The organism is Polaribacter sp. Hel1_33_78 (assembly GCF_900106075.1).
Lineage (GTDB): Bacteria > Bacteroidota > Bacteroidia > Flavobacteriales > Flavobacteriaceae > Polaribacter.
The window spans coordinates 3,127,231-3,182,500 of the sequence record NZ_LT629794.1; the positions used below are offsets into that span (position 1 = coordinate 3,127,231).

The 55,270-nt window shown below is 30.6% G+C and carries 51 protein-coding genes and 1 tRNA gene (1 of these 52 cut by a window edge); 18 read left to right on the top strand and 34 right to left on the bottom strand.

Features of this window, described 5'->3' with window-relative positions:
- Both BLT88_RS13615 and BLT88_RS13620 read left to right on the top strand, forming a co-directional pair.
- Positions 1-16, top strand: partial view of a porin gene (locus BLT88_RS13615; RefSeq protein ID WP_091955480.1) — the final stretch only. Its footprint begins 1,214 nt before the window's first position; only the last 16 of its 1,230 coding nucleotides appear in the window; the start codon falls outside the window, past its left edge; the stop codon is at positions 14-16.
- A gap of 75 nt (positions 17-91) precedes the next feature.
- A complete protein-coding gene (locus tag BLT88_RS13620) occupies positions 92-2,371 on the top strand; it encodes an inorganic phosphate transporter (protein WP_091955484.1) in 2,280 nt (759 codons plus the stop codon).
- Between the two features lie 71 nt (positions 2,372-2,442).
- Here the strand turns inward: BLT88_RS13620 and BLT88_RS13625 are convergent, their stop codons facing one another.
- From BLT88_RS13625 to BLT88_RS13655, 7 genes are all read right to left on the bottom strand, one after another.
- Complete coding sequence (locus BLT88_RS13625) at positions 2,443-4,641, bottom strand: patatin-like phospholipase family protein (RefSeq protein WP_036782519.1); 2,199 nt, start codon at positions 4,639-4,641, stop codon at positions 2,443-2,445.
- On the bottom strand, positions 4,638-6,434 hold the full coding sequence (gene uvrC / locus BLT88_RS13630; protein ID WP_091955488.1) for an excinuclease ABC subunit UvrC: 1,797 nt from the start codon (positions 6,432-6,434) through the stop codon (positions 4,638-4,640). The genes BLT88_RS13625 and uvrC overlap by 4 nt, the downstream gene beginning before the upstream one ends.
- A 316-nt stretch (positions 6,435-6,750) precedes the next feature.
- Positions 6,751-7,389, bottom strand: coding sequence for a lipoprotein signal peptidase (locus BLT88_RS13635; RefSeq protein ID WP_036782513.1), 639 nt, complete (start codon positions 7,387-7,389; stop codon positions 6,751-6,753).
- Positions 7,390-7,432: 43 nt separating this feature from the next.
- Entirely contained in the window at positions 7,433-8,077 is a 645-nt protein-coding gene (locus BLT88_RS13640) for a hypothetical protein (RefSeq protein ID WP_091955492.1), read from the bottom strand.
- 57 nt (positions 8,078-8,134) lie between these two features.
- The gene (locus BLT88_RS13645; RefSeq protein WP_091955495.1) at positions 8,135-8,512 is read right to left on the bottom strand and encodes a TraR/DksA C4-type zinc finger protein; all 378 of its coding nucleotides are present in this window, start codon (positions 8,510-8,512) and stop codon (positions 8,135-8,137) included.
- A gap of 5 nt (positions 8,513-8,517) precedes the next feature.
- The gene (gene ileS, locus BLT88_RS13650; protein ID WP_091955498.1) at positions 8,518-11,925 is read right to left on the bottom strand and encodes an isoleucine--tRNA ligase; all 3,408 of its coding nucleotides are present in this window, start codon (positions 11,923-11,925) and stop codon (positions 8,518-8,520) included.
- 80 nt (positions 11,926-12,005) lie between these two features.
- The gene (locus tag BLT88_RS13655) at positions 12,006-12,764 is read right to left on the bottom strand and encodes a TerB family tellurite resistance protein (protein ID WP_036782501.1); all 759 of its coding nucleotides are present in this window, start codon (positions 12,762-12,764) and stop codon (positions 12,006-12,008) included.
- 161 nt (positions 12,765-12,925) lie between these two features.
- Between BLT88_RS13655 and BLT88_RS13660 the strand changes: the two genes are divergently transcribed.
- Positions 12,926-13,336 (top strand): BrxA/BrxB family bacilliredoxin, encoded by a 411-nt coding sequence (locus tag BLT88_RS13660; RefSeq protein WP_036782498.1) that lies wholly within the window; start codon positions 12,926-12,928, stop codon positions 13,334-13,336.
- A 330-nt stretch (positions 13,337-13,666) separates the two neighbouring features.
- The gene (locus tag BLT88_RS13670) at positions 13,667-14,326 is read left to right on the top strand and encodes an HD domain-containing protein (RefSeq protein WP_091955504.1); all 660 of its coding nucleotides are present in this window, start codon (positions 13,667-13,669) and stop codon (positions 14,324-14,326) included.
- 2 nt (positions 14,327-14,328) lie between these two features.
- Here the strand turns inward: BLT88_RS13670 and BLT88_RS13675 are convergent, their stop codons facing one another.
- Both BLT88_RS13675 and BLT88_RS13680 read right to left on the bottom strand, forming a co-directional pair.
- Complete coding sequence (locus BLT88_RS13675) at positions 14,329-14,514, bottom strand: hypothetical protein (protein ID WP_036782492.1); 186 nt, start codon at positions 14,512-14,514, stop codon at positions 14,329-14,331.
- A gap of 3 nt (positions 14,515-14,517) precedes the next feature.
- On the bottom strand, positions 14,518-15,390 hold the full coding sequence (locus tag BLT88_RS13680; RefSeq protein ID WP_091955507.1) for an AraC family transcriptional regulator: 873 nt from the start codon (positions 15,388-15,390) through the stop codon (positions 14,518-14,520).
- A gap of 314 nt (positions 15,391-15,704) precedes the next feature.
- Here BLT88_RS13680 and BLT88_RS13685 point away from each other — a divergent pair, with 314 nt between their 5' ends.
- Positions 15,705-16,286: a hypothetical protein gene (locus tag BLT88_RS13685; RefSeq protein WP_091955509.1), complete on the top strand. Its 582-nt coding sequence runs from the start codon at positions 15,705-15,707 to the stop codon at positions 16,284-16,286.
- 78 nt (positions 16,287-16,364) lie between these two features.
- On the opposite strand, the gene BLT88_RS13690 is transcribed toward BLT88_RS13685, so the two are convergent.
- The 3 genes from BLT88_RS13690 to BLT88_RS13700 form a co-directional block, all read right to left on the bottom strand.
- Positions 16,365-17,147 carry an enoyl-CoA hydratase/isomerase family protein gene (locus BLT88_RS13690; protein ID WP_091955512.1) on the bottom strand — a complete coding sequence of 261 codons (783 nt, stop codon included), beginning with the start codon at positions 17,145-17,147 and terminating at the stop codon, positions 16,365-16,367.
- Between the two features lie 27 nt (positions 17,148-17,174).
- On the bottom strand, positions 17,175-18,584 hold the full coding sequence (locus BLT88_RS13695) for a PAS domain-containing sensor histidine kinase (RefSeq protein ID WP_091955513.1): 1,410 nt from the start codon (positions 18,582-18,584) through the stop codon (positions 17,175-17,177).
- Between the two features lie 180 nt (positions 18,585-18,764).
- Positions 18,765-20,096 (bottom strand): MATE family efflux transporter, encoded by a 1,332-nt coding sequence (locus BLT88_RS13700; RefSeq protein ID WP_091955516.1) that lies wholly within the window; start codon positions 20,094-20,096, stop codon positions 18,765-18,767.
- Between the two features lie 98 nt (positions 20,097-20,194).
- On the opposite strand from BLT88_RS13700, the gene BLT88_RS13705 reads away from it, so the two are divergent.
- The gene (locus BLT88_RS13705) at positions 20,195-20,989 is read left to right on the top strand and encodes a universal stress protein (protein ID WP_091955517.1); all 795 of its coding nucleotides are present in this window, start codon (positions 20,195-20,197) and stop codon (positions 20,987-20,989) included.
- On the opposite strand, the gene BLT88_RS13710 is transcribed toward BLT88_RS13705, so the two are convergent.
- Entirely contained in the window at positions 20,986-23,724 is a 2,739-nt protein-coding gene (locus BLT88_RS13710; RefSeq protein ID WP_091955520.1) for a PD-(D/E)XK nuclease family protein, read from the bottom strand. The two genes, BLT88_RS13705 and BLT88_RS13710, sit on opposite strands and share 4 nt — an antisense overlap.
- 69 nt (positions 23,725-23,793) lie before the next feature.
- Between BLT88_RS13710 and BLT88_RS13715 the strand changes: the two genes are divergently transcribed.
- Both BLT88_RS13715 and BLT88_RS13720 read left to right on the top strand, forming a co-directional pair.
- The gene (locus BLT88_RS13715; RefSeq protein ID WP_091955521.1) at positions 23,794-24,582 is read left to right on the top strand and encodes a nitrilase family protein; all 789 of its coding nucleotides are present in this window, start codon (positions 23,794-23,796) and stop codon (positions 24,580-24,582) included.
- Between the two features lie 5 nt (positions 24,583-24,587).
- Positions 24,588-25,103 carry a GNAT family N-acetyltransferase gene (locus BLT88_RS13720; RefSeq protein ID WP_091955523.1) on the top strand — a complete coding sequence of 172 codons (516 nt, stop codon included), beginning with the start codon at positions 24,588-24,590 and terminating at the stop codon, positions 25,101-25,103.
- A 220-nt stretch (positions 25,104-25,323) separates the two neighbouring features.
- On the opposite strand, the gene BLT88_RS13725 is transcribed toward BLT88_RS13720, so the two are convergent.
- From BLT88_RS13725 to BLT88_RS13805, 17 genes are all read right to left on the bottom strand, one after another.
- Entirely contained in the window at positions 25,324-26,304 is a 981-nt protein-coding gene (locus tag BLT88_RS13725; protein WP_036782467.1) for an acyl-ACP desaturase, read from the bottom strand.
- Positions 26,305-26,310: 6 nt separating this feature from the next.
- Positions 26,311-26,889, bottom strand: a complete 579-nt coding sequence (locus tag BLT88_RS13730; RefSeq protein WP_368086545.1) for a lysophospholipid acyltransferase family protein — start codon at positions 26,887-26,889, stop codon at positions 26,311-26,313.
- 153 nt (positions 26,890-27,042) lie between these two features.
- A complete protein-coding gene (locus BLT88_RS13735) occupies positions 27,043-27,465 on the bottom strand; it encodes a hypothetical protein (RefSeq protein WP_036782461.1) in 423 nt (140 codons plus the stop codon).
- Positions 27,466-27,569: 104 nt separating this feature from the next.
- On the bottom strand, positions 27,570-29,147 hold the full coding sequence (locus BLT88_RS13740) for a hypothetical protein (RefSeq protein ID WP_157691233.1): 1,578 nt from the start codon (positions 29,145-29,147) through the stop codon (positions 27,570-27,572).
- A gap of 11 nt (positions 29,148-29,158) precedes the next feature.
- On the bottom strand, positions 29,159-31,699 hold the full coding sequence (locus BLT88_RS13745) for a carboxypeptidase-like regulatory domain-containing protein (protein WP_091955527.1): 2,541 nt from the start codon (positions 31,697-31,699) through the stop codon (positions 29,159-29,161).
- A 197-nt stretch (positions 31,700-31,896) separates the two neighbouring features.
- Positions 31,897-33,465, bottom strand: a complete 1,569-nt coding sequence (gene pgi / locus BLT88_RS13750) for a glucose-6-phosphate isomerase (RefSeq protein WP_091955529.1) — start codon at positions 33,463-33,465, stop codon at positions 31,897-31,899.
- 3 nt (positions 33,466-33,468) lie between these two features.
- Positions 33,469-34,734, bottom strand: coding sequence for a peptidoglycan DD-metalloendopeptidase family protein (locus BLT88_RS13755; protein ID WP_091955530.1), 1,266 nt, complete (start codon positions 34,732-34,734; stop codon positions 33,469-33,471).
- Positions 34,735-34,833: 99 nt separating this feature from the next.
- A complete protein-coding gene (locus tag BLT88_RS13760) occupies positions 34,834-35,604 on the bottom strand; it encodes a DUF3108 domain-containing protein (RefSeq protein ID WP_036782452.1) in 771 nt (256 codons plus the stop codon).
- Positions 35,605-35,713: 109 nt separating this feature from the next.
- Positions 35,714-36,631 (bottom strand): tryptophan 2,3-dioxygenase family protein, encoded by a 918-nt coding sequence (locus tag BLT88_RS13765; protein WP_036782449.1) that lies wholly within the window; start codon positions 36,629-36,631, stop codon positions 35,714-35,716.
- Positions 36,632-36,824: 193 nt separating this feature from the next.
- The gene (hppD, locus tag BLT88_RS13770) at positions 36,825-37,985 is read right to left on the bottom strand and encodes a 4-hydroxyphenylpyruvate dioxygenase (RefSeq protein WP_091955532.1); all 1,161 of its coding nucleotides are present in this window, start codon (positions 37,983-37,985) and stop codon (positions 36,825-36,827) included.
- A gap of 133 nt (positions 37,986-38,118) precedes the next feature.
- On the bottom strand, positions 38,119-39,276 hold the full coding sequence (locus BLT88_RS13775; RefSeq protein WP_091955533.1) for a homogentisate 1,2-dioxygenase: 1,158 nt from the start codon (positions 39,274-39,276) through the stop codon (positions 38,119-38,121).
- 418 nt (positions 39,277-39,694) lie between these two features.
- A complete protein-coding gene (locus BLT88_RS13780) occupies positions 39,695-40,750 on the bottom strand; it encodes an NAD(P)/FAD-dependent oxidoreductase (protein WP_091955535.1) in 1,056 nt (351 codons plus the stop codon).
- Between the two features lie 201 nt (positions 40,751-40,951).
- Positions 40,952-41,188 carry a NifU family protein gene (locus BLT88_RS13785; RefSeq protein ID WP_036787934.1) on the bottom strand — a complete coding sequence of 79 codons (237 nt, stop codon included), beginning with the start codon at positions 41,186-41,188 and terminating at the stop codon, positions 40,952-40,954.
- Positions 41,189-41,192: 4 nt separating this feature from the next.
- Complete coding sequence (locus tag BLT88_RS13790) at positions 41,193-42,332, bottom strand: Mrp/NBP35 family ATP-binding protein (RefSeq protein ID WP_036782432.1); 1,140 nt, start codon at positions 42,330-42,332, stop codon at positions 41,193-41,195.
- Between the two features lie 112 nt (positions 42,333-42,444).
- Entirely contained in the window at positions 42,445-42,777 is a 333-nt protein-coding gene (locus BLT88_RS13795) for an MGMT family protein (protein WP_091955536.1), read from the bottom strand.
- A 127-nt stretch (positions 42,778-42,904) separates the two neighbouring features.
- Positions 42,905-43,576 (bottom strand): tRNA (guanosine(46)-N7)-methyltransferase TrmB, encoded by a 672-nt coding sequence (gene trmB, locus BLT88_RS13800; protein ID WP_091955538.1) that lies wholly within the window; start codon positions 43,574-43,576, stop codon positions 42,905-42,907.
- Positions 43,577-43,585: 9 nt separating this feature from the next.
- The gene (locus tag BLT88_RS13805; protein ID WP_036782425.1) at positions 43,586-43,807 is read right to left on the bottom strand and encodes a hypothetical protein; all 222 of its coding nucleotides are present in this window, start codon (positions 43,805-43,807) and stop codon (positions 43,586-43,588) included.
- Positions 43,808-43,848: 41 nt separating this feature from the next.
- On the opposite strand from BLT88_RS13805, the gene BLT88_RS13810 reads away from it, so the two are divergent.
- On the top strand, positions 43,849-44,778 hold the full coding sequence (locus tag BLT88_RS13810; protein ID WP_091955539.1) for a DUF6427 family protein: 930 nt from the start codon (positions 43,849-43,851) through the stop codon (positions 44,776-44,778).
- Here the strand turns inward: BLT88_RS13810 and upp are convergent.
- Entirely contained in the window at positions 44,773-45,426 is a 654-nt protein-coding gene (gene upp, locus BLT88_RS13815; protein WP_036787931.1) for a uracil phosphoribosyltransferase, read from the bottom strand. The two genes, BLT88_RS13810 and upp, sit on opposite strands and share 6 nt — an antisense overlap.
- Before the next feature lie 298 nt (positions 45,427-45,724).
- On the opposite strand from upp, the gene BLT88_RS13820 reads away from it, so the two are divergent.
- From BLT88_RS13820 to BLT88_RS13855, 8 genes are all read left to right on the top strand, one after another.
- On the top strand, positions 45,725-46,621 hold the full coding sequence (locus tag BLT88_RS13820; RefSeq protein ID WP_091955541.1) for a DMT family transporter: 897 nt from the start codon (positions 45,725-45,727) through the stop codon (positions 46,619-46,621).
- 51 nt (positions 46,622-46,672) lie between these two features.
- The gene (locus BLT88_RS13825) at positions 46,673-47,527 is read left to right on the top strand and encodes a YicC family protein (RefSeq protein ID WP_036787929.1); all 855 of its coding nucleotides are present in this window, start codon (positions 46,673-46,675) and stop codon (positions 47,525-47,527) included.
- Entirely contained in the window at positions 47,528-48,106 is a 579-nt protein-coding gene (gene gmk, locus BLT88_RS13830) for a guanylate kinase (RefSeq protein ID WP_036782416.1), read from the top strand.
- Positions 48,107-48,154: 48 nt separating this feature from the next.
- A complete protein-coding gene (gene nadD / locus BLT88_RS13835; protein WP_036782413.1) occupies positions 48,155-48,736 on the top strand; it encodes a nicotinate (nicotinamide) nucleotide adenylyltransferase in 582 nt (193 codons plus the stop codon).
- Between the two features lie 47 nt (positions 48,737-48,783).
- On the top strand, positions 48,784-49,647 hold the full coding sequence (locus BLT88_RS13840) for a M23 family metallopeptidase (RefSeq protein ID WP_091955543.1): 864 nt from the start codon (positions 48,784-48,786) through the stop codon (positions 49,645-49,647).
- Positions 49,647-51,143 (top strand): GH3 auxin-responsive promoter family protein, encoded by a 1,497-nt coding sequence (locus BLT88_RS13845; RefSeq protein WP_091955545.1) that lies wholly within the window; start codon positions 49,647-49,649, stop codon positions 51,141-51,143. Before BLT88_RS13840 ends, BLT88_RS13845 begins: the two co-directional genes overlap by 1 nt.
- A gap of 101 nt (positions 51,144-51,244) precedes the next feature.
- On the top strand, positions 51,245-51,694 hold the full coding sequence (locus BLT88_RS13850) for a 6-carboxytetrahydropterin synthase (protein ID WP_036782404.1): 450 nt from the start codon (positions 51,245-51,247) through the stop codon (positions 51,692-51,694).
- Positions 51,695-51,772: 78 nt separating this feature from the next.
- Entirely contained in the window at positions 51,773-52,318 is a 546-nt protein-coding gene (locus BLT88_RS13855) for a hypothetical protein (protein WP_091955547.1), read from the top strand.
- Positions 52,319-52,367: 49 nt separating this feature from the next.
- Here the strand turns inward: BLT88_RS13855 and pth are convergent, their stop codons facing one another.
- From pth to BLT88_RS13870, 3 genes are all read right to left on the bottom strand, one after another.
- Positions 52,368-52,997 (bottom strand): aminoacyl-tRNA hydrolase, encoded by a 630-nt coding sequence (gene pth, locus BLT88_RS13860; protein WP_091955549.1) that lies wholly within the window; start codon positions 52,995-52,997, stop codon positions 52,368-52,370.
- 70 nt (positions 52,998-53,067) lie between these two features.
- Complete coding sequence (locus tag BLT88_RS13865) at positions 53,068-53,664, bottom strand: 50S ribosomal protein L25/general stress protein Ctc (protein ID WP_036782398.1); 597 nt, start codon at positions 53,662-53,664, stop codon at positions 53,068-53,070.
- Between the two features lie 19 nt (positions 53,665-53,683).
- Positions 53,684-54,625, bottom strand: a complete 942-nt coding sequence (locus BLT88_RS13870) for a ribose-phosphate pyrophosphokinase (protein WP_091955551.1) — start codon at positions 54,623-54,625, stop codon at positions 53,684-53,686.
- A 123-nt stretch (positions 54,626-54,748) separates the two neighbouring features.
- On the opposite strand from BLT88_RS13870, the gene BLT88_RS13875 reads away from it, so the two are divergent.
- Positions 54,749-54,830, top strand: a tRNA-Leu gene (locus BLT88_RS13875).
- Positions 54,831-55,270 lie beyond the last annotated feature (440 nt).

Below are 55,270 nucleotides of genomic sequence, written 5' to 3' on the forward strand. Positions count from 1 at the left end.
TGATATTCACTTTTAATAAAAATTAATATAACATAAAGGTAACATTCACTATTTAATGTGTTTGTAAATTTGCAAAACTAAATTTTAAATTATGGATAATATTTATTTACTTATTTTGATTGCTATAACGGTATTAGCTGTTGCTGATATAATTGTAGGTGTAAGTAACGACGCAATTAACTTTTTAAATTCTGCAATTGGATCTAAAGCTCTATCTCTTAGAACTATTATGATTGTTGCTAGTTTAGGTATTTTTATAGGTGCCGTTTTTTCAAGTGGAATGACGGAAGTTGCAAGAAAAGGGATATTTGTTCCTGCTCAATTTGAGTTTGGAGAAATTATGCTAATTTTTATGGCTGTAATGATAACAGACATATTATTGCTAGATTTTTTTAACACACTAGGTCTACCAACGTCAACAACAGTTTCTATTGTTTTCAATTTATTAGGAGCTGCAGTAGTAATGTCTTTAATAAAAATTAGCCATTCAGAATCTGAGACTATCGCTGACTTAGGGAATTATATAAATACTGCAAAAGCAATTGAAATTATAACAGGAATTCTACTTTCTGTAGTAATTGCTTTCTCTGTAGGGGCATTTGTTCAATGGGTTTCTAGACTTATATTTACTTTTAATTATGAAAAAAGAATAAAAAATTTTGGTGTACTTTTTGGAGGTGTAGCATTAACTGCAATTACCTATTTCATCTTTCTTAAAGGTTTAAAAGGAACGCCCTATTATAAAGAATTAAAAAGTATATTAGATGGAAATGAAATCTATATAATTATAGGAAGTTTTGTATTCTGGACGTTATTTTCATTTATCTTTGAAAAACTAACTAAAAAAACTGTTCTGCTTGTAGTTATTGCAATTGGAACTTTTGGATTAGCGCTAGCATTTTCAGGAAATGATTTAGTGAATTTTATTGGTGTACCAATGGCAGCGTATCATTCATACGAAGCATGGATTGCTGGAGGAATGGATTCCACGATGTCTATGGCAGTTTTAGAGAAAAAAGTTCCTGCTGAACCTGTATTATTATTTATTGCAGGAACAATAATGGTGCTTACTCTATGGTTTTCTAAAAAAGCAAAAACAGTTGCCGAAACAGAAATTAGCCTTTCACGTCAAGGTGAAACTCATGAGAAATTTGAACCTAATCGTATCTCAAGGGCTATTGTAAAAGTTACTTCACAATTATCAAGTTATTTTTCTGCTGTAGTACCATCTTCAATTAGCGAAAGTTTAAGTAAAAGTTTTGAAAAACCGAATTTTACAATGACTAAGAACCAGAGTATAGAAGCTCCTGCTTTTGATATGATTCGTGCCTCAGTAAATTTAATGGTGGCTGGAGTTTTAATTGCAATTGCAACTTCTATGAAGTTACCATTATCAACTACCTACGTTACTTTTATGGTGGCTATGGGAACTTCTTTAGCCGATCGTGCTTGGGGAAGAGAAAGTGCTGTATATAGAGTAGCTGGAGTTTTAAACGTAATTGGTGGTTGGTTTGGTACTGCAATAGGAGCTTTTATTGCTGCAGGAATTGTTGTATTCTTAATTAACTTTAATGCAATTGTTATAATACCAATTTTACTTTTATTAACTGTAATTTTATTATACAGAAACTACAAATTTCACAAAACAAAATCAACAAAAACTATTGATGAAGATAGTTTAAGTGAAGCTGAAGGCAGCTCTGTTCAAGGTGTTATTCATGAAAGTGCAAAAAACATTTCTAAAGTAGTTAAGCGTACTAATAAAATTTATTCTAATACTATAGACGGTTTAGCAAAACAAGAATTATCATTACTTAAAAAGAGCAAAAATCAAGTTGTAAAACTTTCAGATGAAATTGATGATTTAAGAGATAATATCACTTATTTTATTAAAAATCTAGATGCATCTAGTTTGCAAGCAAGTGGATTTTATATTAATATTTTAGGTTACTTACAAGACATGTCTCAATCTTTAGAATATATTTCTAAAATAAGTTATAGACACATTAACAACAACCATAAACAATTAAAATCAGGTCAAATTAAAGAACTTAAAGAGATTGTTGATAAGCTTGAAGTTTTATTTAGTGATATTGAAAAAGCATTTAAATCTGAGTCATTTGAAGAAATTGGAGTTATCTTGAATGAAAAGAAAATGGTTTATAATTTATTAAATGAAAAAATCGAAAAACAGATTGAACGAACTCGTTCAGAAGAATCAAGTCCAAAAAACACAACTTTACACTTTGGGTTGCTTCTAGAAACGAAAGATTTAGTTGATGCAACTATGAATCTTTTAGAAGAGTATCATAACTCTTTTGATAGTTCAATTGAGCCTGCTACGATTAGCGTTTCAAAAGAAAATAAATAACACAATAATTGTAAAAACAAAAAATCATGAATTAGCTTTCATGGTTTTTTGTTTTTACAATTATATTTTATCTAAAACCAAAATCCTAAATTAAACAACAAGTAATTTTTATTTGTGTCTGGAGACCAACTATATTTAATTTCGACTGGGCCAATTAAACTATTATAACTGTAACCAAAAGCGTAGCCAGATTTAATGTCTGTAAAATCATCCATGTTTTTAAAAACATTGCTGTCTAAACGGCCATAATTGGCAATAAAAGTTACGTAATTATTGTCTGAAAGAGCATATTTGAAGCTTAATTCTGATTTAAAAAAAGAAGTCTCAGATAATTCTGCAAAATCATAACCATAAAAAGATATAAAAGTGTTTATGTAATTTTTGTTGTAACCACCTAAATAAAAATCAAAGACATCTGATGGTGTTTTGTTTAATGTAAAACCGGCTTCATTTGTTACTTGAAATGTAAGTTTATCTCCAAAACTTGTTGCAAAACCTAAAGTTCCTTTTCCTTGTAAAAAGGGTGTAAACTCTTCATTAGATCCTGACGATGCTCCGTACCACTTTGCATTTAAGTCTGCATGATATCCTTTTGTAGGAAAAATCTTATCATCATAAGTGTCTAACTTTAAATATCCAAAAGCGTTAAAATAATTACTATTATCAAAAATAGTTGCCTCATTGTTCGATGTGTATGTTTCTGTAGTTGCTTTTATATGCTTATGTTCCAATCCAAAACCCAAAGCAAACTTTCTATCGAAAGTAGTTTGCACAAAAAACTGATTTGTATTGTCTTTATATTCTAAGTTAATATTACCGACATTCGGAACCGCAGAAACTATGGAGTTAAATTTAGAATTTGCTCTAAAATGATTATACCTAGATCTTATACCGTAACTTAAATAAAAGCCATTGTCTACAAAATAATTTAGATTATATCTTAAATTATCTCCCAAAATCAAGTCTAAAGAAAATAAATCATTATTTACTAATAAATGCTTTTGACTGTAGTTCGCCAAAATTCCAGATTTATATAAAGCATCATAATGAATCCCTAACTTTAGATTCGCATTTTCTTTAGATTCTATTAAAAAAAAGTTTAGTTTATAAGAATTATCTTCCTTTTTAATAAAATTATACCGTATTCTATCATAATTTTTTGTTGCAGATAGCAAATAAATTCTTTTCGTAATTTCCTTTCTAGAAACGCTATCCCCTGCTCTAATTTTTAATTTACCTAAAACAAACGCTCTCGTATAATTTTTAAAACCCTTAACATCAATTTCGGAAACAAAATGTTTTTTATTAACGAGTTCTATCTTTTTCCTCTTCTTTTTTTGCTTTTGTTTTACCCCTATTGCTTTAAAAACGGTAGTAAATTTTGCTGCTTCTTCTATTCCATATTGCAGAATTTCTACTTTTTTATCAAAATCTACTACCTTATACTTAGACACTTTTGGATGAATATAAACATCTAACCTTTCTTTTTCCCTTTTGGTTACATCGTACATTTTATAACTACTAATCTGACTCATAATAGAAATAACAGAGTTGAGTTCTTCCTTTTGATACAGTTTTCCTTCTACATCCACACCAATAACAATATCTATTCCTTTAGATTTCATTAAACTAACCGGAAAATTATTTGCAATTCCTCCATCAACCAATAATTTATTATCTAAAACAACCGGATTTAATAACGTTGGGAAAGAGCCACTTGCTCTTAAAGCCAATGGTAAAGAACCTTTTTCTAATAACACAAGAGCCCCGGTTTCAACATTTGTTGCAATACAAAAAAAAGGTGTTGGAAGCTTGCTAAAATCGTCAATCCCTTCTATAGGCTCTAACAATTCTAATAAAAAATTTAAAATATTCTGACCTTTAGAAACTGCCTTTGGCAAAGCAATAGTGCCATTTATAACTGGAAGTGTAATTGCTGTTTTCTCACCAAATTCTTTTTCGAAAAATGTTTCTGAATTTCTTGGCAACTCATCCCTTAACATGGAGATAAAGTCTGTCTCTAAGGCTATCTTCTCTATTTGTTCTCCTGAATATCCTGCAGCATACAACCCTCCAATAATTGCACCCATACTGGTGCCTCCAATATAATCAATATGAACGCCTGCCTTGTCAATCTCCTTTAAAACGCCTATATGTGCAAAGCCCTTTGCGCCTCCTCCGCTTAAAACTAAACCCACTTTTGGTTGTTTTTCTTGACTATAGCAAACTGCTGAAATCAATAAAAAAAAGATCACTAAAAATTTTTTCATTTTTTTAAAGGATGGAAATATTCATATACCTTTATCGCCCTTACGTTTCCTATTACTTCTATCAACTCTTCTTTCGAAGCTTCTTTAACACGTTTCGCCGACTTAAATTTACGCAATAAAGTTGTAATAGTTTGGGTACCTATATCAGGGATTTGCTCTAACTCAGATTTTATGGCACTTTTACTACGTTTATTTCTATGAAAAGTAATACCAAATCTATGTGCTTCGTTTCTTAAATACTGTGTAATTTTTAACGTTTCAGATTTTTTATCCAGATATAAAGGAATAGGATCATCAGGGTAATAAATTTCTTCCAACCGTTTTGCAATTCCAATAATAGCAATTTTTCCTCGCAAACCTAAAATATCTAGACTTTTTAAGCCCGATGATAACTGTCCTTTTCCTCCATCAACAATAATTAATTGAGGTAATGATGCTCCTTCAGCTAATAAGCGTTTGTATCTTCTATACACCACTTCTTCCATAGATGCAAAATCATCTGGCCCCTCTACTGTTTTTATATTGTAATGTCTGTATTCCTTTTTACTAGGTTTTCCATCTCTAAAAACAACACAAGCAGCCACAGGATGTGTGCCTTGAATATTCGAATTATCAAAACATTCTATATGCCTTGGATCTTCAGAAAGGCGTAAATCTTTTTTCATCTGCGCCATTATTCTTTTCACATGTCTGTCTGGATCAACAATTTTTATTTGTTTAAATTGCTCCTGTCTATAATATTTAGCATTTCGCTCAGAAAGTTCTACAATGCGTTTTTTATCACCTAATTTAGGAATAGTTACTTTTACACTTTCACCCAAATTAACTTTAAAGGGTACATAAATTTCTGGCGCCTGCGAGTTGAATCGTTGCCTTATTTCTACAATAAACAGTTCCAATAATTCTGTATCTGTTTCATCTAATTTTTTCTTGATTTCTGTTGTGTGTGATTGAATAATTGATCCATTTGAAATCTTTAGAAAATTTGCATAACCATGAGTATCATCAGAAATAATAGAAAACACATCAACATTATTTATTGATGGATTTATAATGGTGCTTTTTGACTGATAGTTACTTAATAAATTCAGTTTTTCCTTAATTTTCTGGGCTTCTTCAAACTCCATTTTCTCAGCAAAACTGATCATCATTTCTTGAAATTTTTCTAAACTTTCTTTAAAATTTCCTTTGATGATGTTCCTTATTTCTTTGATAGAATCATTATAATTTGCCTCGGTTTCTAGCGCCTCACAAGCACCTTTACAATTTTTTAAATGATATTCTAAACAAACTTTGTATTTACCCTCATTAATACTTTTGTGGCTTAAATCATAATTACAAGTCCTCAGTGAATACAACTCTTTTATCAAATCTAACAGCACTCTTACGGTTCTTACAGAAGTATAAGGACCAAAATATTCTGAACCATCTTTGATAACTCTTCTGGTTGCAAAAATCCTTGGAAAACGTTCTTTTTTGATACAAATCCAAGGGTAACTTTTATCGTCTTTTAAGAGAACATTGTAACGTGGTTTGTATTTTTTAATTAAATTATTTTCAAGTAAAAGTGCATCTGTTTCCGTATTTACAACAATATGTTTTATACCTACAATCTTTTTTACTAAAACTCTAGTTTTACCATTTTCATGGTTTTTATTGAAGTAAGAAGCAACTCTTTTTTTTAGGTTTTTAGCTTTACCAACATAAATAATTATATCATCTTTATCAAAATACTGATAAACTCCAGGTTCATTTGGTAAGGTTTTAACTTGAAGCTCTAAAGATACAGACATGCTCAAAAATAATGCTTTTAAAGAGATAAACTAGTCAATTCGCTAATTGAATTCAGCTAAAAAAAAGGAAGTTTGTATGTCTACCACTTGCCATCCATAAATAGTCGATAATTGATGAATTTTAGAAATCTCTTCGAGAAAACGAACTTTTGCTTATTTCTTTTAATGCTAAAATTTAGCAATGAAAAAACCAACTAAAAAACTAAAATACACCTTGAAATGCGTATTTAAAAAGAGGTTTATATTATACAATAGATTTAACTCAAGCTATTGAAAAATACTACAACCTTGTAAAGAATTTAAATAAATTCTAATTTTATTTCTTATGCTCCTCTGTAAATTCTTTCACATCCTTTTCTTCTTTTGGAAAAGCGTGTTTGCTAAAAATAAAAAGTAAAGCAACACCAATGGTTATATAAGAATCAGCTGGATTAAAAATATACTGAAAAAAAGTAAATAGATCTCCTCCTACAAAAGGAATCCAATCTGGCAGATTTCCTGTCCAAATAGGAAAATAGAACATATCTACTACTTTTCCATAGAAAAGATTTCCATAAGGTTCATCAGCAAAAAGAGTTGCTACTTTATAGTCAGAATCGTCAAAAATAACTCCGTAAAAAACAGAATCTATAATGTTACCGACTGCACCAGAAAAAATAAGTGAAATACCAACAATAACGGCATTATGAACCTTTCGTTTTATATTACCCATTAGCCAGAATATAATTGCAGAAACTGCAACTAATCTAAATAGGGTTAAAAAAAGTTTTCCAGTTTTTCCACCAAATTCAAAACCCATTGCCATTCCATTATTTTCTACAAAATGAATTTTAAACCAATCAAAAATTAAAACTTCTTCTCCCAAAATAAAGTTTGTTTTTATATAGATTTTTAGTACTTGATCTAAAATTATTGTAAATAATACAGTAAGAATTGCCAGGTTCTTTTTGGACATTTTTTTTGAATTTGTGTTCACAAAAATAACAATATTATTGTGTTTATTTAGTAGTTAAGAAAATATTAGCTTTTATTGTTGTTATAGAAAATTCTTTTTGATTTTTTTCTAATTTCTTTTGATAGGTTTTTTCATGAAAGCGCTCATCAATTTTTATTTTACCAACCTTAGAAATAATATTAATATTTGAATTTTCAAGAACCCCATAGATACTTCCTTCATACAATTTTATTGATGTATTTGCTTTAACCTGATTTAGTTTTACAATTCCTTTTTCAATAAAAATGGATAAATCCCCTAAATAATCTCTCGATTCTATGTTAATACTCTCTCCAAAAATAGTTACCCTTTTCCCTTTCGGAATTTTTACAATTACAGAAGCTCTGTGCAATCTTTCAGTAATAAATTTTCTAAAAACAGTTTCTTCTTTTTGTATTTTATGCATTTTAAATTCAACTTGTAAAAAATCATTCTTAACGTCGAAAAGAATATGCTGTTCATGAGGATTTTCTGCAAACAAGGTGATTTCTATAAAACCTGAAGTTGAGTTTTCTAATACAAAATCGTCTAAACCAATTGTTGAAATTTCTATTTCACTAAATTCGGTTTCAATTTTTTTTATGACTTTTTTTTGCGATAAAATCGCAGATGAAAATACTAAAAATAAAATGATCAAATTATTTTTCATTGAACAAAAAAAGCTTCTTTACAGAAGCTTTTAGAATATTATAATATCATAAAACTATTATTGTTTACGTTTCGCCTCTATACTTAATGTAGCATGAGGCACTAATCTTAAACGTTCTTTTTGAATTAACTTACCTGTAACTCTACAAACACCATAAGTACCGTTTTCAATTCGTAACAATGCGTTATTTAAGTCTCTAATAAACTTTTCTTGTCTAATTGCTAACTGCACATTTGCTTCTTTGTTCATTACTTCAGAGCCTTCGTCAAAAGATTTAAACGATGGAGACGTATCGTCTGTTCCATTGTCTGCATCATTCTTATATGCTGCTTTTAACAAATCCAAATCTTCTTGTGATCTTGCTATCTTTTTCTGAATTATTACCTTAAACTCTTCCAAGTCTTCTTGCGAATATTTTAGTTTCACGTCTGACATAAACTTTACATTTTTTCGATTAATATTTTACTTTTAATGGTATCAAATTCAATTTCTGTACCGTTATTTAATTCATCCACAAAAACCAATTCTTTAGTTAATGTTTCACTCATTATATACGCTTTATTTTCTGTGATAGATTTTTGAAGGTTTTCAAAATTTAGCACAGTTAATTTAATTGTATCCGTTACTTCTAAACCTGAGTCTTTACGTGCATTCTGGATTCTATTTACTAATTCTCTAGCAATACCTTCTTTACGCAAACCTTCCGTTATCGTTACATCTAAAGCGACTGTTAACAAACCTTCATTTGCAACTAACCAACCTTCTATGTCTTTAGATGATATCTCTACATCTGAGAGTTCTAAAATAATATTTTTTCCATTAATATCAAGAATAATATTTTTATCTTTTTCAATTTTGTTAATATCTTCTTGACTGAATTTTTGAACTTCGACGGCTATTAAACGCATATCTTTTCCAAACTTTGGTCCTAATGTTTTAAAATTCGGTTTAATTTGTTTGATTAAAATATCTGAAGCATCGTCTAAAATCTGAATTTCTTTAATATTTACTTCATGCTTAATTAAGTCTGCAACTGCTAAAATTTCTTCCTTTTGTTGAGGGTTATCAACAGGTATCATGATTTTTTGCAATGGCTGACGCACTTTAATTTTCTCTTTAGCTCTTAACGATAATACTAATGAAGATATTGTTTGTGCATTACCCATTTTACGCTGCAAAGAGGCATCAATAAAGCTAGCATCCGAAACTGGAAAATCTGATAAATGAATACTTTCTGATATTTCTTTACCCGAAACAGAATTTAAATCTTGATACAATTTATCCATAAAAAACGGTGCAATTGGCGCACCTAATTTCGCAATTGTATTCATACAAGTATACAATGTTTGATATGCAGAAATTTTATCCGTTTGATAATCTCCTTTCCAAAAACGCCTTCTACTTAAACGTACATACCAATTACTTAAATAATCTTGTGTAAAATCTGATATTGCTCTCGCAGCTCTAGTTGGTTCATATTCCGCATAAAATTTATCAACTTTATTGATTAAAGTATGCAACTCAGATAAAATCCATCGATCTATTTCTGGTCTTTTTTCTAAAGGAATATCTGCTTCTTTGTAGCAAAAACCATCAATATTTGTATATAAGGTGAAGAAAGAATAGGTGTTATATAAAGTTCCGAAAAACTTACGTTTTACCTCTTCAATTCCGTCTAAGTCAAATTTTAAATTATCCCAAGGATTTGCATTTGAAATCATATACCAACGAGTTGCATCTGGACCATACGTTGATAGCGTTGTAAAAGGGTCTGTTGCATTTCCTAAACGCTTAGACATTTTATGCCCTTTTTTGTCGAGAACTAAACCATTAGAAACTACGTTTTTATAAGCAACGGAATCAAAAACCATTGTAGAAATTGCATGTAACGTATAAAACCAACCTCTAGTTTGGTCTACTCCTTCTGCAATAAAATCTGCTGGAAAAGATTCATTTCCATCAATTTTTTCTTTATTCTCAAACGGATAGTGCCATTGCGCATAAGGCATAGAACCAGAGTCAAACCATACATCAATTAAATCGCTTTCGCGTTTCATTGGCTGTCCAGTGGCAGAAACCAACACAATTTCATCTACAATATTTTTATGTAAATCTATTTTCGCGTAATTTTCTTCTGAGTTATTATCAACTTCAAAATCTTCAAAAATATCTTTTGCTAAAACTCCAGCTGCAACAGCTTTTGCCATTTTTTGCTTTAATTCTTTTACAGAACCAATACAAATTTCTTCTTTACCATCTTCTGTTCTCCAAATTGGTAAAGGAATACCCCAATATCTTGAACGAGATAAATTCCAGTCATTTGCATTCGCCAACCAATTTCCAAAACGTCCAGTTCCCGTAGATTCTGGCTTCCAGTTAATTGTTTTATTTAACTCATGCATTCTATCTTTTACATCCGTTACTTTGATAAACCAAGAATCTAACGGATAATATAATATTGGCTTATCTGTTCTCCAACAATTAGGATAACTGTGCTTATATTTTTCGACCTTAAAAGCTTTGTTTTCTATTTTTAATTTTATTGCCAGCTCAACATCAATAGATTTTTCTGGAGCTTCACCATCCTTATAATATTCATTCTTTACATATTTACCAGCAAATTCACCCATCTCTGGTCTGAATTTTCCTTGTAAATCTACTAAGGGAACTAAATTATCATTCTCATCTTTCACCAACATTGGCGGAATTTCTGGTGTTGCTTGTTTTGCAACGATAGCATCATCTGCTCCAAAAGTTGGTGCTGTATGCACAATTCCTGTTCCATCTTCTGTAGTTACAAAATCTCCTAAAATTACTCTAAATGCATCTTGAGGATTATCATTTGGCAAACAGTAATCTAAAATTTGTTCGTATTTAATATTAACTAAATCTTTCCCAATAAATTCTTTGACAATATAAAAAGGAATTTTTTTATCCCCAGAATTGTAATTGTTTAATTCTTCTGAAGTTTCAACTTCAACATTATTTTTACCTCCAAATTGTTTGCCAACTAGTTTTTTAGCTAAAATTACTTTCGTAGGCTCAAAAGTATATTGATTAAAAGTATCTACTAAAACATATTCAATTTTTGGGCCTACAGTTAATGCCGTATTACTCGGCAATGTCCAAGGAGTTGTCGTCCATGCTAAAAAATAAATGGTTCCCTCGTTTTGTAAAAAGTCTGGGAGCGTACTTTCTACAACTTTAAATTGTGCAACAACAGTTGTATCAGTTACATCTTGGTAAGTACCTGGTTGATTTAATTCATGAGAACTTAAACCTGTCCCTGCTTTTGGAGAATATGGCTGAATGGTATACCCTTTGTAAATTAATTCTTTATTATAAATCTGCTTTAATAACCACCAAACAGACTCCATATATTTCGGTTCGTAAGTAATATAAGGATCTTCCATATCTACCCAATACCCCATTTTCTGGGTTAAATCGTTCCAAATATCTGTGTAACGCATTACTGCTTCTCTACAAGCTGCATTATAATCTTCTACAGAAATTTTCGTACCAATATCTTCCTTAGTAATTCCTAGCTCTTTCTCAACACCTAATTCTATTGGCAAACCATGCGTATCCCATCCAGCTTTTCGCTTTACTTGGTATCCTTTCATCGTCTTGTAACGCGGAAAAATATCTTTAATAGCTCTTGCTAAAACATGGTGAACACCAGGTAGACCGTTTGCCGAAGGTGGGCCTTCAAAAAATACAAATGGTGTTGCATTTTCTCTTGAAGATACACTCTTTTCGAAGATGTTGTTTTCTTGCCAATAATTAAGAATTTCTTCTGCAACTTTTGGTAAGTCAAGTCCTTTATATTCAGGAAATTTAGCTTTCATTTTCTGTCATTTCTAATAAGATTGCGAAATTAAGGATTTTCTTGAAAACAGCGGCTTTTAGACGCAAAAAAAAGGATTGATTACATTCCTCTTTCATTTTTTATTTTTTCATAAGCAGATTGTATGCTTTGAAACTTTTCATTTGCACCCTTTAAATGCTCTTCTCCCAAACCTTGTAATTTATCTGGGTGGTATTTTTTTACCATTTTTCGATAAGCTTTTTTTACCTCATCATCAGTTGATGATTTTGTAATTTCCAAAATCTTATAAGAACTTTCTGAAGAATCATAAAACATAGCTTTAATCGACTCAAAATCTCTTGGATTAATGTATAAATAACCTGCTATTTTTCTAATATCTTCTACTTCTGATAAAGAAACAAAATCATCTGCTTTTGCAATACCAAATAAGAAGTGCACTAATTGTAAACGAGAAGCATGAGGCATGTGTTCTCGAACTTGAATACAAACTTGCCTTGCCGAAACTTCTTTTTTTATAATCCCGTTAAAAAGTTTAAAAGCACTATTTGCCCTTTCTTTTCCATACATACTAACAAATTGACTTCTAACAAAGTTCAATTCTCTTTGGTCTATTTTTCCATCTGATTTTATAACAATTGATGCCAACACAAGAAGACTCATCTCAAAATCTCCAGATTGAGTATCTGAGTTCATGCCCCCTTTACTAACTCTGCGTTGATACTCTTTTTGCGCTTCGGTTAAATCCTCTTCAGAAAACCCATCAACAAAACTACCAATTGCAAAACCTATTGCAGCACCAATTGGACCTCCTAAACTAAAGCCTAAACCTGCACCTAACCATTTGGTAAAACTTCCCATATACTATTTTAATTTTGTCACAAATATAAGGAAACAACGTTATTTTTATGAAAAGATTATCATATCAATTCTATTTATAGATCTATTGAAATAAGCTTTGAATTACATCTTGAATTTTGATTGAATTATTCTTATATTTGTAGCTTAAATTTATGAATATTATGTATCCAGAAGAATTAGTAAAACCAATGCGTGATGAGTTAATTAACGCTGGTTTTGAAGCATTATATACAGGTGAAGATGTTGAAAACGCATTGTCTAAAGAAGGAACAACTTTAGTAATGGTAAACTCTGTTTGTGGCTGTGCTGCAGGTACTGCAAGACCAGGGGCAATTGCCTCTCTTGGAGCTGAAAAAACACCTACAAACTTAACCACTGTTTTTGCTGGTGTAGAAAAAGAATCTACTCAAAAAGCAAGAGAACATATGATTCCTTTCCCTCCTTCATCGCCTGCAATTGCCTTATTTAAGGATGGCAATTTAGTGCACATGTTAGAGCGTCATCATATTGAAGGTAGATCTGCGCAAATGATTGCTCAGAATTTAGCACAAGCTTACGAAGAGTTTTGTTAAAAGAACATTATAAATCCTTTCCAAAAGAAAGAACCTTAAAATCCATTCTATTTTGAATGGATTTTTTATTTTTATAAAAAATCCAAGATATGGCCTCGGTATTATCGACACACACCAATAAAAAACTGAAAAAGAAATTAAAATCACAAAAAACTATTGCAATTATTCAAGCTATCGTTGTTGTTTTAATGATAGTTTTTCTCCGGTTTTCTATCTTAGAAAAAAGTATTTCTTTTCAAACTTTTTTACCTTTATTCTTTGCCCCTATATTTTTTGTAATGCTTTTTAAAGTTAAAAAAATTAAAAAGGAACTCGCCTCAAGAAAGTAATATGAATCAAAAAAAAGTAATTGAAAACACCATTAAATTTGTTAAAAAAGAATTAGAACATGCTGAAGGCGGCCATGATTGGTTTCATGTAGAGCGAGTTTTTAAAAACACGATTTTAATTTCTAAAGAAGAAAAGGTAGATGTTTTTGTCATTTCATTAGCGGCCCTTTTACACGATATTGCGGACCCAAAATTCTATGATGGTGATGAAACTATTGGCCCTAAAAAAGCTAGTAAATTTCTCATAACTCAAAAAGTAAATACAAAAACGATTAATCATGTTATAAAAATCATACAGCACATTTCTTATAAGAATTCTTTGGAAAAGGATGTTGAAAAGTTCATGTCTAAAGAGCTGGAGGTAGTGCAAGACGCAGACCGCTTAGACGCCATTGGGGCTATTGGAATTGCGCGTTGCTTTAATTTTGGAGGCTTTAAAAATAGAGCACTTTACAATCCTGAAATTGCACCAAATTTAAATATGAGTAAAGAAGAATACAAACAGTCAACTGCACCAACTATTAACCATTTTTACGAAAAACTATTATTATTAAAAGACAAAATGAATACCCTTTCTGGCAAGCGAATTGCTTCAGAAAGACATCAATTTATGCAAGAATATTTAAAACAGTTTTATAGCGAATGGAATGGAAAACTCTAATTTTAACTTTCTATTGCTACTTCTAATGCTGTAATTTTATATTCTAAAACAGCTAATTCTTCTCCGAATTCAACAATTTGTTCTACCGTTAAATCTTTGCTTGAATTCACAAAATCTCTCATTTCTTTACTTTTAAAAGTATAATATTCTAATGCTTTTTCAATCTTGTTTTCTAATATAATTTCCATAATCTACTGAATTAAATCTTTCATTTCACTTCTATAAATAGAAGCACTTTTACCTGTAAACTCTTTAAATAACTTGTTAAAATGTGAAAAGTTATTAAAGCCACACTCAAAACTTATATTTGTAATACTCATATTACTCTCTGCTAATAATTTGGTAGCATGCACAACTCTATATTCATTAACTAATTTTGTAAACGTTTTTCCTGTAGATTTTTTAAAATACCTACAGAATGCTGGCACAGTCATACTTACAAGATTAGAAACCTCATCTAAAGTTATATGTTCCTTAAAGTTATCATTAATATGGCTATAAATGATTTCTATCTTATTACTGTCTTGTGATATAGCCTCGAAAGCAAAACCATTTGCATTTAATAATGTATAATCGTTTGTAGTTGCTAAATCATTTAAGATCTCTATAAAAGATGTTATTCTATTTGCTCCTTCTAAATCTATTAATTTTTCAATTTTAGCGCCAATTCTTTGTTTAATTTCAATATTAAATCGTACTCCTTTTTTAGCACGTTCAAAAAGAGTAGCGATAGCTGCCATTTCTGGGATTTTAAAAAAATCTTTTCCTAAAAAATCTGGCAGAAACTGTATCAAAGTTTCAGAACCATTTGTTGTTAAACGATCTATATAACCAATATGCGGCAAATTAGAACCTATGAGCACTAATTGACTATTATTAAAATAACTTATATGATTCCCTATATGTCTTTTTCCTTTTCCTTTATTAACATATACCAATTCTATTTCTGGATGAAAATGCCAAAAGGGTGTATTTGTCTTTAAAAACTCTAAATGCTTTTTCACTAATAAAGAAGCACCAAAATTGGGGGTAATTTTTTCAAGTGTTGGTTTTTTCAGTATCATATTACAAAAATACAATACATAAAAGAGATTATCTATATAAAATTATCAATTTTATATGCTTAATTAACTTTACATAAAGTTAACATGAGATAATTTGTTAATTTAGAACATAAAATTACCAATTGTGTTGTTTTTATATGATAGTTCTTCCTATAACTTTGTAGTATAAAATTAAAATTATGTTAAACAAGGAAGGAATTTTATTTACAACAGTAATTGTGTTTTTTGCAATCCTTTATTTAGTTCAATTAATAACAATAGGTTTTTTTATAACACAAAGTCAAAAAAAGAAATAATTATTAAAATACAATATGATGAAAACAATAAAAACAAAAGTACTAGTAGTCGTTTTTTTACTAGGAACATTCGTAAACTTCGCAAACAGAGCAGATGTAAGCAACGTATTAAATACTAAAAACATTAAACTGGTATTTAATGAAGTGAAAAAAGGACATTTACTCACCATTAAAGACAAGGATGGAACAATTATTCGTTCCGAAACTGTCTCTAAGCCGGGATTACTAGCTAAAGTGTTTGATTTATCCTCTTTGAGTGATGGTACTTACACTATTGAATTAAATAAAGATTTTGAAATTATTGTAAAAACTTTAGAAGTTAAAAACAGAACCGTAATTTTTAATGAAAATTCTAAAATAGTAATTTTTAAACCAGTCATTAGAAATGAAGAAAATATCCTAATGATATCTAAAATTGCTTTTGATAAAAAGCCTTCAAAAATTTCATTATATTATAATGATGAAATTATTTACTCAGAAACTATTAAGAGTGAAGTGATTTTAAACAGAGTATACAAATTAGATAAAGAAGAAAAAGGTGACTATAAAGTTGTTATGTATAATAATAAAAGAAGTTACGTTCACAACTTTAAAATTTAAGTACTAATTAACTTATACATTGGAAATTTTAATTTAATTCAAAAACGAGCCAATTATGACTCGTTTTTTTTTATCATTCTAAGCTCCAGGAAAATTAGGCTTTCTCTTTTCCAGAAATGCAGTTGTTCCTTCTTTAAAATCTTCAGTACCAAAACAATTGCCAAACTCTTTGATTTCTGTATCAAAACCATTTGTACCATCTTCAAAATTAGCATTTACAGCTTTAATCGCTCCAGAAATTGCAACGGATGAATTTCGCATAATTTTACTAGCAATCTTTTCTGCTGTAGGCAATAATGTTTCTTGAGTTGTTACATGATTTACCAAACCACAGCTCAATGCATCTTCAGCCGAAATCATACCAGCAGTCATAATTAATTCCATTGCCTTTCCTTTACCCACTAATTGCGGTAAGCGCTGCGTGCCCCCATAACCAGGAATTACCCCCAAAGAAACTTCTGGCAATCCCATCTTTGCATTGTCCGACGCGATTCTAAAATGACAAGCCATTGCCAATTCTAAACCACCTCCTAGAGCAAAACCATTGACAGCAGCAATAACTGGTTTTGATAAACTTTCTATGAAATCGAACAACATCTCTTGCCCTTTTCTTGCCAAAGTTCCTCCTTCATTAACAGAAAAATGGGCGAATTCAGAAATATCTGCACCAGCTACAAAAGCTTTTTCTCCACTTCCTGTAAGTACAATTACTTTAATAGCTTCGTCATCTTCCAAAGCTTCAAAAGCATCACTTAACTCATGAATTGTTTCACTATTTAAAGCATTCAATTTTTCTGGCCTATTAATCGTTACTTTGGCTAAATTATTATTTTTCTCAACTAAGATATTATTGAATTTCATATCGTATCATTTAAAAACTAATTATTTTTATTCTTTTGGTAAAATTACGGTAAAAACAGTTCCTTTTCCTTCTTCTGATGTGAACGAAATAGTACCTTCATACGCTTCTATAATGTTTTTAATCATTGGCAAACCAAGCCCCATCCCACTTGATTTTGTCGTAAATTTTGGCTCAAAAATTAAATCTTTAACATTTTCAGCTATTCCTTTTCCATTATCAGAAACTGTTATTTTAATATGCTTTCCCTCTGATGAAACTGCAACATTAACAATAGGAGTTTCTGTCTTCTCTGCTGCCTGCATTCCATTTTTAACCAAGTTCGTTACAATTCGAATCAATTGAGTTTTATCTAAATTAGCAAACAACTCTTTGTCTTTTGCTAAATAGTTAATAGAATCCTCGTTAAAAATATCTAAAGCTAATTTTACAACACTAATCACCTCAACTCTCTCTCTTTTTTGCGTTGGCATTTTAGCAAAATCTGAAAATGCAGAAGCAATAGAACTCATTACATCTATCTGCTGAATTAAAGTCTTACTATATTCTGCTAATTTTTCTTTAATTTTTTCATCCTCTGGATTGAATTTTCGTTCAAAACTTTGAACAGATAAACGCATAGGAGTTAATGGGTTTTTGATTTCATGCGCCACCTGTTTTGCCATTTCTCTCCATGCTTGCTCACGCTCACTTCTTGCCAACTTTACAGCACTTTCTTCAAGTTGATCAATCATACTATTATATGCCTCTACTAGAACTTCAATTTCTGAACTTGCTGCATTTAAAATAATTTTTTCATTACGTTCGTTTAACCGCGTTTGTTGCATTTTATCTGAAATAGTCTGTATGGATCTTGTAATATAACTTGATAAAAAATAAGCTAAAGAAATCGCTATTAAAAACATAAATAGATATACTAAACCTAATCTCGAAATAAATTCTCTTAACTCTTTTTGTATTTCAGAATTATCTTGAGTAAATTGAATTTCTAAAATTCCTATTCGCTCTAATTTAGAATCCTTTATAAAAGAATAAGACGTTTGGTATCCTATACCTTTTCTCTCTCTACTTTTTAAAATTTTATGATTATCGTTTTTTACTAATTCTGTAACAACTCCCTGAGAAATTATTTTTGATTCAAACTCTTCAGAAATTCTTTTAATAGATGACTTTAAAAGATTACCGTTTAAATCATAAATAGCAATATCTAATTTATTGATCGAAGAGATTTCGTAGATCCGTTCTTGAAAAATTTTAGCTAAATTTTCTGTTTTTAAAGGATACTTTGTTTTGTTCGTCAGTTCTAAATCTATGGTTTTAATTGTAGCTGCTTCTTTTCGCTCAAAACGCTGGATGTTATAATCTTTTGTTTGCTCGTCATATTGATACACCGTAACTCCTAAAATTAAAACAGATGCTAATAACACCAATATAATCATGGATAAAAATATGCGAATTCTAAGGGATATATTTTTAAATATTTTCAAGAAAATTATTTTTATTATTAGTACCAATAAGCATTCCAAAAACAATAATTAAAAGAAAATTATTCGGTTTCCTCTTCCTTAAATTTTAGATGTACAAGATAGCCAAATTAAAAAGTGAAAGCAATATAGAAATCAAGATTTTACCAGGGGTAAAAACTTACTTCTAAATTTAAAAATAAGCGGAATTCCTCTCGCCAAAATCCACAATGTAAAAGCAATCCAAATGGCAACTAATTTATAATCTAACCAATCAAAAAACAAAAGTGTTGGAATAAAAACAAAACCCGTAGATAATATTAAAAGATTTCTCAAATATTTCATTTCACCCATCCCTTTAAACATTCCATCAAAAATAAAAGTGATTGCACTTATTGGCTGTGTTAAGATTACAATCCAAAAGACATGATAAAACTGCTCTAAAACCAACGGATCTTTTGTGAAAATTTGACCAATAAAGTCATAAAAAACGAATCCAAAAATAGCGATAATAATTCCAATAAAGAACCCATATTTCGCAAGTTTTATGCTTAATTTGACTAATGTTTTATAGTCTTTGGAGCCTAATAGTTTACCTGATAAAATATTTCCGGCACTGGAATACCCATCAATCATAAAAGCACCTAACAACCAAAGATTTAAACCAATTGTATAGGCTGCAATATATTCATTTCCATAACCTGTTGCATAAGCAGTGGCAAAATATAAGGCAATATTCAGAGCAATTGTTCTTATAAAAAGGTTACCAATCATGCCTAATAAATTTGGAATTTCTTCATGAAACGGTAAACTTATTTTTAATGAAATAGATGTTTTCTTTAGTAATAGAATCAATGCAATTAACGCCATTGTAACCTGCGCAATTAGACTTGCATAAGCTGCGCCTTCAATATTCATTGCAGGAATAAAACCTTCCACACCATAGACAAAAACAAGATCTAAAACAACATTTAATACTGCTCCAATGATCGCAATTATCATTGGATAATAAGTATTCTGTAACCCTCTAAAAGTTCCAAAAACTGCAAAAACGAAAAGTGAAAATGGAAATCCAAAAATTCTAATTTTAAAATAGGTAACACAAAAATCCAAAACGGTTCCTGAAGCATTGTAAAACTGAAAAATCTGTTTTGCAAACGGATAAGAAATTACCAAAACCAATAAACTTCCTGCAACAACAATCGCCATCGCTTGTGCAGGTAAACCTTCAATTTTACCTAATTTGTTGGCACCTACATATTGTGAAATTATAGAAGAAATTGCACTTCTAATCTGCCCAAAAACCCAAACTAACATGGAAATAAAAGCACCAACAATACCTACTGCGGCTAGGCTTTCTGTAGCATTTTCATCAATATTACCAATTATTGCAGTATCTGTGATAGATAACAAAGGTTCCGCTATACCTGCTATTAAAGCAGGAATTGCTAATTTATTAATATAATTAAAGCTAATATTGGTTTTCATTAAAAATATAATTTTAACAAAGGTACGTATCTAAAAAAATTGAAAAGCTATTACTTTCTTAAAAATGAGTAACTTTGTGGTCTAAAAAAAAATCTATCATGCAAAACATTTTAGTACCTATTGGATCTACAGAAAGTGCACAAAACAGCTTACAATATGCCATTGATTTTGCTTCAGAAATTGATGCAAAAATTTTAGTTTTTAGAGCTTATAGTGCGCAAACTAAAGCTGGAACCATCATAAATATTGATGATATTATTGCACGTGAAACCAATTTATACTTGCGAACAATAGTGAATTCTGTTGATAGAAAAAATGTAGATGTAAAATTGATCGCTGCAAAAGGTTCTGTAATAGATAGTGTGGAAGCTATTGACCATGATTTAGGTATAGATTTAATTATTGTAGGTGCAAAAAGCAATTCAATTAAAGAAGAAATTTTCTTAGGTAAAACTGTTGGAAGCCTTGTAAAGAAAACTAATTTACCAATACTAACAGTTCCAGAAGGTTACAAGTATAGTCCAGTTAAAAATATTTTAATGGCTTTTAAATCTGGCATTGTGAAAAGTAAAACAGCTTTAAAACCGCTTCAATTTATTATGAATAAATTTGACTCTGAAGTAAATTTATTATTGGTAAAAACAACTAATTATACGGATGAAGATTTAGTTTTAAATAAATCTTTAGAGGCATTAAAATCTTCATTAACTATTACCGAGAAAGCAACTACTTTTCAAGGAGTTTTAGAACATTTTCAAAAACATCAACCTGATTTGTTGTGTGTATTTAGGCGTAAAAGAGGATTCTTTCAAAAATTATGGGAAAAGAATACTATTTTAAAAGAAGAATTTCACTCTAGTGTTCCTCTATTAATTTTAAAAGGAAAAAATTAATACTTTAAATCTGCAGGTTCTATAAAATCGATTGCTGGATTATAAATTTCTCTGATATAACCTTTTATCTCTTCTAAAAATTGGTCTAATTTTTCTGGAGTAATCGTTGTCTCTGGACTTCTGTAATTTGACGAGAAATTAATCGCTAAAAACTCTTGGTTTAGATTTTTAAAAGAAAATATACCTCCTTTTAAATTTTTAGAACTATTATATTTTTTACTTTTGGTGTATAAAAATGCATACAACAAAACCTGAATCGCTTTGTATTGCTCTCTCTCTCTTAATTCTGCAAAATTTAATACTTTTAACTCAGAACTTTTCACCATCCCTGATTTATAATCTATAATTCTAATTTCACCGTTTAACTCATCAACTCTATCAACATTCCCATGAATTTTTACAGGAAAATCGATTCCTTCAATTTCAATTTTAGCCGATAAATTCTCTTCTGTAGCGATAATTTTTAGTTGATTATTTTGATCTTTTAATAACTTTTTTTCTTGTGCCAAAAAGTTCACAACAAATCTATTCGCAACCTCAAAAATTAAGCGATTTTTCCCTGTCCTCAAGTCACCATTTTTAAAATGAATTTTAAAATGTTTTACAACCAAATCTTTGGTTATTTTTTCCATTTCAGAAATGGCATCAACTGTTAAGAACTTCCCTATAAAGGGCTTGTAAAGCTCATCTAAAGTTTCGTGTACAACAGTTCCTAAGGTATTGTAAGCAACAGTTTCTTCAACATCATCAAATTCTTTTATCCTTAAAATTTTCTGTTTGTAAAATGCCATAGGGTTATACAGATAATTCGTTAAAGAGGAAGGAGAAAAACCGTTGTGAGCCAATTCTCTTAACCGATCAAACACCAAATTATTTTTAGAAATTTCTTTTAATTTAACTTTTTGAGCAAGCACTTTTGGAGATACAATTTTTTGAACAATATCCGTCCGCATCATCTCTAACTGGGTTACAAATCTACTTTTTTCTCCACTTCCAAAAACATCATGTTCTGTGTTATACAAAATAAAAATATTTTTTGCCCTTTGTAATAATCTAAAAAAATGATACGAAAAAATAGCGTCTTTCTCTCTATACGTTGGTAGACCAAATTCGATTTTTACATCAAAAGGAATAAAAGAATTTTGCTGACTACTTGCTGGCAACACCCCTTCGTTTGCAGATGCCAAAATAATGTTTTCAAAATCTAAAACACGGGTTTCTAGCATTCCCATTAATTGCAAACCTTTTAATGGCTCTCCCTGAAAAGACAAACTTTCTGAAGCTATTAATTGTTTAAAAAATTGAGAAAGTATTTTTAAATCTGTGAAATATTGAAATTCATTTTGTAGTGTTTTTAACTGAGTGAATACCGTGTAAAATCGAAATAAATATTCTTTTTCTAAAGCATCAACTTCTTCTTTTAATAAATTAATTAAATCTAAAACCCTATCAATAAAATTTATCACATTGTCAAAAGGTTTAAATAGATTTAAAACTACATTTTCGACTTCTGGAGTTTGATTTTCTAAAAATTTTGCAAGTCTATTTTCATTAATAAAAGTCTGATTTTCTTTTGCAATTTCCGATGTAAAAGCATCTACTGATGCTATTAAACCATAAATAGATTGATGCTTAAAAAAACGAATTATATCTTTATAATAAAACTGATTTACACTCTTTTTTTGTAATTTTTCTTGCGAAATAAACAACTGAAAAATTGAAAACAATAAATTTGTTGTGGGAATATCCTTTAATGGATAACCCATTGTAATATTAATTGCTTCAATGTTTTTCGGCAGTGAATTTAGTGTAATCGGCAACAAAGTTTCATCTGCTAGAACCAATGCTGTATTTTTAAAGTTGGTATTTTTTTCTAAAATTTCACCAATATATTTTATTTGTGTATTGTTCTTTGCTGCTCCAATAACCTCTATTTTCTTGGGGGCTAAAAATGTATTCCCTAAAGATTTAAGTTTCTTGTTTTCAAAATATTTCCACTCTTTCTTATACTTTCTAATAAATTTTCCTGCTTGATGAGTTGAATTAAAAAACGTTTCATCTATATCCCAATAAATTTCAGAATTTCCATTCTCTAATACTTTTTGGAACAGCAATTCTTCAGCCTTATTTAAAGCATTAAAACCAATAAAGAAGATTTTTTTATCTTCATTTTTATTTAAAAAGGTATCAATTTTTTTAAATGCCTCTCGATACATTAAACCTTGATAACCAATGTTTTCATCAATTAAAAATTGATAAAAGGCACTATAATATATGCTAAGTTTTTCTAGAAAAGAATAATGATCTTTTATCAATTCTGTTTCCTTAAACGTACCTTTTACAGACCATTTTCGTAAACGCTCAATATCTCTTAAATAAATAAAAATATCTGTTGGATTTATTAAATGTTGGTCAATTTCATTAAAATCTTGCAGTACCGTTAATGCCCAAGAAGAAAACGTGTCAAAAGAATCTGGATTTTTCTCTACACTTTTATAAATGGTATAAAAGTGAAATAATAATTGAATATTATCTGCTTTTTGAACTCCAGAAACTTGCTGGATAAACTGTTCTATATTTAACATTTCCGGCAAAAAACCAACAGAAATTTTATCTTTAAAGGTTTGTTTTACAAACACTTTCGCTCTTTGTGAAGGCAATACAAAAACAACATTTTGAAATGATTTTGTGGTTTGTAAAATATCATCTAATGTTTCAGAAATAAAAGATTGCATAGATTTTTTTTGATTTTCTAAATTACAAAAACTTACATTTATACATCTTTAATCTTCAAATTTATTTTAATGGATAATGAATTACATATTGTTGGTATTCAAACTGATTTGTTTTGGGAAGATCCGACTAAAAATCTTGCTTTTTTTGAAGAGAAAATAAACAGTTTACCAATAAATACAGATATCGTTGTTTTACCAGAAATGTTTACTACCGGTTTCACTATGAATCCAGAAAAAAATGCTGAGAAAATCGATGGCATTTCGGTTTGTTGGATGCAAAAAATCGCTATCAAAAAAAAGTTAGCAATTACAGGAAGTCTGGTAATAGAAAAAAACAATAAGTATTACAATATGCTAATTTTTGCACATCCATCAGGAAAGATTGAGACATACGTAAAAAGACATTCCTTTACTTTTGCTGGAGAAAATACAGTATATACTTCTGGTGAAGAAAAATTAATTATTACATACAAAGGATGGAAAATTTGCCCTTTAATTTGTTATGATTTACGTTTTCCTGTTTGGGCTAGAAATATTGAAAATTACGATTTATTGATTTTTATGGCAAATTGGCCTGTAAAAAGAATTAAAGCTTGGGAATTGCTTTTAAAAGCGCGTTCAATTGAAAATCTGTGCTACACTATAGGTGTCAATAGAACCGGAATAGATGCTAATAAGTACAGCTATTCTGGAAATTCTTTAATTATTGATTATTTAGGTACAGAAATTTCTAATTTACCTAAAAATGAAATTGGTGTTGTTAGTGCAACTATTGACAGGAAAAATCAAGATAAAATAAGAAAAAAACTAGGATTCTTAAATGATATGGATTCCTTTACGGTTACTCGTTCAAAATAATATATATGCAAATAAATAATGTTACAATTACGGATATTGATCAAATTTATAGCTTTTACAGAATCGCTTCCGATTATCAGAAAGCAAAAGAAAAAGTAATCGTTTGGCCCGATTTTAACAGAAACATGGTTGAAACTGAAATTGCGGAGCATAGACAATTTAAAATGTTAATGAACAACGAGGTGGTTTGTATTTGGGCAATAACTTTTAACGATGAACAAATTTGGGAAGAAAGAAATAGAGATAGTGCTATTTATATTCATAGAATAGCCACGAACCCGGATTTTAGGGGAAGAAATTTTGTTTCTAAAATTGTAGATTGGGCAAAAGAATATGTGAAGGAAAAAGGAATACAGTTTATAAGATTAGATACTTTAGGAAATAATACGAGATTAATTAAACATTATAAAAATGCTGGTTTTGATTTTCTTGGTATGTTTGATTTAAAAAACACAGATAGCTTGCCTGATCATTATAAAGAAGCTCCTGTTTGTTTGTTCGAAATCGACCTAGAATCCTAAAAAAATTATTGAAATCAAATTGAAACTTTAAAACGACAAACAACAGAAGTTACGTGTTTTATAACTCGAACCAAAAATCCTTCCGTTTTTAAAAAAAAGAAGGATTTAAAAATTTTATAGGTTTAAAATCAAGTGGCACTGCGATTGGAAATTTTATTTGAGCTCTTTTTAAATTACGTAACAAAAGCTATTCGTAAAGCATTCAATCGCTTCTTAAAAATTAGGCCGGTAACATCCATTTAAACTCAAATTTTGTGTCTGGAATTACAATTCTTTCTGTAATTCTATACATTCTATCTGGCAATTTCATTAAATAATCTCTTGCTTTTTCTGCTTCTGGAGTTAAGTTTGTGATTTTATCAATTTCCCACATTGTGTTCAATTTTTTTAGAATATCAACATAATCGAAACCTGTATATACGCCAATTCTTTGTGCTACTGCAGAAAAGTCATCAAACAGACTACCTTTTTCTGCAAAAGATTCTCTTAAATGCAATGCTGGCATTACAATTTTATGTTTCATCATGTGCTGAAAAGCTAACATCATTTCACTAGCATCAATTTTAAAGATTTCTTTTACAAAATGTGAGTATGCTTGGTGATGACGCATTTCGTCTCCTGCAATAATTTTAGACATTTTAGCCAAAGCTTTATGCCCTTTTTTGCGTGCAATTTTTGCGACATTGTTATGGGAAACATACGTTGCTAATTCTTGAAATGTTGTATAAACAAAGTTTTTATAAGGATCTGTTGATGTACCAATATCAAAACCATCTGCTATTAGATGTTGAGTAGATATTTCTACTTCACGCATATTTACACGTCCAGACAAATACAAGTATTTGTTTAAAACATCTCCATGTCTGTTTTCTTCTGCTGTCCATGTTCTTACCCATTTTGCCCAACTGTTATCTGGATCTTGACAAACTCCGTCTAAATCTAACAACCAAGATTCGTATGTTGGTAGAGCTTCTTCTGTAATGGTATCTCCTACTAAAACCACCCAAAAGTCATCATGTAATTCTTTAGATATTTCTCTTATTTCTTCTACTTCTGTAATAAATGAATCTGATTGAGAATTAGGTAAAAAATCTGTTGGTTGCCAAATTTTTTCAGCAGGAATTAAATAAGTATCCATAAAGTGTTGCATCTTTTTTTCTAAAGTTAGCATTACTTCTTTTCTTACGTTTTTTATAGACATAACTTTTTATTTTATGTGTTCTTTAATAATTGATTCTGTTTGCTCTAATAATTCCTCAAAAGGCATAGAATCAATCTTTATTGGTTTGTGTGTAGTAATTGTAATTGGACTTCCAATACCAAATGGAAAACTTCCGTATTTAAAAATCTTCCAAGAATTATTGATTGTTAAAGGTACAACATATCCCTCTTTATTAAATTTTGTGATGATTTTTAAGCCATTAGAGGCAAACTTTTTAGGCTCACCATTTCTACTTCTTGTTCCTTCAGGAAAAATAATTGCACCCCATTTATTTTTATTTATCCTTTTTGAGAATTTAATCAATTCACTTATAGATTGTTTTGGATCTTTTCTATCTATTAAAGCAGCTCCTCCAACTCTTAAATTATATGATACACTTGGAGTTCCTTTTGCAAGTTCTATTTTAGCAACAAATTTTGGGTAATGTTTTCTAAAAAACCATGCAATTGGCGGAATATCAACAATTGATTGATGATTAGAAACAAATATTATAGAAGTGTTTTCTGGTATTTTATATTCGTTTTTTAATCTAATTGTTACCCCAATAATTAATAGCGATTTCATTAAAAAATAATTAAGAATCGCTACTACTTTTGAATGTGTATTTATTCCAAAAATATTAAAGCTCAACCATTGCAATGGATGAAAAATAATTAGGAATAATATAAAAGTAAATAAAAAGAGTGGTGAAAGAATATAGCTTAAAATTTTCATCTTTTAAAACCAATTGTTCCAAGGGATTCTTGAAAGAATTAATAATAAAGCTAATCCATAAAAAATTACAAATGTTTTAAATTTTGATGAATCTGTTGTTTTCTTTTTGTGTTTAGACCAGCCAATTGTAATAAGTACAATTGCTAATATCATCATTATTGGGTGTTCTACAGCTAATAATCTAGCAGCTTTATCCCCCATAACTTCACCTCCATTTTCTTTTAAGGCTTTATACCAAGGAGACATAAAATACCATCCTAATCCAATTAATAATTGAATGTGAGAAACAATTAAGGTAAACAATCCAATTCTTAAATCTTTGTCTTTAAATTGTTTCTTTTGCGTAAGGCCAATTATCGCATTAATAACAGCAAAAACAAGAATTGCCAACACTAAATAGGCCCAATAAGAATGTATATCTTTCATCATACTATAGTTATATTTTTAATTCGGTAAAGTTACTCATTTTTATGCATAAAAAAACCACCTCAAATGAGATGGTTTTAATAAAATTATTTAGATATCGTAACTTATTGTTTTACGTAAGCACTTCCTTCTTTAATAACTGCAAGAGACCAAACTCCGTTTGCTCCGTTATAGATATTATAAGTAACGATGTATTTTTGACCTTCTGCATCTGATGGGAAATTATTTAACAAAATAGTATTTATTTTTGCTAAACGTGATTCTTCACTCTCCTCGTCTTTACCAGCTCTTACATCAAAATTACCATAACGGTCATTGCCTACTAAAGCATAATCTGCCGCAGTTAAAGTGTACTTGATTGTGTTATCTGGTACCCAACTGTTACCATCATGACCAAACTTGATTGTTTCATCAATAACAGTAGGAATTGCATTCCAAACTGATCCATCAAATACATAATTTACATTTCTTTGGCTTACACCTCCACTAAAGTAATTATATTCTACTGCAACAAAATCGTCTATCGCTGCAAATTGATATAATGTTCTTAAGTAGATTCCAATATTATAAATAGCTAAATCATTATCACTAAAATTTGGATAACTTTGTCCCATTAAGGCATACTCATCACTTGTAAACGAAATTGGCGCAGCCCACTCGTCTGTTAGTGTAAATCTAGTTGTAGATTCCTCTAAAGCAAAAGTATATAACTCGTAAGAAGTAGTGCTGAAAATAGTATAACCAGTTCCATCAAATTGAACTAACATAACTCTCGTACCGGGAGCACCGTCGTAAATTGCATAGGTAACATTGAACAAGTCACCAGAAACCGCAGCTGGAAAGTTATTTAATAAAATAGTCTCTATCTTAGCTCTTCTTGCCTCAACAGTCTCCTCATCTCTTCCTGCTCTTATGTCGAAGTTCTTATATTGACCATTACCAACCAATTCAAAATCAGCCTCTGTCAATGTATAATTTGTTGTTAAAGAAGCATCAGGCTCATTTTGCTGTTGCTTAACTAACATCTCTAAAACACCTGCACTACCATCGTATACTGCATAAGTTACATTATACTTGGCTCCATCTGCGGCATCAGGAAAGTTATTTAATAAAATAGTCTGAATTTTAGCTCTTCTAGCATCAATGGTTTCTTCAGCTCTTCCTGTTCTAATATCAAAATTATCAAACCTTCCATTACCTACTAAATCATAATCAGCATCCGTTAATGTATAATTTGTAATTGTTGGCTCTGTATTATAGGTTAAATCTACTACAGTTCCTTTTACCTCACTTGGAAATTTATACTCAAAAAAGTCATTAAAATCTCCGCTATTATTTAAACTAGTTAACCCAATAGCTTCATAATCTGCATCCGTAACTGTATAGGCATCAAATTTAATTGGATTATATAATTTAAACGTTACTGCAGCCAAAGATTCTGCCCCCCATGCTGGGAATTTACCAGATAAAAAATCAGGTAACATAGATTTAGCAACATCTATAGAATTAAAGTTTCCAAAACCTAGCTCTAAATCATCATAATCCTCATCTGTTAATGTATATGTTGCTTCACCAGAAATAACTGATTCTAAAGCATCAATCTCCTCATAAATATCTTCCATTGGATTACACGAAGTAAACAACAAAGAAAGAATTGCGAAAGAATAAAATATTTTTTTCATTTTTAAAGTTTTTAAAATTTAATTTTTGCGCTTAAACTAAATGTTCTACCGTAACCAAACCATACCAATGGGTCACTTGCATCTAAAGCGTCAGCTATATATTCTGTATCAAACAAGTTGTTTACACGAAGGGTAACAGTGGTGTCAAATTCACCAAGGTTAAAACCATGACGTAAACTTGCATCTACTGTACTATAACTTGGTGCTTTCCAAGAATCTTCAGGTCTTTCTGTAGCATCCGCATAACTTAAAACATCTATTTGAGCATATAAATCTGCGAAATAATTATAGTCTAAAGTAATACTTGTTTTATCCCAAAACTTGTATAACATACCCAAAGCAGCTGTTGTTTGTGCAGCATCTGATACTCTTAAACCTTCAATAGGTAAGGAAATTGTATCTACTTCATTTTGATTCTCATCAAAAACTGGTACATCTAATAAGTCGTTATCCCATTTCCAATCACCTAAAGATAGCATACCTGTAAAGTTTAATTTATCTGAATGCTTATAAGTGAAATCGAATTCTACACCTTGATGTAATGCGTTAACGCCTAAAAGATTGGCTGTGTAGTCTTCAGCTCCAGGCTGGGTTGCTCTTACCGTTCTTGTAAATGTTCTGTCATTCCACTGTGTTCTGTATAAATTTACATTTGCTGCAAATTTTTCACCTCTTAAACCGTAGCCTAATTCTAAACTAAACACTTTTTCATTTTCAGCATCTGAGTTAATCGATGTATTGTTAAATCCATTAAAGACTGCATTAAATGTTGCTGGTCTCTCAAAATATCCAATGTTTGCAAAAACGTTTTGTACATCATCTAGTCTAAAGTTTGCACCACCTTTAATACTATAACCGTTTAACGTTATTTTATCAGAAGTTCCTAAATCTTTTCCAGCTTCTGTACTTAAGTCATATAAAAAGTATTCAATCCTTTGATAAGAACTTCTTTGAACAGATGTAGACACAAAAGCGTTAAAATTATCAGTCCCATATTCTAATTGAGCAAAGAAACCTAACCATCCAACTTTTCCATCATTATTATATCCGAACTTATCTCCTACACTTAAAGCTGCATTCGGGTTATTAACATTAGAATTATCAAAGAAATAATCACCTCCTAATAAATCAGTTACTTCTCTAAAATGTTTTCCTGTATATGTTCTCCAGTCCAAACCAGCAATTAAATCTAAGTCATCAGAAAGTTCTGTTTTGAATGTAGATAAAACACCAAACCATTCGTGATCATTTCTAGAAGCTCTTAGGATTGCTTCAGCACCTAAAGCGCCATTTGCTCTGTTAATCTCAACAATATTATCTAAATCTACAGGTTGATCTGAACCACCTAATCTAACACCGAATAAATCTCTGTTAGTTCCAGCAGTTCCACCACCACCACCAGTACCATAGGATGCGTATGCAGCCGTTGATAAAGATGTTACATCACTCATTGTCCAATAATGGTTTAATGAAGTTTGAGATTTGTGATAGAAGTTATCCTCTATATGAGTTACTTGTCCGTTTTTATAACCCCAATCTGGATTGAATTTATTTCCTGATTCAGCATCTCTGTAGGTAGCAATTGTACTTCTGTTTTGTCTTTGACCATGTCTTTGTGGCGCTCCAAATGTTGTAAATGATAAAGTATGATTATCATTGATTTCTTTAGAGATATTTACAAAATAGTTAAACCCTTTAAATTGAGTTCCGTCAATATAACCTTCTCCTTCAATTTTCGCAAAAGACACTGTTGCAGCCAAACCGCTATCCATTAAACCTGTAGATAAAGTAAAGCCATATTTTTGGTATCCATCGTTACCTGTAGAAGCAATAATATTTCCTCCTTTTTGAACATCAGAAGTTTTAGACAAAATATTAATAGTTCCTCCAATAGAAGGTACCGCAACTTTAGAAGCTCCTAAACCTCTTTGAACTTGCATTGCAGATGTAACATCTGATAATCCAGCCCAGTTAGACCAATATACTCTTCCGTTTTCCATGTCATTGACAGGAACACCATTAATCATAACGGCAACATTTTCAGAATTAAATCCACGTAAGTTAATACGACCATCTCCAAAACCACCTCCAGATTTCGTAGCATATACTCCTGGTGTAGATTTTAAAACTTCAGGGAATTCTTGAGAACCTAACTTTCTCTCAATATCTGCAGCTTTTAGTGTAGAAACCGCCACTGGCGTTTTTCTATCAATAGCAAATGATGTTGCTGTTAAAACAATTTCATCTAAACTAGCATCCGCATCTAATTGAATAGAACCCAACTTAGTTTTTGAAGAAGAAAAAGCAACTTCTTTTGATTTGTAACCTATAAAAGAGATTACTAGAACACCAGAATTTGATTTAGCATTTAGCACAAAATTACCATCGAAATCAGTTACTGCTCCATTGGTTGTTCCTTTTTCTAAAACACTAGCTCCAGGTAATGATTGATTTGTCTCATCAACGATTGTACCTGTAATTTTAGTTTGTCCTAAAACTGCAGCAGATATAGAAAATAAAGCTACAAATAATAAGTTTTTAAAATTTTTCATTGTTTAAATTTATGTTATTTAATGTTCGGCAAAAGTCTTGCTTTTACCGATTTATAATGTTAATTTAATGTTAAGTTTTAACAACAAATTAAGATATTGAAAAGTAAACAAAATAAAACCTATGTTCTAAAAATGATACTATAATATATTAACAGTTTTATTAACAAAAAACTACTTAACAGTTAAAATATTTTAATCTATTTGTTTTTCAATAGCTTCTTGGCTAATTCTTTCCCTAATTCCACACCAAATTGATCATAACTATATATGTTCCATAAAATTCCTTGCGTGAAAATTTTATGTTCATAAAGTGCTATCAATTTCCCTAAAGATCGTGGTGTTAATTTATCGAAAAGGATTGCATTACTCGGTCTATTTCCCTCAAAAACTTTAAAAGGTAGTAATTGATTTATTTTATCTTCATCACCCGAGAATTTTAATTCTAAATGAACCTCTTCTTTACTTTTACCAAAAGCCAAAGCTTCCATTTGTCCATAATAATTTGCCATCAATTTATTATGGTGGTCTGTTAAACCATATAAAGATTCTTTGTAACCAATAAAATCTGCAGGAATTAACTTTGTACCTTGATGAACTAATTGCATAAATGCATGTTGCATATTTGTACCAGTACTACCCCAAACAATAGTTCCCGTTTGGTAATCAATGGCATCTCCATTTCTATCTACGCCTTTCCCATTACTTTCCATGATTGCTTGTTGCAAATAATCTGGTAATTTCTTTAAATATTGAGAATAAGGTAAAACTGCTTCTGTTTCTGCTAAATAAAAATTATTATACCAAATGCTAATCAACGCTAACACTACTGGTATGTTTTTATCAAAGTCTGTATTTTTGAAATGGATATCCATTTCTTCCGCCCCTTCTAAAAGAGCCTTATAATTGTCAAACCCAACGGACAAACTGATAGACAAACCTACCGCAGACCAGAGTGAAAAACGCCCTCCAACCCAATTCCACATGGGAAAAACGTTATTTTTATCAATTCCAAAATTATCTACTGCTTCTAAATTTGTAGAAACGGCCACGAAGTGTTTTGGAATATCAAAAATTGTTGCTGATTTTAAAAACCAATTTTTAATTGTTTCCGAATTTGTAATAGTTTCCTGAGTTGTAAATGTTTTAGAAACTATTACAAATAAGGTAGTTTCCGGATTTAATTTCTTAATTACTTCAGAGACATGATCTCCGTCAACATTAGAAACAAAATGAGTTGTTAATTGGTTTTTATAAAATTGTAAAGACTCAACAATCATATCTGGCCCGAGGTCAGAACCTCCAATTCCAATATTTACAACATCCGTAATTGATTTTCCTGTATATCCTTTCCATTTTCCAGAAATAACTTTATTCGAAAAACTTTTAATTTTCCTTAAAGCTGCTTGTATCTGAGGCTTAATATTTTTACCGTGGACAAAAACCGGTTCATCAGAAGTACTTCTTAATGCTGTGTGTAAAACTGCTCTTCCCTCTGTTACATTAATTTCTTCTCCTGAATATTGACTTTCAATAGCTTCTTTTAAACCGACTTCTTTTGCTAATGCTACTAGTAAATTAATTGTTTCTTTTGTAATTCTATTTTTAGAAAAATCTACTAGTAAATCATCAAATTCTATAGAAAAATCTGCTTTTCTATTTTCGTCTTTACTCAAATCTTTAATATTGATATCTTTAATATCCTTAAAATGATTTATTAATTTTCTCCAAGATTCTGTTGTTGTTGGGTTGATGTTTTTTAAAGCCATTTTTTATTTTTGTGCGATAGTTTCTTTAATTTCTTCAGGTTCTTGAACAGGAACTCTTTTATAATCTAATTGATATTTTAATGTTCTTATGAATTTAAAAAAGGTTGGTTTCACCTCTTTTTTCATAGGTTTTGCAGCTGGTAATTTTTCTCTTAAAGGATCTACTTGTTTACCGTATTTCCAAAAACGATAACAAACATGAGGACCCCCTGTATTTCCTGTCATACCTACATAACCAATTACATCACCTTGTTTTACGTAATTCCCTTTTCTTACTTTACGTGATTTCATGTGTAGATATTGGGTAGAGTATGTGCCATTATGTTTAATCTTTACATAGTTTCCATTACCTCCTCTTCTTGCAGATTCTGAAACGGTTCCGCTTGCAGTTGCAATAATTGGCGTTCCTATATTTGCGGCAAAATCTGTGCCTTTATGAGGTTTTATCCTATTTCCGTAGTAAGCAATCCTTCTTCTTAAATTATATCTTGATGAAATTCTATATTGAAATTTTATAGGTGCTTTTAAGAATTGACTTCGCAACATTTTACCTTCTTGGTCATAATATTCATGAATGTTTAAAATTGAATCCGCAAGAAAACGAAATGCATATAAATCTTTACCTTTGTGCTTAAAAACAGCTGACTTTACTTTTCCGTAACCTGCAAAAATAGTATCATCAATAAATTTTTCTTCATAAACAAACTTAAAAGAATCTCCTTTCTGAAGGGCATAAAAATCTAAAGTCCAAGCATAAATATCCGCTATTGTCCAAGTTAAGTTTGGCCTTAAACCCAAACTATCCATTGTTACAGAAAGATTGGAGTTAATAATTCCATTTACCTCTTTTTCCAAAACTTTAATTGGCTTTTGAAATCTGGATGCGGTGATTAGAGAGTCCTGAAAATCTAAAATTGTTGCGTTTATTTTATTGTGCTTATAAATAAAAACCTGTGCTTTTTCCGAAGAGTCTTTGCTTGCTAAAATAGTATAAGGCTTACCCGCCCTAACCCTTCTAACATCAAAAATTTCATTAACTGAAGTTGCAATTTGATTTATCTTTGGATAGGCAACATGGTGTCTGTCTAAAATAGCGCCAAAACTTTCACCTTCTTTTATGGTGTCTTGAATTAATTTATAATCATCAATTTTATAACCAAATCTAATTTCTGGCTTTGGTTTTTCAATTTGAACAACGGCGTTTTTAATTTCTTTGTTACAAGAAGAAAAAACCAAAATAAACGCTAATAGAGCTACTATTTTTTTCAAGAAAGTTATACTATTTGGGTAGATTTCAAAAGTACAAATAAAATTGATTTATTTTCATTCTAAGAGTAGAACTTAATAAAACGGTTTCGTTAAAATTTTCTAAATCTTTTGAAAAGGATTGGCTAAACCTTTATACTCCTCTAATTCTGCTCTTAAAGAACCTACAGAAAGAGAGGCCATCATTTTTATTGGAATTTTATTCGCATCATCAGTAATCCAAATAGTTACACTTTCTTGTGCTTTAAAAATCCTCCCTGACTGAACTAAAGGTCTAAATATTAAAGAATTGACCTTTCCGAATTTTGTTTTTAAAATCTCTCTTCCCAAAAAACGCAACTTAAAAGGATAAATTTGTGAATCCATAAACATGTCTAATGCAATTTCATCTCCCTTTTTTAAATTTGTTGTATTCGTATTTCTTAAAAAATAGAAAGAAGACATCATATCTTGTACATTCGTAAAAGAAACAGAAGTGTCTTTTTGCTTTGTAAAATCTTGTACGTATGCTTTGTTAGAAATATAATTAAAAGCGGTTATTCTGTGTTTTTTATAACCTCCTTCATTAATCTTTCTTTTAAACAAATAAGGCTTTATGCTATCTTTATCAAAATACGATTCATATTTGTCATCTACTTCAAAAAACCACTTTACAGGCCCAGAAGTCCAACCTGTTCCTTTTGCTTGAAAGACTTTTTTACCATTATAGTCTTTTTCATCAACTTCTAAAATTGCTGTTCCAGCTCTTAAAAAACCACTATAACTCATTTTATACCGCAACCATTCTCCGCTTTTAAAAACAGCTGATTTTTCCTGACTGAAAGCAGTTGTCAAAAAGAATACTACAAAAAATAATAGGGTGTACTTTTTCATAAAAAACCAAACTTATAAAAAAGTAATGACAATTACCATTCCAAAATGAAAAAAAGCCATTTACTAATTATTTGTACTCTCAATAAAAATATTCTGGAATTCTCTTAATTTAAAATGTTCCCCAGTTTTTTAATTCTTCTTCGCTCCATAAGTAAGGATAAAAAACTCTTCTTTGATATTTTGGGTGCATGTATTTACGCCAACTACTTCCGCCAGTTGCTTCCAAATCCTTATCTTTTCCTCCTAAATATTTGCCGGCAGCATTGTAATGAGCCATGACCCACTTAATATTTACAGTATAATCATAATGACGCATTGCTTTAATTAAGTCTTCGTTTTCTTGAACTTCTTTTGGAAGTTGTTTGAATTTTAAAGACAAGTTGATATCATTATAGTCTTCCATAAAATCAATAAAATCTCCCATGTATTTTTTTTCAAAAAGATTTAATAAAGTCGATTTTTGTCCGGTTGTGTAATTCTTACCAGCAGCTTGCCAATACAAATGATTATATGCGTTTTTAAATGATGAATTTCTATCAATAGTATCTCTGTAACGTGCATCAATTAAATTAATCAACTCAGTTGATGCAAACTCAATTTTTCTGTATTGCGCACTTTGAAAGCCACTTGCAGGAGTTAATGTATTTCTGAATTTTAGATATTGCTCTTTTTCCATTCCGTCTGCCATCACATTAAAAGAACTACACAACATATCAAAATAGCGACTAATTCTATTGAGATGCATCGTAAATTTATCTACAGAAACTTCCCTCGTTTTTGCAACTTGATCAATTTCCCACAAAATCATTTTAAACAACAATTCGTTTACTTGATGATACATGATAAACACCATTTCATCTGGTTGTGTGGTTCTAGGCGTTTGCAATCCTAATAAAGCATCCGTCTGGATATAGTCCCAATAAGTGATTGGTGTACTCCAAAGCAGACCTTCTAGCATAGCGTCTACAGGAACGCCTAACTTCTCATACTTTTCCTCTATTGCTTTTAAAATTTCTTCTCTATTCATATTTATAAGAATAACCCTTATTTACTAAAATATATTACCAAGGATGTTATTATTGAAAAAAAACAAAATATTAAAATGGTATACATAAATATTTTAAAAATAGGGTTTCCTTCTGTCTTTCTATTAATTAAATTTATCAATAACTTTAATGGTTTGTTCATTTCTTCAAGGTTAATACATCTTAATTCCTAAATTAAAGAGTTCCTCTTTTTGCTTGCTCTCTTTCAATAGATTCAAACAATGCTTTAAAGTTTCCGGCCCCAAAACCTCTTGCGCCCATTCTTTGAATGATTTCAAAAAACAAGGTAGGTCTGTCTTCTATTGGTTTAGTGAAAATTTGTAATAAATAGCCTTCTTCATCGGCATCTATCATAATTCCTAAACTTTTTAATTTTTCGATATCTTCTCTTAATTCATGACTAAACTCTTCTAATCTTCCCGGAACAGATTGATAATATGCTGCTGGTGGTGTTGATAAAAATTCTATTCCGTTTGCTTTTAATTGAGATACCGTTTTTATAATATCATCTGTTGCCATAGCAATATGTTGTACGCCAGCGCCTTCATAAAAGTCTAAATATTCTTCAATTTGAGAACGTTTTTTTCCTTCAGCCGGTTCATTTATTGGAAACTTGATTCTTCCATTTCCATTAGACATTACCTTACTCATTAGTGCTGAATATTCAGTATGAATTTGTTTGTCGTCAAATGATAAAAAATTAACAAAACCCATAACATCTTCATAGAATTTTACCCATTTATTCATTTGATTCCAACCTACATTACCAACCATGTGGTCTATGTATTTTAGACCCGATGTTGGCGGATTATAAGCTGATTCCCACTTTTGAAAGCCTGGTAAAAAAACGCCGTTATAGTTTTTTCGTTCTACAAACATGTGCACCGTTTCTCCGTAGGTGTAAATTCCTGCTCTAACCACTTCTCCGTTTTCATCTGATTCTATGGTTGGTTCCATATAAGACTTTGCTCCACGAGAAATCGTTTCTTTGTAGGCTTTTCTTGCATCTTCTACCCAAAGTGCCACTACTTTAACACCATCACCATGTTTTACAATATGATCGTTTATAGGCGACTTACTATTTAACGGAGTGGTTAAAATAATTTTGATTTTATCCTGAGTTAAAACATAACTCACCGAGTCTGCAGAGCCTGTTTCTAATCCTCGATATGCATGCGATTGAAAACCAAATGCAGTTTTGTAAAAATGTGCAGATTGTTTTGCGTTCCCCACATAAAATTCGACATAATCCGTTCCTAAAAGCGGAAGAAAATCTTGAGCTCCTTCGAATATTTTTTCTAAACCGTAGTTTACTGATTTTATTTCTTTTGCCATCTTTTGATGATTTTAAATATTTTGTTTTTACTAATTACTTGCAAATATTTCAGTACTAATTGAAGTGTCATACTTTTTGTTCTTTCACAAAAAAAATACAACGACAAGCAAGAAATAGCTTCTATTTAATTTATTACTCCAACCAAGATTTGTAATACTCTTCATCAGCAATTTTCATAGCTTCTTCCGTTACTTGTAAAGGTTTAAAAGTATCTACCATCACTGCTAATTCTTCAGTTTTTGTATGACCAATACTTCTTTCGGTTGCGCCTGGATGCGGCCCATGTGGAATTCCTGCTGGATGTAGAGAAATATGACCTTGATCCACATCATTTCTGCTCATAAAATCGCCATCCACATAATATAAAACCTCATCTGAATCTATATTACTGTGATTGTAAGGCGCAGGAATTGAATTCGGGTGATAATCATATAAACGCGGCACAAAACTGCAAATTACAAATGCATTCGTTTCAAAAGTTTGATGCACTGGCGGCGGTTGATGAATTCTACCTGTAATTGGTTCGAAATCATGAATTGAAAATGCGTAGGGAAAATTATATCCGTCATAGCCCACCACATCAAAAGGATGCGAAGCATAAATCATTTCTATAATTTCACCTTGCTTTTTTACTTTGATTAGAAAATCACCTAACTCATTGTGTGTTTCTAATTCTTGCGGCCTTCTTAAATCGCGCTCACAGAAGGGTGAATGCTCTAATAATTGGCCGAAATAATTCCTGTATCTTTTTGGAGTATACACTGGCGAATAGGATTCCACAATAAATAGTCGATTGTTTTCATCATCAAAATCTAATTTATAGATAATTCCACGCGGAATTACTAAATAGTCTCCATATTTAAAATCTAGATTCCCTAGCATTGTGCGTAATTTACCCGTTCCTTTATGGATAAAAATCACCTCATCTGCATCTGTATTTTTATAAAAATAATCTTTGGTTGATTGTTTCGGTGCAGCTAAAATAATGTTACAATCTGAGTTCGTTAAAACGACCTTTCTACTTTCTAGATAGTCGCTTTCTTGCGGAACTTGAAACCCTTTAAAACGATACGATTGAATATTATTTGCTTTGGCAATTTTTGGAGCGATAGAATATTGCCTTACAATTTCTTTGACCATTGTTGGTCTATGTTCATGATAGCTGTTGGTAGACATTCCGTCAAAACCAATGGTTCCAAATAGTTGTTCATAATATAAACTTCCATCTTTTTTACGAAATTGCGTATGTCTTTTGGGTGGTATTTCCCCTAATTTATGATAAAAAGGCATGATTTTTAAAATTGAATGATTAAAAGTAACATTATTAAAATCTATATTTTTCTTAAAATAACGAATTAGATTTTAATAAAGAGATTCCTGTCAAAGCAGAAATGACAGAATTAAAGAATCATTCTGGATTACGTTTTATTAAGAATTTTAAATATACTAATAACTCTGTAAACATTTCAATCGATTTCGCTGAAAAACAAATATACAAAAAGTCTCTCGAAAATTTTAAATTTATTAAGAAGCAAACCGTATTCAAAAGTTTTAAAATTCGGATAGAAATTAATTCCAAAATAAATAACCCAGAATTGTTTTAGGAACCTATACACTTTTTTACTTCCTCAATTCCTATTTCAAACAAAATAGTATTTATTTTATGTCTGTAAATAAAATTTTGCCTGTGCAAAAAGGACATCCTAAATTAATCAATCTTCTTAATAACTGCTTTTGGGGCTTCTTTTCTTGTACCGTCAAAACCATCAACTCCACCAACAGTAGTGTATTTCATTACATATTTTTTATTTGGAAAAATAAGCTTGTATGCACTTTGACACATTAATGTTGCTTCGTGAAAACCACATAAAATTAACTTCAATTTACCCGGATAAGTATTTACATCTCCAATGGCATAAATACCTGGAATGTTCGTTTGATAATCTAAAGCATTGTTTACTTTAATGGCGTTTTTTTCAATTTCTAACCCCCAATTTGCGATTGGCCCTAATTTTGGTGACAATCCAAACAATGGAATAAAATGATCTGTTTCTATTGTAAAAGGCGCTTCCCCTTTTTGGATAATAGCAACCCCAGTGACCTTATCAGTTCCAATAATTTCTTTTACTTCTGCCGGAGTTATCATTCTTATTTTACCTGCATCCTTCAATTCCTGCACTTTATCTACAGAATCTAAAGCACCTCTAAATTCGTTTCTTCTATGAATTAGAGTTACTGAAGAAGCAACATCTGTTAAGAAAATAGCCCAATCTAAAGCAGAATCTCCACCACCAGAAATAACTACTTTTTTATTTCTATAAAATTCTGGATCACGAATAATATACTCTACCCCCTTATCTTCAAAATTAGCAATGTTTGGAATTGGTGGTTTACGAGGCTCAAAACTTCCTAATCCACCAGCAATAGCAACAATTTTTGCGTGATGCTTCGTTCCTTTATTCGTGGTTACAAAAAACGTGTCGTCGTCTTGTTTTTCTATTATTTCTGCACGTTCTCCTAATGTAAAACCTGGTTCAAATTGTTTAATTTGCTCCATTAATTTATCGGTTAAATCACCCGCTAAAATTTCTGGATATGCAGGAATATCATAAATAGGTTTCTTTGGATAAATTTCAGAACATTGGCCACCAACTTGCGGTAATGCGTCTATTAAATGACAACGCAGTTTTAATAAACCTGCTTCAAAAACGGTAAATAAACCTGTTGGCCCTGCACCAATAATTAAGATATCTGTTGTAATCATTCTATTATTTTTAAAACCTCACAAGGTTTTATGCTTGTAAGGTCTTTTTTTGTATTCGTAAACGCGTTAGGGATTGAAGCATCTGTTTGAGCTCTTTTTTACTTTTTTAGAAGTAAAAAAAGCGAGTGCTAAAAGCCCGACCTTTTGAGGTAACGCTAAAAAATATATTTTTTAAATGTTCAAAAACTAACTTTTATTGGTTTAAGCAACATTTATTACTTCTGATATTTGTGGTGCATACTTTTTTATGGTTGCTTCCACACCGTTTTTTAATGTCATTTGATTTACAGAACAACCGGTGCAAGCTCCTTCTAACTGAACTTTTACTATTGAGTTTTCTATAGAAAGTAGCTTGATGTTTCCTCCATCACTTATTAAAAAAGGACGAATTTCATCTAATGCTTTTTCAACATTATTTACTGTTTCTTGTGCTGTCATAATCTTATTTTTTAACGGAACTACAACCACTCATTGTTGTGATTCTAACTACTTCTGTTGGTGGCAAATTGGCATTTCTTTTTAATAATTGGGATAACATTTCTTTCGTAATTTCTTTAAAAGACTCCTCTAAAACTGTTCCTTCTTGCAATGCCACAGGGTGTCCAACATCTCCTGATTCACGAATACTTTGTACCAGCGGAATTTCTCCTAAGAATTTAGTGTCAATATCTGCTGCTAAATTTTTTGCACCATCTTTTCCAAAGATATAATATTTATTTTCGGGCAATTCTTCTGGTGTAAAATACGCCATGTTCTCAATAATTCCTAACACAGGAACCTTAATACTATCTTGTTGAAACATTGCAACTCCTTTTTTAGCATCTGCTAATGCAATATTTTGAGGCGTACTTACCACAACAGCTCCATTAATCGGCAAAGCCTGCACAATTGATAGATGAACATCTCCGGTTCCTGGAGGCAAATCAATTAAAAGAAAATCTAACGCTCCCCAATCTGCATCAAAAATTAATTGATTTAATGCTTTAGAAGCCATAGGCCCTCGCCAAATTACCGCTTGATCTGGATTTGTGAAAAACCCTAAAGACAATAATTTTACACCATAATTTTCTACAGGTTTCATTTTTGAACGACCATCCACATTTACAGAAAGTGGTTTTGCTTTTTCTACATCAAACATAATATGTTGTGATGGTCCATACACATCAGCATCTAAAACACCAACATTAAAACCCATTTTAGCTAAAGAAATAGCTGTATTTGCTGTAATTGTAGATTTACCAACACCACCTTTCCCTGATGCAATTGCAATGATGTTTTTAATATTCGGAATTTCTTTACCTCGAATTTGATTTGACTTTTCTTTTGGTTCAGGTTTCTCTACTTTCACATTAATTTTTACATCAATGTTTTCATCAACATTTGTCTTAATTGCCTTCGTAATTTCTGACTCAATTTTCTTTTTTGCTTGCAAAGTTGGATTGCTGATGGTTACATCTACTTCAACTTCGTTGTCAAAACGAACAACATTAGTTACATTATTGTTTTCAATTAAGCTTTTTCCTTCACCAGGAGCTGTAATTGTTTCTAATGCTTTGTATATATCTTCTTTTTTAAAACTCATGAATTAATAGTATTTAGACCTTTTTAATTTAATCTAGTCTGCAAATATACAGCTTACTTACAAGAAATTAAGATGAATAGATTGTGATTATTTATGGATTGATAAGTGGAATTTATTTGACTTCCTTTAGTGGATCCCAGAATACTTTTTCTAAATCTTGAATTTGATTTTCAAGAACAACAATACCTTCGTTTTCCAATAATTGCTGCATTAAATTTGTGCCCTCAAAATGATGTTTCCCTGTAAGCAATCCTTTTTTATTGACGACTCTATGCGCAGGAACATCTTCTAAATTATGTGCTTTATTCATTGCCCAACCAACCATTCTTGCTGATCTGGCAGCTCCTAAATAAGTGCCAATTGCACCGTAACTAGTAACTCTTCCAAAAGGGATTAAGCGCACTATTCCGTAGACTCTATCAAAAAAATTGTCAGCTTTTTTCATGAAGTGAAGATATAAAAAGTATTCATTTAACCACGATAGAGAAAGAAACCAATTATTAGAACTAGCAAGAGCTCAAGAACCAATACAAAGATTGCTTTCACTTTATTTAGCTTTACATTGAAACTCCTTAATACTTCAATCTAAATTTAATGTAAGTAATAGGCTTATCTACTTCTAAGTACTGATTTTCGTAAAAAGTTTGTGTTTCTGTAACTTCTTTTGGTGCACCTTCATTTTTATACACAGTGTGATTTGCATATAAAATTTCATGCCCTTCTCCATGCAACAATCCTAAGGTATAACCATGCATAAATTCAGAATCTGTTTTTAAATTCATAATACCATCTTCTTTTAAAATATGATAATATTTTTTAAGAAAACTGGGATTTGTCATTCTATGTTTGGTGCGCTGGTATTTTATTTGTGGATCAGGAAACGTAATCCAAATTTCTGAAACTTCATTTTCTGCAAAAATAAAATCAACCAACTCAATTTGAGTTCTTACAAAAGCAACATTTTCTAGATTTTCTTCTATTGCCGTCTTTGCACCTCTCCAAAAACGTGCTCCTTTTATATCAATTCCAATAAAATTTTTATGAGGATTTTGTCTCGCTAACGCAATGGTATATTCGCCCTTACCACACCCTAACTCAACAACAATAGGATTATCATTTTTAAAAAAAGAATGCCATTTTCCTTTTAAGGAAAAGTTAGTAACAACTTCTTCTCTTGCAGGTTGAATGACATTTTTAAACGTTTCATTTTCATTGAAACGTTTCAATTTGTTTTTGCTTCCCAAGATGTAAAATTAAGCTTTATCCTCTGTTCCTTCTCTTAAGAACTTTTTAGATTCTTTCATCCAGTATGCAAATAAAACTAATAAAACTAGCATGAAAATCCAGTTTACGGCGTTTGAGATCCACCAACCTAAATCTGCTGTGGCAATATCTAAACGTAATTTATTAAAAGGGATGAATAATAAATCAGTAAATAAACTACCAATCCATCTAAAAATATTGCTTGCTATCATAACTTAATTATCTTTACACTGCAAAAATAACAAAAGAATCAATGCTAGCCAATTTTTTAAACAAAACTAAACCAATCAATTTTATAGGTTTATTGATTTTCTTTTTTCTTTGCTTCTCTTTTAGCGTTTTTTTTACTATTTTCTATGATGGTTTTACGCTAGACAAACTTTTAAAAAGTGGCATTTTATTACTCCTTTTTTTAGGTGTTTTTTTCTTCTACAATTTTATTCTCAGCAAGAATAAATTAACTTTTGATAATTCTTACGCCTATTTTATTTTCACACTTTTAACAGTTTGTATTTTACCTGAATTAATAAATTACAAAAGTTTACTTCTAACGATTATTTACTTCCTTTTTTTGCGAAAAACATACAGTCTGCGATCCTCTAAAAAAGTAATCCAAAAATTATTTGACAGTGGTTTATGGCTAGGTGTTTTATTTATTTTTGAACCTTTTTCAATTTTGTTTTTAATTCTAATTTTTACGGGAACCTACTTGCATCAAAAAATAACAATTCACACCATTTTGACCCCTATTATAGCTTTTATAACTCCCATATTTCTTTATTTTACTTACTTTTTCTGGGTTGATAAAACGCAGGAGTTTAACGAACTTTTTAGTTTTAAATCCAATTTTGACTTTCAAGTTTATGAAGCTCCAAAATACTATTGGTTTATTATCAGTATTTTTATTTTTTCTTTGTTTTCTGTAATTTTTAAATCCATTGCAACCATTGCCATAAGTAATACCTTTAGAAGAAGTTGGTATTTATTAATTATTAATTTACTAACGGTAATTCTTTTTTTAATTCTGTTACCTGTAAAAAACGGTTCTGAACTTTTGTATGTACTTTTTCCTGTTTCAGTAGTTATTGCAAACGGAATTGAGTTAATCGATAAAAAAAAGATGAAAGACTTAGTTTTATATATCTTTTTAGTGGGTTGTATTTTTCTCAGTTTTTTCTTATAATTTCTCCCCAAAAGCTAAATCACCCGCATCTCCTAAACCTGGTACAATATACCCTTTACTATTTAACTCATCGTCAATAGCAGCAATCCATAAATGGGTGTTTTCTGGAAAATTTTCTTCAATATGATCTATTCCTTCTTTAGAACCAATAACAACAATAATATGCAATTCTTTTGGAGTACCATATTTTTTTATAGCCTCATGAACCGCCACTAAAGATTGACCAGTGGCCAACATTGGATCCGCCAATAAAAAGGTTTTATTTTTTATTTCTGGTGAAGCAAAATACTCTACAACAATTTCAAATTCATCATTATCTTTAGGATGATGTCTATATGCAGAAATGAATGCATTTTCAGCTTTATCAAAATAATTCAACAATCCTTGATGCAAAGGCAAACCAGCTCTTAAAACCGAGCATACAACCAAGTCATTGTTTGGCAATTGCTCTTTCTTTTCTCCTAAAGGAGTCTCTATAGAAACACTTGAATACAAAAGGCTTTTACTTAATTCATAACTTAAAATCTCTCCAATTCTCTCTATATTTCTTCTAAAGCGCAAAGAATCTTTTTGAATTTTTTTGTCTCTAATTTCAGAAATAAAAGTATTTAAAACCGAGTTGTTTTCTCCTATATGATGTATTTCCATTTTGTAAATTATAATAATAGATGTAATATTATACAATTTGTATCTTGTAAGTAACAAAAAATTAAAATTATTTATTAAAATTAAAAAAAACATTGATTTTTTGATGTGTTAAAAATGCTAGAGCATACCTTTTAACATCAGAAAACAAATTTAAAAGAAGAACATCTTGAGTGAACTAACCAAAAGATAGACAATCAAAGCAAAAAGAGTTTCAAAAATATCTGAAACTCTTTTTTTGGCTTTACTTTAAAAATTTATCCGGAACTTTACAACTTGATCTTTAAAGCTTATTTTCTGAATGAATAAAAGAGTCTTAGCCTTAATTGCTGTCTCTATAGCAACCTTAATTTATGGAGTAACATTTACCATTGCTAAAGAAGTTATGCCGCTTTATATAAAACCTTATGCTTTTATTTTTTTAAGAGTTTCTGGAGGTACCATGGTGTTTTGGTTTGCTGGCTTATTTATAAAACCTCAGAAAATAGATAAAGAGGACTATAAAAAAATCTTACTCGCCTCCTTTTTTGGCATTACATTAAACATGCTTGCTTTTTTTAAAGGATTAAGTCTTACGACCCCTATAAGTGCCTCGGTAATGATGGTAACCTCCCCGATAATGGTGCTCATTTTTTCGAGTATACTTATTAGAAAAAGAATTGGGAAACAAAGAATTTTAGGTGTATTTATTGGTCTAGTTGGTGCAATTTTATTAATTACATACGGTAATTCTTCTCAAAATCATGGGAACAACAATAACTTGGGCAATTTTTTAGTTTTTCTAAATGCAGCTTCTTATGGATTGTATTTGGTATTGGCAAAAAACTTAATCGCTAAATACAACCCAATTGTATTCGTAAAATGGTTGTATTTAATTGGATTAATTTTTGTAATTCCTTTTTCATATCATGAAATAACTGAAGTAGTTTGGCAAGACATTCCTAGAAATATGTACTGGAATATTGGTTTTGTAATTATTTTTACAACTTGTGTAACCTATCTTTTTAACCTGTATGGTTTGTCAAAACTAAAACCCACAACTGTTAGTGTTTTTATCTATTTACAACCCGTAATCGCTACTATTTACGCGTTAATTGTTGGAAGTGATTCTCTAAATTTGATTAAAATTTCGGCAACAATAATCATTTTTTTAGGTGTGTATTTAGTTACCAAACAAGTAGGGAAACCAACAAAATAAAAAGGTATCTTTGCTGCTCATTGTAAAAACAACGATTGTATGATTCAATCTATGACTGGTTATGGAAAATCTGTATTACAGCTTCCGACAAAAAAAGTAACGATAGAGATAAAATCTTTAAATAGCAAAAACTTAGATTTAAACGTCAGAATTCCTTCTTATTATAAAGAAAAAGAATTAGCAGTTCGTAAAAGATTAGCTAGTGCTCTAGTTAGAGGAAAGGTAGATTTTTCAATTTTTATTGAAATGACAGCTGATGAAACTTCTACGACCATAAATCATGGCGTTGTAAACCAATACATTCAGCAATTAAGAAACGTTGTTCAAACTGGCAATTCTGATGATGTAGCACTTTTAAGAATGGCAATTGCAATGCCAGATGCATTAAAAACAGAACGTGCAGAATTAGATGAAAACGAGTGGAATCTCATCAACAAAAATATTGAGGAAGCAATTAAAGAAATTGTGCAGTATCGGATTGATGAAGCTGCTTCTTTAGAACTAGATTTTAGAGAAAGAATTACCAACATAAGAAAATATTTAGAAGAAGTATATTCTTTTGATGCTGATAGAATTGAAAACGTAAAAGCACGTTTGCAAAAAGCGATTGATGATTTAAAAGTTGAAACAGATCAAAATCGTTTTGAACAAGAATTAATTTACTATCTAGAAAAATTAGATATTAATGAAGAAAAAGTTCGTTTGACAAATCATTTAGATTATTTCCTACAAACTTTAGAAACTCCTGATTCTAATGGAAAAAAACTAGGGTTTATTGTTCAAGAAATGGGAAGAGAAATAAATACAACGGGCTCTAAAGCCAATTTTGCACCGATGCAAAAAGCGGTAATTCAAATGAAAAACGAGCTAGAACAAATTAAAGAACAAATTTTAAATGTATTATAAATGTCAGATTTTAAAGGAAAATTAATTGTCTTTTCTGCACCTTCTGGTTCAGGTAAAACTACCATTGTTCGGCATTTATTAAAGCAAAAAAGATTTAATTTAGAATTCTCAATATCGGCAACTTCTAGAGAACCTAGAGGTTTTGAAAAAGATGGAGAAGACTATTATTTTATTTCTTTAAAAGAGTTTAAAAATAATATTAAAAACGATAAATTTTTAGAATGGGAAGAAGTGTATAGAGATAATTTCTATGGAACTTTAAAAACTGAAATTGAACGTATTTGGGGCTTAAAAAAACACGTTATTTTTGATATTGATGTTGTTGGAGGATTGCGTATTAAAAAGAAATATCCAGAAGAAACATTATCTGTTTTTGTGAAACCACCAAGTGTAGATGAGTTGAAAATCCGTTTGAAAAAACGAAAAACTGAAAGTGAAGAAAAAATAAATATGCGAATTGCAAAAGCCTCTGTAGAATTGGCAACTGCACCACAGTTTGATAAAATTATTAAAAATTACGAATTAGAAGTTGCTTTAAAAGAAGCCGAAGAACTCGTTACACAGTTTTTAGAAGATTAAAGAAATAATAAAAAAGAGAGTTCTCTTTTTTCCATCACCTCAAATAAAATGAAAATAGGATTATACTTTGGCACATTCAATCCAATTCACGTAGGTCATTTAATTATTGCCAATCATATGGTAGAACATTCCGATTTAGATGAAATATGGATGGTTGTAACCCCTCATAATCCGTTTAAAAAGAAAAGTTCTTTATTAGAAAATCACCATCGATTTGAACTCGTTTACAGAGCAACAGAAAGTTACCAAAAAATTAAACCTTGTGATATTGAGTTTAAATTACCACAACCTAATTATACAGTTCATACATTAGCACATATCTCTGATTTATTTCCAGAAAAAGAATTTTGTTTAATTATGGGTGAAGACAATTTAAAGAGTCTTCATAAATGGAAAAACTATGAAACCATTTTAGCGCACCATCATGTCTATATTTATCCCAGAATTGCTGAAGGAACGATAGAACATCAATTTAAAAAGCATCCAAAAATTCATACCGTTAATGCGCCTATTGTAGAAATTTCATCAACAATGATAAGAAACGGAATTAAGGACAAAAAGAACATTAGGCCTCTATTAACCAAAGAAGTTTGGGAATACTTAGATGAAATGAATTTTTATAAAAAATAGTTTCGCTATTTTTACGTTGTAATTTAGAAGCACTCAAAACATATTTTTTGGAGAATCAAAACAAACAAAAAGGAAAATTAAAACAAAAACTAACTGACAAATACAGATTGGTTGTTTTAAATGAAGACACTTTCGAAGAACGTTTTTCTCTAAAATTATCGTTATTAAATGTTTTTGTTCTGGGTGGTGTTTTTTCATTTTTATTGATTTTAGTCACAACTTTTTTCATAACATTTACATCAATAAAAGAGTACATCCCTGGCTACTCCTCTACAGACTTAAAAATAAAAGCAACAAAACTCGCTTTTCAGACAGATTCGTTAAAAAGAAAATTAGATGTTTTACAAGATTTTACCAAAGCATTGCAACCTATTTTAACTGGTGAAATTGAAGCAGAAGCTATCGATTCTGTAAACTTGTTAGACAGAATTAATATTCAAGATAGTTTATTAAACGCTACTAGAGAAGATTCTCTTTTTAGAGAAAAAATAGAAAGTCAAGATCGTTTTCCAATTCAAAATAATGCGGCAACAAATGTAAAAATTGTGTTTTTTGCTCCTTTAAATGGTTCAATTTCGGAAGGTTTTGATGCTAAAAAAAATCATTTAGCTGTAGATATTGTTGCTAAAAAAAACTCGGCAGTAAAAGCAACTGCAGACGGAACTGTTATTTTCTCTGGCTGGACCACAGAAACTGGATACGTAATTATTTTGAAACACGCTTATGATTATATTTCTGTTTACAAACACAATGGAAATCTACTTAAAGAACAAGGAGATTTTGTAAAATCTGGAGAAGTAATTGCGAGTGTTGGTTCTTCTGGAGAACTTACCACTGGGCCACATTTACATTTTGAACTATGGAGTGGTGGTTATGCAATAAACCCTATAAATTTGATTGATTTTAAATAATGAGCATAAAAGCTATATTTGCAATTCCGTTTGCCAAATTTGCCACAAAAAGAGTTTCTAAGTGGTCAAACAAGCCTCATAAAACACAAGACAAAGTTTTTAAAAAACTAATTTCTAAAGCAAAAAATACCGCTTTTGGGAAAGATCATGATTTTAAGAATATTGTTTCTTATAACGATTTTAAAGATCGTGTTAAAGTTACTGATTACGAAGGTTTAAGAGCCTATGTAGATAGAATTGTTGCTGGTGAATCTGATGTTCTTTGGATAGGAAAACCGCTTTATTTTGCCAAAACTTCTGGCACAACTTCTGGTGCTAAATACATTCCTATCACCAAAGAATCTATGCCTACTCATATTAAAGCGGCCAGAAATGCCTTGCTGTTTTATATTGCAGAAAAAAAGGATGCAAGTTTTGTAAACGGTAAAATGATTTTTTTACAAGGAAGTCCTATCTTAAGCAATAAAAATGGGATAAAACTGGGTAGATTAAGTGGGATTGTGGCACATTATGTTCCGAAATATTTATTAAAAAATAGACTACCAACCTGGGAAACTAACTGCATAGAAGATTGGGACACCAAAGTAAATGCAATTGTAGAAGAAACCATGAACGAAGACATGTCTGTAATTAGCGGAATTCCTTCTTGGGTTCAAATGTATTTTGAAAAATTGATTGAAAAAACAGGGAAATCAATCTCAGAATTATTTCCGAATTTTAATTTCTTCATCTATGGTGGTGTAAATTTTGAACCTTATAAGAATAAGTTTGAAAATTTAATTGGTAAAAAAATAAATTATATCGAATTATATCCTGCCTCTGAAGGGTTTATTGCCTATCAAGATTCGCAAACAGCAAAAGGAATGTTATTGCAATTAAACTCAGGGATCTTTTATGAGTTTATTCCTGCTAACGAATTTTATCAAGAAAACCCTACAAGAATATCTTTAAAGGATGTTAAAATGGGCATGAATTACGTAATCATTTTAAATACCACTGCAGGTCTTTGGGGTTATAATATTGGCGACACCGTTGAATTTACATCCACAAAACCCTACCGAATAAAAGTTACCGGTAGAATTAAACATTTTATATCCGCCTTTGGCGAACATGTTATTGGTAAAGAAGTTGAGAAAGCTTTAAACGATTCTATTTTAAATACAAATACCACTATTAGTGAGTTTACGGTGGCTCCTCAAGTAAATCCTGAAAATGGCTTGCCTTATCACGAATGGTTTATCGAATTTGAAAATGAGCCAAACAATTTACTCGAATTTGCAACCAAAATTGATGCTTCCATGCAAGCCCAAAATATTTATTATTTAGATTTAATTGCAGGTAAAGTTTTACAGCAATTAGTCATTAGGAAAGTTAAAAAAGGCGGATTTCATGAGTATATGAAATCTATTGGTAAATTTGGGGGACAAAATAAAATTCCGCAGTTATCCGATGACAGAAAAATTGCAGACGTTTTACAAAATTTTTTAGTCGATTAACAATATAAAGAAACAAAAATGGGAGATAATTATTTATTTATAGCATTAGCCATAGGATTGGTTATTGTGTATTTTTACAACAAATTTAGAAACAAACGTTCATGAGTATTATTAGAATTACCAAGCAATTTAATTTTGAAACAGGCCATGCATTATATGGTTATGATGGCAAGTGCAAGAATGTTCATGGACATTCTTATAAACTTTCTGTAACTGTCTCTGGAGAGCCCATTAAAGACAATACCCATGTAAAGTTTGGGATGGTTATTGATTTCAGTGATTTAAAGAAAATCGTAAACGAGGAGATTGTAGACGTTTTTGATCATGCAACTGTTTTTAACCAAAATACGCCTCATATAGAATTGGCAAAAGAATTACAAGCCAGAGATCACCATGTTATTTTAGTCGATTACCAACCAACCAGTGAAATGATGGTGATTGATTTTGCTGAAAAAATAAAAGACAGGTTGCCAAATAACATCAAACTTCATTCAATAAAACTACAAGAAACCGATACAAGTTTTGCAGAATGGTTTGCAAGTGAAAACTAATCTCTCACTTAAAAAGTGATACTTTTTTTTCATAATCAATTTAAATTAATAGTTACCTTTACCAAAAAAAACACAATTATGAAAATTCTTAAATTTATTTTAGTAGTATATATATCGCTTGCTTTTACAAGTTGTAGTGATGATTCTGCTGAAGCTCCTTTCAGTTTGTCTAAAGACAATTTAGCTGGCACTTATAATATTAACAGTCTTAGTATAGACACAACAGTAACATCCGTAACAGAAGTATCTGGTATCTCAGTTCCGTTTACCGTAGCTACTTCAACAAGTATAGGTGATACTTTTCAAGTTGTTTTTGTCTTGAGTGAAAATGGTTCTTATAGTGCTTCTGGAGCATATAGAATTGTTTCTACTATAATGCCTGCTGTTGGAAGCCCTGTCACGAATACAGAAATCATAAATTTCTCTGATTCAGGCACCTATCAATTAAACACTACAAATAATACCATTACTTTTAATGCATCTACAGGAGGTGATTTTATAGAGGGTACTTTAGATGTTGTGACATTTAATGAAACTACTGTTTCTTTCACACAAGAATTAGAAGAAGAAATAGATGCAACTACTGCTGCAATTAAGGCTAGTATTAGTTTTACGAGACAATAAAAAAAATCAGACAATTAAGAAAAAGCTGTCTATACATAGGCAGCTTTTTTTATTTACCATTAAAAGTATTCATGGTATTTGCTAAACCTGCTGTCCCAAAAGAGGTTACTATTTTAGCCGCTATTGGCAAACGTTCAATTAACAGGCTAGTTTCTTCTTTATTCCATTCACCAAGCACAAAATCTACTTGTCTTCCTTTGCTATAGTTACCTCCTACTCCAAATCTAAAACGTGCATATTGTTGGGTATTTAATTTCTCTTGAATATCTTTTAACCCATTATGTCCTCCAGCAGAACCTTTTGATTTTACGCGAATTGTTCCAAAATCAATATGAACATCATCTGTAATAATTAACACATTTTCGATAGCTATTTTCTCTTTATCCATCCAATATTTTACTGCTTTGCCACTTAAATTCATAAAAGTACTTGGCTTTAAAAGCATAAAAGCTCTTCCTTTAAAACGAAAACTAGCCACATCTCCTAACTTCTCTGTTTCAAAAGTTACTTTATATTCCTCAGCAACTGCATCAACAATTTTAAAACCTACATTATGACGTGTATTATGGTAGGCCTCACCGATATTCCCTAAACCAACAATTAAAAATTTCTTCATCAATTCTTCTTTCGTTTCAACTTTTATACCTGCTAATTTATAAAAGAAGTTTCTTAATCTCATTTGGTAAAAATACTAAAATAAAAAAGCGTTACAGAATTGTAACGCTTTTTGTAAATTATGTCTGCAAAATTTATTCTGCTGCTGCTTCTGTAGCTTCTTCTTCCACTTCATCTTCCGCAGTTGCATTACGAGAAGTTCTTACCTGAACTACAACAGTGTTTTCTGGATGCATAAATGCATAACCGTCAGTCACTAATGATGAAATCACTAGTTTACTACCAATTTTTAAACCTGAAATATCAGCAGATACAAAATCTGGTAAATTAGCGGGTAATGCTTTTACTTTTAATTTACGGTTTGTAAAACGTAAAGACCCTCCATTTAGCACTCCAGGAGAAGTACCTGTTAATTTAACAGGAATATTCATCGTAATTTCTTTATCATCAAATAACTGATAAAAATCTACATGTAAAATTCTGTCTGTTACTGGGTGAAATTGAATATCCTGCAAAACTGCAGCGATTTTTTGTCCATCAACATTAATACTTGCAGTAAAAACATCTGGAGTATACACCAACTTTTTAAATGCTTTTTCTTCTGCCGAAAAATGCACTGGCTTATCTCCTCCGTATATAACGCAAGGAACCATACCAGCATTACGTAAGGCTTTTGTTGCTACTTTACCTACGCTTTCTCTTTTTGATCCTGTAATTGTAATTGATTTCATTACTTTCTTTATTAATTGTTTACATTAAAAATTGTCCACTTATTGAGGTATTGTCCTGCACTTTACGCATAACATCCGCAAATAATGGCGCGCAAGATACCACTTTTATTTTAGAAGTTACTTTCTTTAATGGAATAGTATCAGAAACAATCAATTCTGTTAATGCAGAATTTTCTATTTTCTCATAAGCGTCACCCGATAAAATTGGATGTGTACAAATTGCACGAACACTCAGAGCGCCTCTATCTTTCATTAAATTAGCAGCATGCGCTAAAGTGCCACCTGTATCGATCATGTCATCAACCAAGATAACATTCTTCCCTTTTACATCACCAATTAATTCCATATGAGAAATTACATTTGCTTTCTTTCTTTGTTTATAGCAGATTACTACATCAGAGTGTAAGTGTTTTGAATAGGCGTACGCTCTTTTAGAACCCCCCATATCTGGAGAGGCAATAGTGAGGTTTTCCAATTTTAAACTGTTTATATAAGGCATAAAAATAGTAGAAGCATACAAATGATCTACTGGTTTTTCAAAAAACCCTTGAATTTGATCTGCATGTAAATCCATGGTCATAATTCTTGTTGCCCCTGAAACTTGCAATAAGTTAGCGACTAATTTTGCACCAATGGCAACTCTAGGTTTGTCTTTTCTGTCTTGTCTTGCCCAGCCAAAATATGGTATCACAGCGGTGATGTGTCTTGCGGATGCCCTTTTTGCAGCATCAATCATTAATAACATTTCCATTAAATTGTCTGCTGTAGGAAATGTAGAACCTATTAAAAAAACTCTTCTTCCTCTTACGGATTCTTCGAAAGCAGGTTGAAATTCGCCATCGCTAAAATGAGTTGTGATTACGTTTCCTAATTCGGCACCGTACTCTTTAGCTATTTTTATAGCTAATTCGGTACTCTGAGAACAAGCAAAGAGTTTTGGGGCAAGTTGATTTGTAGGCATTTAATTGTTTTTTGTGATGTTGTTGTATGAAAACAAAAGTAGAAATTATTTATTGAGTTTGACATTAATTTTTTGACTTTAAAATAAAATAATTTAATACCTTTGCAATCCTATTTATGTTTTGCTCAAGTGGCGGAATTGGTAGACGCGCTGGATTCAAAATCCAGTTCTTTCGGGAGTGTGGGTTCGATTCCCACCTTGAGTACTCAAAAAAGGCTGACTTCTATAAGTCAGCCTTTTTGCCTTGCACAAAAGCCTTTAAAAAGAGATTTACTTCCGGACTATTTTAATATTTTGCTTACTTCCATTTTTACACCAAAGTACTTTTTTAAAAACGAGTATTCTTCTAGGAAAAATAGAGCTAAATTTGTCAGCTATCCTTCAAACCAATTGAATACATAAACTGCACTTCCCTAAAAGATATAACCTAAACGTTTACATCAATATAATTGATATTATTTCATTATATACATAACTTTAAAAACTTCACCCTTAGTAATTAATTTTGTAATTATAAGAACATAACTTTCTTTTTTACTTTAAAATTTGAGAGGGAAAACTATTGAATTATAAAAATAATTAAAATACAAATTTACCTGTAGAATTTTAACATTTCTAAAGTTAAGAATTAGAGTAAACAAAAAA

What these genes read in the sequence shown, in the direction of transcription:
- BLT88_RS13620 (WP_091955484.1), top strand. Translation starts at nt 92, where the DNA reads ATGGATAATATTTATTTACTTATTTTGATTGCTATAACGGTATTAGCT.
- BLT88_RS13625 (WP_036782519.1), bottom strand. Translation starts at nt 4,641, where the DNA reads ATGAAAAAATTTTTAGTGATCTTTTTTTTATTGATTTCAGCAGTTTGC.
- uvrC (WP_091955488.1), bottom strand. Translation starts at nt 6,434, where the DNA reads ATGTCTGTATCTTTAGAGCTTCAAGTTAAAACCTTACCAAATGAACCT.
- BLT88_RS13635 (WP_036782513.1), bottom strand. Translation starts at nt 7,389, where the DNA reads ATGTCCAAAAAGAACCTGGCAATTCTTACTGTATTATTTACAATAATT.
- BLT88_RS13640 (WP_091955492.1), bottom strand. Translation starts at nt 8,077, where the DNA reads ATGAAAAATAATTTGATCATTTTATTTTTAGTATTTTCATCTGCGATT.
- BLT88_RS13645 (WP_091955495.1), bottom strand. Translation starts at nt 8,512, where the DNA reads ATGTCAGACGTGAAACTAAAATATTCGCAAGAAGACTTGGAAGAGTTT.
- ileS (WP_091955498.1), bottom strand. Translation starts at nt 11,925, where the DNA reads ATGAAAGCTAAATTTCCTGAATATAAAGGACTTGACTTACCAAAAGTT.
- BLT88_RS13655 (WP_036782501.1), bottom strand. Translation starts at nt 12,764, where the DNA reads ATGGGAAGTTTTACCAAATGGTTAGGTGCAGGTTTAGGCTTTAGTTTA.
- BLT88_RS13660 (WP_036782498.1), top strand. Translation starts at nt 12,926, where the DNA reads ATGTATCCAGAAGAATTAGTAAAACCAATGCGTGATGAGTTAATTAAC.
- BLT88_RS13670 (WP_091955504.1), top strand. Translation starts at nt 13,667, where the DNA reads ATGAATCAAAAAAAAGTAATTGAAAACACCATTAAATTTGTTAAAAAA.
- BLT88_RS13675 (WP_036782492.1), bottom strand. Translation starts at nt 14,514, where the DNA reads ATGGAAATTATATTAGAAAACAAGATTGAAAAAGCATTAGAATATTAT.
- BLT88_RS13680 (WP_091955507.1), bottom strand. Translation starts at nt 15,390, where the DNA reads ATGATACTGAAAAAACCAACACTTGAAAAAATTACCCCCAATTTTGGT.
- BLT88_RS13685 (WP_091955509.1), top strand. Translation starts at nt 15,705, where the DNA reads ATGAAAACAATAAAAACAAAAGTACTAGTAGTCGTTTTTTTACTAGGA.
- BLT88_RS13690 (WP_091955512.1), bottom strand. Translation starts at nt 17,147, where the DNA reads ATGAAATTCAATAATATCTTAGTTGAGAAAAATAATAATTTAGCCAAA.
- BLT88_RS13695 (WP_091955513.1), bottom strand. Translation starts at nt 18,584, where the DNA reads ATGATTATATTGGTGTTATTAGCATCTGTTTTAATTTTAGGAGTTACG.
- BLT88_RS13700 (WP_091955516.1), bottom strand. Translation starts at nt 20,096, where the DNA reads ATGAAAACCAATATTAGCTTTAATTATATTAATAAATTAGCAATTCCT.
- BLT88_RS13705 (WP_091955517.1), top strand. Translation starts at nt 20,195, where the DNA reads ATGCAAAACATTTTAGTACCTATTGGATCTACAGAAAGTGCACAAAAC.
- BLT88_RS13710 (WP_091955520.1), bottom strand. Translation starts at nt 23,724, where the DNA reads ATGCAATCTTTTATTTCTGAAACATTAGATGATATTTTACAAACCACA.
- BLT88_RS13715 (WP_091955521.1), top strand. Translation starts at nt 23,794, where the DNA reads ATGGATAATGAATTACATATTGTTGGTATTCAAACTGATTTGTTTTGG.
- BLT88_RS13720 (WP_091955523.1), top strand. Translation starts at nt 24,588, where the DNA reads ATGCAAATAAATAATGTTACAATTACGGATATTGATCAAATTTATAGC.
- BLT88_RS13725 (WP_036782467.1), bottom strand. Translation starts at nt 26,304, where the DNA reads ATGTCTATAAAAAACGTAAGAAAAGAAGTAATGCTAACTTTAGAAAAA.
- BLT88_RS13730 (WP_368086545.1), bottom strand. Translation starts at nt 26,889, where the DNA reads ATGAAATCGCTATTAATTATTGGGGTAACAATTAGATTAAAAAACGAA.
- BLT88_RS13735 (WP_036782461.1), bottom strand. Translation starts at nt 27,465, where the DNA reads ATGAAAGATATACATTCTTATTGGGCCTATTTAGTGTTGGCAATTCTT.
- BLT88_RS13740 (WP_157691233.1), bottom strand. Translation starts at nt 29,147, where the DNA reads ATGAAAAAAATATTTTATTCTTTCGCAATTCTTTCTTTGTTGTTTACT.
- BLT88_RS13745 (WP_091955527.1), bottom strand. Translation starts at nt 31,699, where the DNA reads ATGAAAAATTTTAAAAACTTATTATTTGTAGCTTTATTTTCTATATCT.
- pgi (WP_091955529.1), bottom strand. Translation starts at nt 33,465, where the DNA reads ATGGCTTTAAAAAACATCAACCCAACAACAACAGAATCTTGGAGAAAA.
- BLT88_RS13760 (WP_036782452.1), bottom strand. Translation starts at nt 35,604, where the DNA reads ATGAAAAAGTACACCCTATTATTTTTTGTAGTATTCTTTTTGACAACT.
- BLT88_RS13765 (WP_036782449.1), bottom strand. Translation starts at nt 36,631, where the DNA reads ATGAATAGAGAAGAAATTTTAAAAGCAATAGAGGAAAAGTATGAGAAG.
- hppD (WP_091955532.1), bottom strand. Translation starts at nt 37,985, where the DNA reads ATGGCAAAAGAAATAAAATCAGTAAACTACGGTTTAGAAAAAATATTC.
- BLT88_RS13775 (WP_091955533.1), bottom strand. Translation starts at nt 39,276, where the DNA reads ATGCCTTTTTATCATAAATTAGGGGAAATACCACCCAAAAGACATACG.
- BLT88_RS13780 (WP_091955535.1), bottom strand. Translation starts at nt 40,750, where the DNA reads ATGATTACAACAGATATCTTAATTATTGGTGCAGGGCCAACAGGTTTA.
- BLT88_RS13785 (WP_036787934.1), bottom strand. Translation starts at nt 41,188, where the DNA reads ATGACAGCACAAGAAACAGTAAATAATGTTGAAAAAGCATTAGATGAA.
- BLT88_RS13790 (WP_036782432.1), bottom strand. Translation starts at nt 42,332, where the DNA reads ATGAGTTTTAAAAAAGAAGATATATACAAAGCATTAGAAACAATTACA.
- BLT88_RS13795 (WP_091955536.1), bottom strand. Translation starts at nt 42,777, where the DNA reads ATGAAAAAAGCTGACAATTTTTTTGATAGAGTCTACGGAATAGTGCGC.
- BLT88_RS13805 (WP_036782425.1), bottom strand. Translation starts at nt 43,807, where the DNA reads ATGATAGCAAGCAATATTTTTAGATGGATTGGTAGTTTATTTACTGAT.
- BLT88_RS13810 (WP_091955539.1), top strand. Translation starts at nt 43,849, where the DNA reads ATGCTAGCCAATTTTTTAAACAAAACTAAACCAATCAATTTTATAGGT.
- upp (WP_036787931.1), bottom strand. Translation starts at nt 45,426, where the DNA reads ATGGAAATACATCATATAGGAGAAAACAACTCGGTTTTAAATACTTTT.
- BLT88_RS13820 (WP_091955541.1), top strand. Translation starts at nt 45,725, where the DNA reads ATGAATAAAAGAGTCTTAGCCTTAATTGCTGTCTCTATAGCAACCTTA.
- BLT88_RS13825 (WP_036787929.1), top strand. Translation starts at nt 46,673, where the DNA reads ATGACTGGTTATGGAAAATCTGTATTACAGCTTCCGACAAAAAAAGTA.
- gmk (WP_036782416.1), top strand. Translation starts at nt 47,528, where the DNA reads ATGTCAGATTTTAAAGGAAAATTAATTGTCTTTTCTGCACCTTCTGGT.
- nadD (WP_036782413.1), top strand. Translation starts at nt 48,155, where the DNA reads ATGAAAATAGGATTATACTTTGGCACATTCAATCCAATTCACGTAGGT.
- BLT88_RS13845 (WP_091955545.1), top strand. Translation starts at nt 49,647, where the DNA reads ATGAGCATAAAAGCTATATTTGCAATTCCGTTTGCCAAATTTGCCACA.
- BLT88_RS13850 (WP_036782404.1), top strand. Translation starts at nt 51,245, where the DNA reads ATGAGTATTATTAGAATTACCAAGCAATTTAATTTTGAAACAGGCCAT.
- BLT88_RS13855 (WP_091955547.1), top strand. Translation starts at nt 51,773, where the DNA reads ATGAAAATTCTTAAATTTATTTTAGTAGTATATATATCGCTTGCTTTT.
- pth (WP_091955549.1), bottom strand. Translation starts at nt 52,997, where the DNA reads ATGAGATTAAGAAACTTCTTTTATAAATTAGCAGGTATAAAAGTTGAA.
- BLT88_RS13865 (WP_036782398.1), bottom strand. Translation starts at nt 53,664, where the DNA reads ATGAAATCAATTACAATTACAGGATCAAAAAGAGAAAGCGTAGGTAAA.
- BLT88_RS13870 (WP_091955551.1), bottom strand. Translation starts at nt 54,625, where the DNA reads ATGCCTACAAATCAACTTGCCCCAAAACTCTTTGCTTGTTCTCAGAGT.